Source organism: Helicobacter cetorum MIT 00-7128 (assembly GCF_000259255.1).
GTDB classification, from domain to species: Bacteria; Campylobacterota; Campylobacteria; order Campylobacterales; family Helicobacteraceae; genus Helicobacter; species Helicobacter cetorum_B.
In genome coordinates, this window is sequence record NC_017737.1 from 805761 (window position 1) to 863431 (window position 57671).

General features: G+C 35.0%; 38 protein-coding genes, 1 tRNA gene and 3 pseudogenes (2 of these 42 cut by a window edge). 24 read left to right on the plus strand and 18 right to left on the minus strand.

Features of this window, described 5'->3' with window-relative positions:
• From HCW_RS03850 to HCW_RS03875, 5 genes are all read left to right on the plus strand, one after another.
• A protein-coding gene (locus HCW_RS03850; protein ID WP_014660912.1) for an outer membrane protein crosses the window boundary here: on the plus strand, positions 1-272 show its 3' end. It extends 1585 nt beyond the left edge of the window; the window shows 272 of its 1857 coding nt (coding positions 1586-1857); its start codon lies off the left edge, out of view; it ends in the stop codon at positions 270-272.
• A 32-nt stretch (positions 273-304) separates the two neighbouring features.
• Positions 305-4540: an outer membrane protein gene (locus HCW_RS03855; RefSeq protein ID WP_014660913.1), complete on the plus strand. Its 4236-nt coding sequence runs from the start codon at positions 305-307 to the stop codon at positions 4538-4540.
• Positions 4541-5853: 1313 nt separating this feature from the next.
• Positions 5854-7038: an Mrp/NBP35 family ATP-binding protein gene (locus tag HCW_RS03865; protein ID WP_081478656.1), complete on the plus strand. Its 1185-nt coding sequence runs from the start codon at positions 5854-5856 to the stop codon at positions 7036-7038.
• Positions 7039-7163: 125 nt separating this feature from the next.
• Entirely contained in the window at positions 7164-9359 is a 2196-nt protein-coding gene (locus HCW_RS03870; protein ID WP_014660915.1) for a TonB-dependent receptor family protein, read from the plus strand.
• 222 nt (positions 9360-9581) lie between these two features.
• On the plus strand, positions 9582-10559 hold the full coding sequence (locus HCW_RS03875) for a tetratricopeptide repeat protein (RefSeq protein WP_014660916.1): 978 nt from the start codon (positions 9582-9584) through the stop codon (positions 10557-10559).
• A gap of 502 nt (positions 10560-11061) precedes the next feature.
• Here HCW_RS03875 and HCW_RS09720 read toward each other — a convergent pair.
• From HCW_RS09720 to HCW_RS03910, 7 genes and pseudogenes are all read right to left on the minus strand, one after another.
• Positions 11062-11789, minus strand: a pseudogene (locus tag HCW_RS09720) (R.Pab1 family restriction endonuclease).
• A pseudogene (locus HCW_RS03885) lies at positions 11776-12693 on the minus strand (adenine methyltransferase). Before HCW_RS03885 ends, HCW_RS09720 begins: the two co-directional pseudogenes overlap by 14 nt.
• 78 nt (positions 12694-12771) lie before the next feature.
• Complete coding sequence (gene gyrB / locus HCW_RS03890) at positions 12772-15093, minus strand: DNA topoisomerase (ATP-hydrolyzing) subunit B (RefSeq protein ID WP_014660917.1); 2322 nt, start codon at positions 15091-15093, stop codon at positions 12772-12774.
• 10 nt (positions 15094-15103) lie between these two features.
• The gene (dnaN, locus tag HCW_RS03895; RefSeq protein ID WP_014660918.1) at positions 15104-16228 is read right to left on the minus strand and encodes a DNA polymerase III subunit beta; all 1125 of its coding nucleotides are present in this window, start codon (positions 16226-16228) and stop codon (positions 15104-15106) included.
• 54 nt (positions 16229-16282) lie between these two features.
• Positions 16283-17332 carry a phospholipase A gene (locus tag HCW_RS03900; protein WP_014660919.1) on the minus strand — a complete coding sequence of 350 codons (1050 nt, stop codon included), beginning with the start codon at positions 17330-17332 and terminating at the stop codon, positions 16283-16285.
• 9 nt (positions 17333-17341) lie between these two features.
• Entirely contained in the window at positions 17342-18670 is a 1329-nt protein-coding gene (locus tag HCW_RS03905) for a sodium-dependent transporter (RefSeq protein WP_014660920.1), read from the minus strand.
• Between the two features lie 17 nt (positions 18671-18687).
• Positions 18688-20016, minus strand: coding sequence for a sodium-dependent transporter (locus tag HCW_RS03910; RefSeq protein ID WP_014660921.1), 1329 nt, complete (start codon positions 20014-20016; stop codon positions 18688-18690).
• 247 nt (positions 20017-20263) lie between these two features.
• Here HCW_RS03910 and HCW_RS03915 point away from each other — a divergent pair, with 247 nt between their 5' ends.
• The gene (locus tag HCW_RS03915) at positions 20264-20668 is read left to right on the plus strand and encodes a YbgC/FadM family acyl-CoA thioesterase (RefSeq protein ID WP_014660922.1); all 405 of its coding nucleotides are present in this window, start codon (positions 20264-20266) and stop codon (positions 20666-20668) included.
• Positions 20655-20924, plus strand: coding sequence for a DUF493 domain-containing protein (locus tag HCW_RS03920; RefSeq protein WP_014660923.1), 270 nt, complete (start codon positions 20655-20657; stop codon positions 20922-20924). The genes HCW_RS03915 and HCW_RS03920 overlap by 14 nt, the downstream gene beginning before the upstream one ends.
• Here HCW_RS03920 and murD read toward each other — a convergent pair.
• Entirely contained in the window at positions 20921-22189 is a 1269-nt protein-coding gene (gene murD / locus HCW_RS03925; RefSeq protein ID WP_014660924.1) for a UDP-N-acetylmuramoyl-L-alanine--D-glutamate ligase, read from the minus strand. The two genes, HCW_RS03920 and murD, sit on opposite strands and share 4 nt — an antisense overlap.
• Before the next feature lie 3 nt (positions 22190-22192).
• Complete coding sequence (gene mraY / locus HCW_RS03930; protein WP_014660925.1) at positions 22193-23251, minus strand: phospho-N-acetylmuramoyl-pentapeptide-transferase; 1059 nt, start codon at positions 23249-23251, stop codon at positions 22193-22195.
• Between the two features lie 185 nt (positions 23252-23436).
• On the opposite strand from mraY, the gene HCW_RS03935 reads away from it, so the two are divergent.
• The 3 genes from HCW_RS03935 (at position 23437) to HCW_RS03945 (ending at position 25987) form a co-directional block, all read left to right on the plus strand.
• Complete coding sequence (locus tag HCW_RS03935; protein WP_043902617.1) at positions 23437-24279, plus strand: HpaA family protein; 843 nt, start codon at positions 23437-23439, stop codon at positions 24277-24279.
• Positions 24280-24430: 151 nt separating this feature from the next.
• Positions 24431-24619 carry a 50S ribosomal protein L28 gene (rpmB, locus tag HCW_RS03940; RefSeq protein ID WP_014660927.1) on the plus strand — a complete coding sequence of 63 codons (189 nt, stop codon included), beginning with the start codon at positions 24431-24433 and terminating at the stop codon, positions 24617-24619.
• 231 nt (positions 24620-24850) lie between these two features.
• Positions 24851-25987, plus strand: a complete 1137-nt coding sequence (locus HCW_RS03945; protein WP_014660928.1) for a potassium channel family protein — start codon at positions 24851-24853, stop codon at positions 25985-25987.
• Between the two features lie 2 nt (positions 25988-25989).
• On the opposite strand, the gene HCW_RS03950 is transcribed toward HCW_RS03945, so the two are convergent.
• On the minus strand, positions 25990-26730 hold the full coding sequence (locus tag HCW_RS03950) for an outer membrane protein (protein WP_014660929.1): 741 nt from the start codon (positions 26728-26730) through the stop codon (positions 25990-25992).
• Positions 26731-27317: 587 nt separating this feature from the next.
• Between HCW_RS03950 and HCW_RS03955 the strand changes: the two genes are divergently transcribed.
• From HCW_RS03955 to acpS, 4 genes are read left to right on the plus strand one after another with little or no spacing between them, the layout of a single operon-like run.
• Positions 27318-27668: a hypothetical protein gene (locus HCW_RS03955; protein WP_043902781.1), complete on the plus strand. Its 351-nt coding sequence runs from the start codon at positions 27318-27320 to the stop codon at positions 27666-27668.
• Entirely contained in the window at positions 27641-28249 is a 609-nt protein-coding gene (gene rsmD, locus HCW_RS03960) for a 16S rRNA (guanine(966)-N(2))-methyltransferase RsmD (RefSeq protein WP_014660931.1), read from the plus strand. Before HCW_RS03955 ends, rsmD begins: the two co-directional genes overlap by 28 nt.
• Before the next feature lie 18 nt (positions 28250-28267).
• Positions 28268-28828, plus strand: coding sequence for a flagellar basal body-associated protein FliL (gene fliL, locus HCW_RS03965; RefSeq protein ID WP_014660932.1), 561 nt, complete (start codon positions 28268-28270; stop codon positions 28826-28828).
• 4 nt (positions 28829-28832) lie between these two features.
• On the plus strand, positions 28833-29189 hold the full coding sequence (gene acpS, locus HCW_RS03970; RefSeq protein WP_014660933.1) for a holo-ACP synthase: 357 nt from the start codon (positions 28833-28835) through the stop codon (positions 29187-29189).
• A 1229-nt stretch (positions 29190-30418) separates the two neighbouring features.
• Here acpS and HCW_RS09870 read toward each other — a convergent pair.
• Positions 30419-30604, minus strand: a complete 186-nt coding sequence (locus HCW_RS09870) for an outer membrane beta-barrel protein (RefSeq protein WP_269208210.1) — start codon at positions 30602-30604, stop codon at positions 30419-30421.
• A complete protein-coding gene (locus HCW_RS09875; protein ID WP_014660935.1) occupies positions 30586-32295 on the minus strand; it encodes an outer membrane protein in 1710 nt (569 codons plus the stop codon). The genes HCW_RS09870 and HCW_RS09875 overlap by 19 nt, the downstream gene beginning before the upstream one ends.
• A 395-nt stretch (positions 32296-32690) precedes the next feature.
• On the opposite strand from HCW_RS09875, the gene HCW_RS03980 reads away from it, so the two are divergent.
• Together HCW_RS03980 and HCW_RS03985 are read left to right on the plus strand one after the other, a co-directional pair.
• Entirely contained in the window at positions 32691-35012 is a 2322-nt protein-coding gene (locus HCW_RS03980) for a TonB-dependent receptor family protein (protein ID WP_231283053.1), read from the plus strand.
• A gap of 217 nt (positions 35013-35229) precedes the next feature.
• A complete protein-coding gene (locus HCW_RS03985; protein WP_014660937.1) occupies positions 35230-35958 on the plus strand; it encodes an HNH endonuclease in 729 nt (242 codons plus the stop codon).
• A gap of 155 nt (positions 35959-36113) precedes the next feature.
• On the opposite strand, the gene HCW_RS03990 is transcribed toward HCW_RS03985, so the two are convergent.
• Complete coding sequence (locus HCW_RS03990) at positions 36114-36875, minus strand: tRNA 2-thiocytidine biosynthesis TtcA family protein (protein ID WP_014660938.1); 762 nt, start codon at positions 36873-36875, stop codon at positions 36114-36116.
• A 15-nt stretch (positions 36876-36890) separates the two neighbouring features.
• Positions 36891-38186, minus strand: coding sequence for an MFS transporter (locus HCW_RS03995; RefSeq protein ID WP_331270852.1), 1296 nt, complete (start codon positions 38184-38186; stop codon positions 36891-36893).
• 300 nt (positions 38187-38486) lie between these two features.
• Here HCW_RS03995 and HCW_RS04000 point away from each other — a divergent pair.
• From HCW_RS04000 to HCW_RS04020, 5 genes are all read left to right on the plus strand, one after another.
• Positions 38487-38564, plus strand: a tRNA-Met gene (locus tag HCW_RS04000).
• A 159-nt stretch (positions 38565-38723) separates the two neighbouring features.
• On the plus strand, positions 38724-39980 hold the full coding sequence (locus tag HCW_RS04005) for a NupC/NupG family nucleoside CNT transporter (protein ID WP_014660940.1): 1257 nt from the start codon (positions 38724-38726) through the stop codon (positions 39978-39980).
• Positions 39981-40012: 32 nt separating this feature from the next.
• Positions 40013-41242, plus strand: coding sequence for a phosphopentomutase (locus tag HCW_RS04010; RefSeq protein ID WP_014660941.1), 1230 nt, complete (start codon positions 40013-40015; stop codon positions 41240-41242).
• 10 nt (positions 41243-41252) lie between these two features.
• Positions 41253-41963, plus strand: a complete 711-nt coding sequence (deoD, locus tag HCW_RS04015) for a purine-nucleoside phosphorylase (protein ID WP_014660942.1) — start codon at positions 41253-41255, stop codon at positions 41961-41963.
• On the plus strand, positions 41953-45663 hold the full coding sequence (locus HCW_RS04020; RefSeq protein ID WP_014660943.1) for a restriction endonuclease subunit S: 3711 nt from the start codon (positions 41953-41955) through the stop codon (positions 45661-45663). Before deoD ends, HCW_RS04020 begins: the two co-directional genes overlap by 11 nt.
• A 1858-nt stretch (positions 45664-47521) precedes the next feature.
• Here HCW_RS04020 and HCW_RS04025 read toward each other — a convergent pair.
• A pseudogene (locus HCW_RS04025) lies at positions 47522-48043 on the minus strand (acyl-CoA thioesterase); the annotation flags it as partial.
• A gap of 142 nt (positions 48044-48185) precedes the next feature.
• Here HCW_RS04025 and HCW_RS04030 point away from each other — a divergent pair.
• The 3 genes from HCW_RS04030 to HCW_RS04040 are packed head-to-tail and all read left to right on the plus strand — an operon-like array spanning position 48186 to position 50787.
• Entirely contained in the window at positions 48186-49034 is an 849-nt protein-coding gene (locus HCW_RS04030) for an SDR family oxidoreductase (protein ID WP_014660947.1), read from the plus strand.
• Entirely contained in the window at positions 49031-50020 is a 990-nt protein-coding gene (locus HCW_RS04035; protein ID WP_014660948.1) for a FecCD family ABC transporter permease, read from the plus strand. Before HCW_RS04030 ends, HCW_RS04035 begins: the two co-directional genes overlap by 4 nt.
• Positions 50020-50787, plus strand: a complete 768-nt coding sequence (locus tag HCW_RS04040; protein WP_014660949.1) for an ABC transporter ATP-binding protein — start codon at positions 50020-50022, stop codon at positions 50785-50787. Before HCW_RS04035 ends, HCW_RS04040 begins: the two co-directional genes overlap by 1 nt.
• 46 nt (positions 50788-50833) lie before the next feature.
• On the opposite strand, the gene HCW_RS04045 is transcribed toward HCW_RS04040, so the two are convergent.
• From HCW_RS04045 to murJ, 3 genes are all read right to left on the minus strand, one after another.
• Positions 50834-54784: a vacuolating cyotoxin family protein gene (locus HCW_RS04045; protein ID WP_014660950.1), complete on the minus strand. Its 3951-nt coding sequence runs from the start codon at positions 54782-54784 to the stop codon at positions 50834-50836.
• Positions 54785-54972: 188 nt separating this feature from the next.
• Positions 54973-56370, minus strand: coding sequence for a cysteine--tRNA ligase (gene cysS / locus HCW_RS04050; protein WP_014660951.1), 1398 nt, complete (start codon positions 56368-56370; stop codon positions 54973-54975).
• Positions 56371-57671: the 3' portion of a murein biosynthesis integral membrane protein MurJ gene (gene murJ, locus HCW_RS04055; RefSeq protein WP_014660952.1), read on the minus strand. The gene runs 160 nt beyond the window's last position; the window shows 1301 of its 1461 coding nt (coding positions 161-1461); its start codon lies off the right edge, out of view; it ends in the stop codon at positions 56371-56373. It lies immediately after the preceding gene.

The window sequence follows — 57671 nt, forward strand, 5'->3', positions numbered from 1 at the left end:
TAGCGGGGCAGACTTGGAGCACTAATTTCTTAAAGCAAGTTGATGGGGATAAGAATAAAGCCAATACGACCTCCTTTCAGTTGCTTTTTGATTTAGGGATTAGAACTAATTTTGCCAAAATTTATAGAACTCATAAATCACGCTTTTCTCAAGGGCTAGAATTTGGGGTTAAAATCCCCGTGTTTTACCATGAGTATTACAAGTCTCAAGGTGTTAGTGCGAAGTATCTAAGGGCGTTTAGTTTCTATGTGGGTTATAACATAGGTTTTTAAAACAACAAAGCTATTTTTAAGAGGATAAAATAATGAAAAAATCTAAACTAGGGAATCTTATTTTTGCAGGCTCGTTGCTTGCACAACAAAGTATTTTGTTAGCCGAAGATAATGGGTGGTATATGAGTGTGGGCTATCAAATTGGGGGGACTCAGCAAAATGTAGACAATAAACAGCTCAAAGAAAATCAAAACACCCTAAATTACATCACACAAACTGCAAGCGCTATGGCAAATCCTAATGGGGGCTTGCTCTCTTTGACTTCATCAGCGGTTGCAAGCGCTCTAGGAGGTGGTCTTGCGACCACGGCTAGTTCGCAGCTGCAAGGCATAGCTCAAATTCTTGGCGATATTCAAGCCCACCGCCATGATTACAACACTAACAGAGAAATTCAAAGTATCCAACAGCAACTCATAGGTCAAAACGGCATTTCTAATCCTATTACCTCGCATTCTGCCAAGCTCTCTGCTAGACTCTTAGGCAATACGGCTAAAAACTTCCAAGAGAGTAGTGCTATCACCACTCAAGTGCTTGATACTATTAACTCTATCACACCCTCTCAAAATTCACAAGAGACTAGAAAGCAACTTCAAAATTCTATTGATGCGATGAACAAACTTTTACAACAAGTTCACACAAGCGTTATCAACGCTCAAGGCACTTCTTATGTGCAAACGCTTTTTAGCGAGCTAGTGAATAATGTCAATCAATTAAGTGGCGGTGCTAAAACATCTGCTATAACAAGCTTAGAAGGCGCTATCAATGCTTATGGAGTGGGATATACTACCAATAATGGTGTTCTTACGCTCAATCCTCTAAACCCTAATGCCACATATTCTAACACTTCTGTTTTAGGAACTACACAAGAAAATAGTAAGCCTAATCAGTCTAGCTCTACAGCTTATAATAACACTCTAGCAATGAATGAGCTTAGTTCTAGTCAATCTGAGTCTTTGCAACTTCTCATACAACGCTTAGAGCCTCTAGCTAATGATAAAGTTAATTCAAATATTGCCCAAGTCGCCCAACAAATCCAAAATGTCGCTTTGCAAACTTTAAGCAACAATGCCTTAAGTGGCACTACCACTGCCCTAAACAATCTCTATAACGCCTTGCAATACCAAGCAAGCGCTCAAACCGTGGATAGTTATCAAAATAGTTATCAATGGACTGATAAACTCTCTAATGGTGAAACCGGTTTTAAAGACCCCGGAAACATTTTGCAAAACACTTCCGGTAAAGGCAATATTGGCACTATCACTAATGCTCTAGGCGAAAATATCACTTCGTATGATTGCTCCACAACTACTTGTAAGCCAACTAAGTCTGCTGATAATAAGATGACCTACACGCCCAATGATTTAAAAACCTTGTCTCAACCTGAGGGTGGTAAAATAGGCATCAATTCATATAATCTTTCAGAGCTGATTTCTCAAGCGTATCAGTCATTACAAACTTCCCAAGCTAATTTAAAAAGCCTTGAAAGTCAATTAAACAAAGTGTTAAATATCACAACAGATAGTAGTGGCAATCCTACTAGCGACAATCTATTAGGAAAAGAGCTTATCCAATTACAAAACCTTGTATCTAGCAAGCAAGATGAGACTAAAAGCATAGAGCAAGCCTTACAAAACTCTATGAAAGAAGTGAGCAACTACCAACAGCAACTTCAAAGTTATATTGCTAGCCAACAAAGTAATATTGAAAATTGGCGCAAACAAATCTATGGGATTAGTGGGAGTGCGTTTGTGGGTAATGGCACAGAATTAAGTGGGGGTAAAAAGGTAGAGGGGTTTGTTGCACCTGTGAGTGGGCAAGATATTTTAGGGTATGGTTGCTTTAAAACTTCTCAAACCCAAAGCGCATGCGCTCTAGGCTTAGGGCAGTTTAACAAGCTCATTAATACCATTGCTCAAACACCCCCAACAAGCTTAGACAGTTCTAGTGCGCAACCTATTTATGATAGTGCGTATTATCAAAAACTCTATAGTGAATTAGGGCTTTCTCAAACTGAAAACGGCAATATGTCTGTAAGTGGAGGAGTCTTAGGGAGTATCATTCAAAATTTAAATAATCAAATTAATAGTGTTTACAATAGTGCTTCTGGCTTTGATGGTAATAGTAGCTTAAATAATCTTTGGAATATAACCTATTATAATACCTTGAAAGATTATAAGGGTGGCACTAATTTTGCAGGTAATTTTACATGCTCTTACCAAGCTAATGGTAATGGCACTTGCACTATTTCTGGAGGGACAACTGCAGATGCGGCATTACCTATGAATCAAGGCGGACCCTCTAAGGAATTAGAGCAAATGAAAAATTCTTCTATAAAAGCCTCACAATACCAAGAAATGCTAAGCATTTTAAAAGATGCGAGTTTAGGGAAATTAGGGACATTGAATAATGGAGTTTATACGCCTACACCTGCAAATAATCTTACAAATGGAGAGGATAAAACAACCCCTCAAGCTCAAAGCGGTGGGTCTCTCACACCTTTGCAAAATATCTATAATGAGGCGATTAAACTACAAGAGTTAGCCAAAGGCAATAAGGGGGTGCAACAAGGTTTAGAGCAATTCTTTAATAACATTAACATGGGCTATAACCCAAGTGGCAGTTATGATACTACGCCAGCTGATTCTGTGCTTTGGGGGAATGGGCAAACTTATGACACCATTAAAGTAACAGCAACAGATTGGAAAGCTAGTGATAGTGTAACACAAGTAAGCGCAAACACTAGTCAGCCTTTTAGAACCATAAGTTCTCAGTGCCATTCATCTAGTGGTTGCACCATACTCATTCCCGGCTATGACAAACCCATTGACTACACCGGAACCATTACAATAGACTATAATCTTAAGAGTGGGGATATGACTTCTCAAAAATATTCTGGCACTCAAAGCGTGCATGTAGGGCCATTGGTATATAGTGGACAAGTGGGGCAAGATGTCTATACCCTAAAAGGGAGCGCACAAGTAGAGATTAAGATTAGTGATAACAATAAAAGTGGTATTCCCACAGAACCTATAACGGTTTCTAAGGGGGAGTTAGTCTTTGGGTGCGCTAATGTGGATTGTAGCACCACAACTTCTAGTGGCACTGCTGATATTACCTATGAAGAACAAAAATCTTATAGTAACACTAATAATCCTCCTGTAAAAAATATTGCAAATGCTTGGAATAATGGCAATGATATGAGTGTTGCCAACATTGCTTATATCCTTAAAAATGGCTTGTGCTTGAATGGCGATAAAGACAATACTTGCACCGGAGGCTTAATCAATGTTTTAAACTCTATTCCTAGTAATGGCGTGAGCGATACCAATGCGATAGTAGATTTATTGATTACTTATATTGAACAAAATGGTGCGTTCCAACAAAATGGTATTAATGGTGTTGATAGTGCTTTGCATTGGGGAGGCAGTCTCTTTAATGGTCTTGTTAGTGCCTTAAAAGATAACTTGCAAACTTTGCAAAATGGACTCAAGCCAGAAACCTTGCTAGAGACTTTACAAGAATTAGCTAAAAATACTAGCACCATTCAAGCGTTCAATCAAAATCTTGATGAGCTTTTGGGTAAGCAAAAATCAACGCAAATTACAAGCACTCTATTACAAGCCTTAGAAAAAGATGCTCAAAAGATTGCTCAAGCTGAGCAAATGGCTACTAGCTATGCCTCACAACCTGTTTTGGGGCAGTATGTCTCTGGCAAAAGCACTCAGCATGGCGTGAGCAATGGCTTTGGCGTGTCATTAGGATACAAGCATTTCTTTGGGAATGCTAGAAAGCTTGGCTTACGCTATTATGGTTTCTTTGATTATGGCTATAGCAAAATGGGTATTGGCAATCAAGAATCTAGTGCGAATGTCCTCGTCTATGGAGCTGGAATGGACTTCTTATGGAATGTGTTTGGAAGAACTTATAATACTAAGGCAGTGAATTTTGGATTCTTTGGAGGAATTCAGCTTGCGGGGACTTCATGGCTTAGCTCGTTGCACAATCAAATTGTTGAAGAATGGGGTAATGCTAAGGATATTAATGGGGCTAACTTCCAATTCTTGTTTAATCTAGGGATTAGAACTAACTTCGCAGAGTTTAAGCGCTATGGTGGAAAACATCGTAATAAAGGAGTGTTATCTCAACAAGGCGTTGAATTTGGCATTAAGATTCCTACCATTAATCAAGTGTATCTAAAAAGTGCGGGCGCAGATGTGAGTTATAGAAGACTTTATGTGTTCTATCTCAACTATGTTAAGGGCTTTTGATTTTATAGCTTTTTTATAGCTTTTTTATAGTCTTGCCTTTAAGGTAAGGCTACTTTTTTATACTTTTTCTTTTATCTTTTTATTAGATTAGTTTTAGCGTTGTTTTTAACTTGAATGCTTAAAGAGCTTTTAAAAATTAAAAAAATGAAGTTTTTAAGAAAATGAAAACATTGCATTAAAGGGGAGTTTAAAAGCTCCCCACAATTTTAATAACAAGGTGTTACTAAAATTGCACACAATAGTGCTATAATAACAATGTATTTCATTGTTAGCTCCTTAAATTGGATTTAGAGAGCCAACGCCTAGAGAAGCTGTTACCTTCTTTAGGCATTAACTTCCCTAGACTCAAATTATAACTAAAAATTTTTTAAAAAATTAATCTTGTCAACCAACTAAATAAATCAAAGATAAAAGAGCTTTTAAAAATTTAAAAATGAAGTTTTTAAGAAAATGAAAACATCGTTATTAACAATAATTAAGAGGGAGTTTTAGCTCCCCCAACAATTTTAATAACAAGGTGTTACTAAAATTGCGCAAATTATTGCTATAATAACAATGTATTTCATGTCTTCTCCTTTCAAAAAGTAAGATTTTTAGGGAGAAAACGCCTAGAGAAGTTGCTACCTTCTTTAGGCATTTAACTTCCCTAGACTCAAATTATAACTAAAAATTTTTTAAAAAATTAATCTTGTTTGTCAACCAACTAAATAAATCAAAGATAAAAGAGCTTTTAAAAATTTAAAAATGAAGTTCTTAAGAAAATGAAAACATCGTAATGTAGGGGGGTTTAACACCCCCCATGAAAATTAATAACAAAAAGTTACTAAAATCATGCATAATAATGCTACAATTACAGCAGTTCTCATACTTACTCCTTTCCAAATTTGGATTAGAGAGTAAATGCCTAGAGAAGTTGCGACCTTCTTTAGGCATTAGCTTCCCTAGACTCAAATTATAACTAAAAAACTTTTTAAAAACTAATCTTGTCAACCAACTAAACAATCAAAAGCAATTTTTAGAGATTTAAAAAATGGAGTTTCTAAGAAAATGAAAACATCGTTATTAACAATAATTAAGAGGGAGTTTTAGCTCCCCCAACAATTTTAATAACAAGGTGTTACTAAAATTGCGCAAATTATTGTTATAATAACAATGTAGTTCATTTTTTCTCCTTTAAAAAATAAATTTTTTAGGGAGAAAATGCCTAGAGAAGTCCTACCTTCTTTAGGCATTTAACTTCCCTAGACTCAAATTATAACTAAAAATTTTTTAAAAAATTAATCTTGTTAAACCAAAAACACAGCCAAAAAGAAATGAAAGCAAAATTAAAAAGCGTTTTGTTAAACAAATTATGCTATAAGAAGTCTTTATTTATCATTTTAAGGAGTAAAATGCTTACGCAAGAAGACATTTTAAACGCATTAAAAAAGATTATCTATCCTAATTTTGAAAAGGATATTGTCAGCTTTGGATTTGTTAAAAACATCACTTTGCATGAAAATAAATTAGGGCTTTTGGTAGAAATTCCTTCAAGTTCTGAAGAAACAAGCGAGATTTTAAGAGAACATATCTCAAAAGCTGTGCAAGAAATCGGTGTTAAGGAAGTGAATTTAGATATTAAAACCCCACCTAAACCACAAGCCCCAAAGCCCACTACCAAAAATCTAGCTAAAAATATTAAGCATGTAGTTATGGTAAGCTCTGGTAAGGGCGGTGTGGGTAAAAGCACAACGAGCGTGAATTTAAGCATTGCTTTAGCGAATTTGGGTAAAAAAGTGGGGTTATTAGACGCTGATGTTTATGGGCCTAATATTCCTAGAATGATGGGCTTACAAAACGCTGATGTTATTACTGACCCAAGCGGTAAAAAACTCATTCCTTTAAAAGCTTTTGGGGTTTCTGTGATGAGTATGGGGCTTTTGTATGATGAAGGGCAGAGTCTCATTTGGCGAGGACCTATGCTTATGCGAGCGATTGAGCAAATGCTAAGCGATATTATTTGGGGGGATTTAGATGTGTTAGTAGTGGATATGCCCCCAGGCACAGGCGATGCACAGCTTACTTTAGCTCAAGCAGTGCCACTAAGTGCAGGAATAACTGTTACTACACCCCAAATTGTGAGTTTAGATGACGCTAAAAGAAGTTTAGATATGTTTAAGAAATTACACATTCCTATTGCCGGTATTGTAGAAAATATGGGAACATTTGTGTGTGAGCATTGTGACAAAGAGAGCGAGATTTTTGGCTCAAATTCTATGAATGAATTACTAGAAACTTATAACACACAAATCTTAGCTGAGCTCCCCCTAGAACCTAAAGTGCGTATTGGTGGGGATAAGGGCGAACCGATTATTATCTCTCATCCTAATAGCGTGAGTGCTAAAATCTTTGAAAAAATGGCACAAAATTTAAACGCCTTTTTAGACAAAGTAGAGCATGAAAAATTAGCTGATAATAAGGATATTCAGCCTACACAAACTCAAGGTTGCTCGCATTAATCTTTTAAGCTAGTATGGGGGGGTGCTAGTGGATTAAAAAATTAATTTAACTCTTTTTAATATTTTTTATTTTATAATATCGCTATCTGTATTGTAGTTTTTAATCTCTCTTATTAGGGCTTTGAATGTATAAGTATTTGGCTGTATTTTTTTGTATTTGTGTGCCATTAATATTAAATGCTATGGATACCAAAACGCTCTCTAAAGTGCAAACCACTAAAAATCGTTTGAAAGCGTTTCCTAATAGCTATGAAGATGAGAGGGTGAAAAATTTCACAGGCAGTCGCACTATTATTTCTAACAAGCAACTTAAAAAAACAGCCAATCAAAGCATTGAAGAGGCTTTGCAAAATGTGCCGGGCGTGCAGATTAGAAATAATACAGGCACTGGGGTTATGCCTAGTATTTCATTGCGTGGGTTTGGGGGCGGAGGTGCTGGGCATTCTAATGCGGGCTTATTTTTAGAAAATGGCGTGCCTATCACCCCAGCTCCGTATTCTAAAATCCAGCTTTCAGTCTTTCCTATTACTTTTCAAATGATTGATAGAATTGATGTGATTAAGGGTGGGGCGAGTGTGCAATATGGGCCTAACACTTTTGGTGGGGTGTTTAATTTCATCACTAAGGCCATACCGACTAAATGGGAAAATCAAGTGAGTGAGCGCATTACCTTTTGGGGTAAGTCTAAAAATGGCGGATTTTATGACCCTAAATCTAAAAACCCCTTGGCTAACAACATGCTTTATAACACTTTTTTAAGAACAGGGGGCATGATAAACAAGCATTTTGGTATCCAAGCGAGTGCGAATTGGATTAAGGGGCAAGGCTTTAGAGACAATTCGCCCACCAATTTGCAAAACTACATGCTAGAAGGCTTGTATCAAATCAATAGTAATAATGTTTTAAAAATGTATTATCAGTATTATAATTCTTTTGCTAAGAACCCCGGCTCTTTAGCCATTAGAGACTATAAAGAAAATCGTTTCCAAAATTTACGCCCTAATAACGCTCTATCAGGTAATTCCAAACGCTATGGCTTAGAGTATAAAAACACTTTTGGAGATAGCGATAAGGTCTATGGGGAGTTTAGTTTCAGCTATTTTACGCATGATATGAGTAGGGATTATGCTTTAGAAAGTAGCTTTATGAGTGTGAATCTAAACCCAAATATCGCCCCCATTTATTCTAAAGACACTAACACGATACTTAATAACGCACGCCGTTATGTAGTGAATGCCTTTGAGCCTAAGCTCAAACTCTCTATCAATAACACACGCTATATCAAGCAAGATTTAGTGATGGGCTTAAGGTTTATGACAGAAGATACTTATGATACGCATGGGTTTAAAACCTCTAAGGGTGTTACTAAAGAAATGGGTTTGCCTACCAAATTATTGAATAATTACACCGCATTTTATCTTTCTGATGAGATGAAATTTTTTAATGATAAGCTGGTTGTTGCCCCCGGATTTCGCTACACCTTTTTAAACTATCATTTTGTAGAAAATAAGGGAAGTAAAAAAACGCATTTTAATCAAATCAATCCTGCTGTCAATATCGCTTACAGACCTCTTAAAGGGCTTAATATCTATGCTAATTATATGCGCTCTTACATTCCCCCACAATATAATCTCAATGGTTGGAACACGCATTATTTTCAAGTCTTTGATGAATTTGAGGCTGGGGCAAGATATGCTTTAAATGACTTGTTAAGTTTTAATGCGAATTATTTTGCTATTTATGCCAATAACTATTATACGGGGCGTTATGCAAGCAGACCTGTAAATGCCCTCTCTCAAGGCGTGGAATTAGAATTGTATCTCAAGCCTATTAGAGGGCTTAATATCCATGCGTCTTACACTTATATAGATGCTAGAATCACGAATAATCGCTACCATGATGGGCAAGATATTAAGAATAAAAGACTTCCTTTCACTAGCCCTAATCAATTCGTATTAGATGCCAGCTATACTTACAAAGGCACGACTTTTGGCTTGAGCAGTTATTTTTATTCTCGTAGTTATAGCGATATTTTAAACCATGTTCAAGAAAAAACAATTATTTTGCACGAGCATAAAAAGGGCGAGTATGCCGGACTTTTTGAAAACCAAACTTATGGGATTTTGCCATGGTATTGGGTATGGAATATTCAAGTCTCTCAAGTCTTATGGGAGAGTGGCAGACAGCAAATCACAGCAAGTTTGCAAGTGAATAATCTCTTTAATATGAAATATTATTTTAGAGGTATTGGCACTTCATGGGGGGGCAGAGAGCCAGCTCCCGGAAGAAGTGTAACCGCATTAGTGAGTTATAATTTTTAAGAGTGATTTATTTTATTTTGTTTTTGAGTAGGTGTTTTTAAGCAATCTATTGCCTAGTTATTGGGGGATTTATACAAGTTCTTTGATAAAATGGTATTATTAGTTTATTGTATCAAGTTTTTAGTTTTTAATGCCATTGTAAGTGATATTGTATTATAATAGGCAATTCAAATTGAAGTTTCAATCTATTTTGAAACTAAAGTTAGGATATTGAGGAACGCAATGATAAGCAATTTAACGAGAAAATTAAGTTTGATGTTGTTAATGGCAGTGGGTGGAGCTAGTGTTTTGGGAGCTATAACCCCTGCAGACTTGCTAAAAAAGGGCGATGAGAGCTTAAAGAATGGGCATTATAAGCAAGCTGTGTCTTTCTATGCTAAGGGTTGTGAGCTAAGAAATGGTGTTAGCTGTGCGAGCTTAGCCTCTATGTATGAAGATGGCGAGGGCGTAGAAAAGAGCTACCCTAAAGCGATTTCTTACTATAAAAAGGGTTGTGAGCTAAGAAATGGTGTTAGCTGTGCGAGCTTAGCCTCTATGTATGAAGATGGCGAGGGCGTAGAAAAGAGCTACCCTCAAGCGATTTCTTACTATAAAAAGGGTTGTGAGCTAAGAAATGGTGTTAGCTGTGCGAGCTTAGCCTCTATGTATGAAGATGGCGAGGGCGTAGAAAAGAGCTACCCTAAAGCGATTTCTTACTATAAAAAGGGTTGTGAGCTAAAGGGTGCTGTAAGTTGTTCTAGCTTAGGGTATATGTATTTTAAGGGTATGGGTGTTGAAAAAGATTACAAACAAGCTTTTGAATTTAGTAAGCAAGCATGCACACTCAAATATGGGTTTGGCTGTCATTTAGTAGGATATATGTATCGTGATGGTAAGGGTATTTCAAAAGACCTTAATCAAGCATTTGTATTCTTTAAAAAAGGTTGTCATTTGAAAAATGCCTCAAGCTGTGCGAGCTTAGGATATATGTATGAGAATGGTGAAGGTGTGGAAAAGAACCATAGACTCGCATTGCCATTTTATGCTAAGGGTTGCCATTTAAAAGATGAGAGCAGTTGCCATAATCTAGGAACGATGTATTATAATGGTAGGGGCGTAGAAAAAGATATTGCTAAGGCAGTTACTTTCTATGAACAAGGGTGCAATCTGGGCTTTAAGGATAGCTGTAAGGCACTACAAGAAATTAAGGCTAAAAAATAACTTTTAATAGAGGAGGGGGAACTTTTTAATAAGAGGGCTTGGGGTTTTAGCAAAAAAACTTTTTTTGGCTCTTATTCTTTTTGAACTTCTTTTCATCGCTTTGTTTTTAATTGGTAATTTAAGTTTTTTAGAGATAGTTTTTTATGCGTGAAATATTTTATTAAAGCTTATCTTAAAATATAGTCTTATTAAAATGGTTTGGGTAATTCTATTTGGTGGTATAGTTATGGCAACAGATAAGCATCTGTATGGGAATTTTTGACAAAAATATGATAAATTGATATTTTTAGGTGCATGAAGATGTTTTGATAATTGATATTTGGCTAAAGTGGTCTTGAAATATTTTATTGCAATAAATATAAGAGCTTTTTAAAAGATATTCTTTGTGTCGTTTGAATTTTTTCTTATTATAAAGTCTTTCCAATCAATACTGATTAGGTTAAGTCGGTATTATTTTGGCATAACCTTGACACTTAAGGATTAATGATAATTTTTAAGATATTTAACAATCTTTATGATGAGCTTGGCTTAATAGTCCAAAAATTTTAAGCATTTCTAGGAATATAAAAGCGTTGGTTTGATTAATGGTTAAAATAGCATGTTCTTTAAGTGTAGCCGTTCTATCTAGTAGTTGTGTGGAAGTTTTTAGTTCTAAAATAGAAAAGCAATAATAGAGCATCGCTTGAGTTTTAGAGCCATATTGTTGCTCTCTTATAACAATTTCGCTTAGTTGATTATCGCTAAAAGAGCAAATAAGCAAAGGATAAGAAATATGCGAGAGTTCAAAATCTAAACCATTAAATTTATGCACTCTCAAACCTTTCTCTTGTGATAATAAAGCAATCTTCTATAAATTGTTCTTGTTTTTCTAAATATGTTAGAGTATTTTCTAAACTTTCTAGGCTAATCAAATTTAATTGTTTGGCATAATAAATAATTTCACTCAATTCATAAAGCGTTTTTCTTTGCCATTAGCTCCTAAAAAATGAAATTTTTCGTCTTTTAAAGTAGTGAGTTCAAATTTCTCTTTATCCTTAATAGGAACATCATAACCGATTTACGCCACTCTATATAGTGCTTTAAGCTAAAAGGGATTTTTCTAGTCGCTGTAGAAATACCATAATCACTAAAAGCATGCCTAATTTTCACACGCACTTTGCCTGAAATGGAAGTTAAAGGAATGGGTATTTCAATCACTTTTTTAGTAGTATCAACTTTAATCAAACTCACAATTATGTCCTTGAAACAATGTTTTAAAATATTCTAAACGCACTCTTTTATCTTTCAAGAAAGTGTCTTTAATCTTTAAAAAAGCAAAATTATCAATTACAATATCTAAATTGCCAAAATAATAAGGGATTTTAGGGGCGATTTCTTTAAAATGATGGATATACTGATAATAAATCAATTTATCTTAACTGTCATACCGCATTTTACTTGGTGCTTTTAAAAAAGTTTTGTTGTGCTTTAAGGCGTTAATCTTGCTATAGGGAAAAAATAGCCTACACACTCACTAACCTTTTTAGCGTTAGGGTAAATATCGTTTGCTATATAATCAAAATCGTTTAAATATAGCGTGGTATTATGGTCGGTTTTAAACATATTGCCCTTGTTGATACAAGGCTATCACAATAGGAAACTCGTTGCTAAAGTGCTTAGAAGAAATAATAAGGGCATCTAAAAGTGTGTAATTATCCTTAAATTGCTTTAATGCCTTAAAATTAGTCTCTTTAATGAGATAAGATAAAGGGTGTAACACGCAAATAAAAGCCGGTTTTAAAACCACAAAAGATTTTAAAAAACTTACCCCTAAATCTCGGGCTTTTAAATCGTTGTCTATTTCAAAATTAAAATTCTTACTTTTAATATCTTGTTTGTTGAAAGAAGTTTTATCATTATAGGGGGGATTACCCACAATAATTAAAGGCTCGTTTTCACTAATGCCATAATTCTCTCTCTTAGGATTAACTAATGCATTACATACTAAGGCATTGCAATTAGGGTCAATATCCGCCCCTATTTTTTTAGAATGATTAAGGCTTAAAAACTCCATACCGCCACAAGCGGTATCTAAAAGAGTGTAATTTTTAATATTTACATGCTTTTTTAAAAGCTTATAAGCACAATCTACCAGATAAGGGGGCGTTTGAAAGCCTTAAAAATTCACGCTCTCTTGTTTGGTTAAATGTTTAGGGGTTGTGATAAATTTTCCTTAAACATCTAGTTGTTTCACATCTTTAGCATGAGCTTGGATAAAGGCTCTTCTAGGCTCTACTTCATCGCCCATACACAGCGAGAACATCGCATCAGTTTTTTCTAAGTCTTGTATTTTTAGTTTTACCAAACTACGATTTTCTTTATGCATAGTTGTTTCCCATAAATCATTAGGATTCATCTCACCTAGTCCCTTATAGCGTTGGATACTTGCTCCCTTTTTAGCGTGATTTTCCACTTCTTCTAAAAACGCCAAAATATCCTTATCTTCTAAGAAATCCAAATTATATGCCATAAGTTTTTGATAAGTATAACTTGCTTCTTCAAACAACACTTCTTTAAAGAGATTGTCGTCCATGTTAAATTCCACTAAGCCCTTAGGGGTTTGCACATGCAAATGCAAACTCTCTTCTGTGGCAAAAGAGCGTAAAACTTGGTAGTTCAAACTCTCTAATTTTTCTAAAATGCTTTTTTCTAAAATTTTAGTATCAAGGGCTAGAGCGTCCTTAGTTTCAATCAAAAAGCGTAAAACTTCTAGCAAATTGTAGCGTTTTTCTAACTCCAAAAGCACATAGCGATAATGACGCACAACCTTTAACAAGCTCATCAAATCATTCTTGCCAATCCCTTCAACACTCACAGAATTAATGCCATGCTCAATTAAAAAATAATCTAAAGCTACGCTATCTTTAAGATAAATTTCTGTCTTGCCTTTCTTGTATTTATAAAGGGGAGCTTGAGCGATATAAACATGCCCATTTTCAATCAGTGGGCGTAAATAACGATAGAAAAAGGTCATCAGCAAAGTTTGGATATGGCTTCCATCTACATCAGCATCAGTCATAATAATGATTTTATGATAACGCAATTTTTCTAAATCAAAACTCTCTTGAATGCCACACCCAAAAGCCGTAATCATGTTTTTGATTTCTTCGGATTTTAGGATTTTTGACAAATGGCTTTTTTCTACATTTAAAATCTTACCTTTTAAGGGTAAAATCGCTTGAAAAACCCTATCTCGCCCTTGTTTCGCACTTCCGCCCGCACTATCACCCTCTACCAAAAAGATTTCACTCTCCATGGGGTCTTTGCTTTGACAATCGGCTAATTTTCCGGGCAAGGTGCCCACACTTAGATTATCTTTTTTCCTTGTAAGCTCTCTTGCTTTCTTGCTCGCTTCTCTAGCTTTAGCGGCTAACAAGGCTTTATTAGCGATGATTTTAGCCTCGTTAGGATTTTCTTCTAAAAATTGATGGATTTTATCATAGACTAGCTTTGAGACTAACGGACGCACATACGAGCTACCAAGCTTTGACTTAGTCTGTCCCTCAAATAAAGGCTCACTCATTTTTAAGCTCACAATAGCCACTAAACCCTCTTTAATATCTTCAGAAACAGGGCGAGATTCCTTAGTTTTAATGTTGTTGTCAATATATTGCAAAATCGCCTTAGACAAGCCCATTTTAAAGCCCGCCTCATGCGTTCCACCTTCAGAAGTTTTAATATTATTCACAAAGCTCAAGGTGTTTTCATTATAGTCATCAGCATACGCTAGAGCGACTTCTATAGAAGTGTGTGTTTCTTCGTCCATGCTTTTAAATGAAATAATAGGGGTAAGCAACTCTTTTTTAGCGCTATCTTTGACAAATTGTTTCAAGCCATCTTCATAGAAATAAGTCTCTTGAAGTTGCGTTTTTTCTTCTTTAAAAGAAATTTTTAGACCATCATTAAGATACGCCATTTCTTTAAAGCGTTTTTGCAAAATGCTCGCTTGAAACTCAATCACTTCCATGACACTTTCATCGGGGAAGAACTCAATGGTAGTGCCACTTTCTTTAGCACTTCTCGTCTTGCCGATGATTTCAAGCTCACTAATAGGAATTCCCTTTTCAAACTCTTGGCGATAGATTTGACCCTCTTTTTTAATGGTCATTACCAAGCGTTTGCTTAGAGCATTCACGACAGAAACGCCCACGCCATGCAAACCGCCTGAAACTTTATAGGTATCATTATCAAATTTACCACCAGCATGCAGAACTGTTAAAACCACGGTGCAAGCAGGGATTTTTTCAGTAGGGTGAATATCAACAGGGATTCCTCGCCCATTATCCTCTACAATACATGAACCTTCATCGGTTAAAGTAATATTGATAGTGTTACAAAAGCCCGCCATGCTTTCATCTACGGCGTTATCCACGACTTCATACACCATGTGGTGTAATCCGCCTACATTGGTATCGCCAATATACATTCCGGGGCGCTTTCTAACCCCCTCTAAGCCTTTTAAAACCTTAATACTATGGCTTTGATATTCTTGCATTAAAAAACCTTTATAGGGTGATTGGCATCATTAAAGTGGAAATTTTAGCACTCAAATGACTTTGTTTTTCATCAAGGGGTTCTTGGAGTAAGAAAGGTGCGCTAGATTCGTTGCAATGCAAAGTAAAATGCGCTGTTCCTAGTGCGTTTAAAGCCTCAAGGAAGAATTTCGCATTCACGCCAAGACTGAAAGTGTTTTCTAAATCTAGGGCATTTTCAAGCTCAATAGAAGTGCTGGCGGTCTCACTATGCTCGGAGTCTAAGGATTCAAACAACACACTATTTGATTCTAAAGTAAGCTTAATGTTAGCGCTTAAAGAACTTGATAGTTTAATGCTTTCTTTAAATTCTTCTTTATCCAAAGTAAAGCTAGAAGTATATTCTTTAGGTAAAATCTTTTGATAGTCTGGGTAATTGCCATCAATAAGTTTAGTAAAAAAGGTGTGTGTGCTATTTTCAATAATGGCTACTATACCATCGCTTTTAAAAGAAAAATCTTCATAAAAAAGTTTTAAGCTTTCTAAAAGGGCACGCTTAGGTAAGATGCAAGAAAAAGTTTGCTCTTGGGATTCTATAGCGTTTTGCTCTAGCTGAGTATAGGATAAGCGCCTTGTATCAGTGCCAACTAAAGCAAGAGTTTGATTAGCTTTGTCAAATTGCATTAAAGCACCGGCTAATTCTTTTTTGTGGCTGTTTTGCTCAATAACAGGCGCAATTTTTTTAAATGCATCAACTAAAAGTGGTGTGCTAATATTCATGCTTACTTTTGGCTCTATGCTAGGAAATTCAGGAAACTCACTCGCATCAAACATAGGGAGCTTAAAAGAGCTCTTATTTTGTTTGATAATTAAAACATCTTCTTTAGTCTCTAAAATAAGGCTGGCGTCTTTTAGGCGTGAAATAATGTCTAAGAATTTCTTCCCATTGATTGTCCCCATACCCTCATCTTCTACAGATTGCACTAAGATATGGCTTTTTAGTCCCATATCCGAATCGCTTGCTTTTAAAAAGAGTTGGTCATTGATAGCTTCTAAATGAATATGAGAAGTGATAGAAGAGGCATCTTTTTTATCCAAAAAGGCTTGCAATGAGCGTAATGCAATTTCTAAATCGTTTTTATTGGCACTGATTTTCATAATAAGTGTCTTCCTTGAAAATTTTATCTTATATTATAGCATAAAAGGGCTTTGTTAGGGGTTTAGGCGTATTCCTATGCCTAGGCGATTAGAATAGACATCATATTCATAGAGTCCATCACCATAACCATTAAACCACTGCGCATAAATCCCCACATAAGGATTAATGCGATAGGTATAGCCCAAGCGAAACGCTCCATGCCAACGCTTATAGCGCCAATATTGTGTAAAAATATCATAAAGTTGCAATTCAAAATGATGGCGTCCACGCCGATAATCAATTTTAGCGTTGCCATAACCCATATAATCAATTAAATTAGGATTAGATTGATTATATGGGATATAAGGCCAATAGGCAACCATAATTTTTAGCCCTCCCTTTTTCCATACTAAGCGAAATACCGGGCGCTGACCTGCACTCACAGAACGGCATCCCCCCCAACGCACATTTTTTTGTCCGTTATAATCTTTGACTTCAACAGGCTGTCCGGGAAATTGGTTTTCTGGCTTTCCTTGGCTAAAGGGTTGATAGCATGCAGCCCCGCCTACGCCATTAGAGATATGTTGCCAACCTATCCATAGCTCAGCAAAATTCCCAATTTTACCTCCAAAAGGTTCAAAGTTGATAGGATAGACATAGATGAGCTCTGGCATATAATTAACCATACGCATAGGAGCAGATTGTGGGTCATTATAGATTTGAAACCAATTGGTTTGGGTGTAGGCTAAAAACAATGTGCCTTTAGTCCAAAGAAGATGTTTGAAAACGGGCATTTTAAAACTAATTTGGAATTTAAAATCGTTCCTTTGATAGGGGTTGATATTGGGGTGATACCATTCATAAATGGGGGTAAAGCTATGATAAATGGGTAAAAAATAAGTGCCTTGATAATCAATAAGTTCTAAATACCTTTTAGCAAATCTTGCCCAAGATTTTTCTTTAGGAGTTTCTTTTGGGGCAAGATACCAAGCGTTGTCTAAATTATTTTTAGTTCTAATAAGATGTAAATCTTGTTTGCGTAAATAATAATCATAGTCTAAATCAGATTTTTTGCCTTGTAATTGGCAAGCTATGAGAAAAAAACATAAAAATTTTATGCGCATTACAAGTCCTTATTTAAATTGCAATAAAAAAATTGCCAAAATTACAATAGGTGCGATAAAGCGCACGCTAAAATGCCATATTTCAAACAAAGTTTTATTAAGAAAGTGCTTGGTTGCTTGCAAGGACTTACTTTTATTTAAAAGCCAACCAACAAACAAGACAGAAAATAATCCTCCTAATGGCATTAAAAAAGAAGAGGTTAAAAAATCTATCCAAGCAAAGACATTTTTATTAGCAAAACTCAAAGATTTAGCATAGCGCTCATCTATAGAGAAAATGACTAAGACGCCTAAAAGATATACTACCATGCCTAATACTAATGAGGCTTTGGTGCGTGAAAAATTAAAGCGATTGATGAGATAAAGCACTAAAGGTTCTAAAAGCGATACGGTGGAAGTAATCCCAGCAAAAGCAAGAGCTAGAAAGAAAAAAAGCGAAATAATCTGTCCGCTCATTCCCATTTCAGAAAAAATCAAAGGTAAAGATACAAAAACTAGACCCGGCCCTTGAGCTACATCTACATGATGTTCAAATACAAAAGTAAAAATCATTACTCCAGCAATTAAAGAGATTAAAATACCGGGCAAGATAATATAAAGCGAGCTTTTAAGTAAATTTTCTTTTTCAGGTGTGAAAGCGGAATAGGTAATAATAGTGCCTACCCCTAAACTCAAAGAAAAGAACATTTGTCCTAAAGCGTCCATAAACACCTTAAAATCAATTTTTTGAAAATCAAAACTAAATAAATAATGAATAGCTTTGGGTAAGCTTTCTAAAGTTATCGCATAGATTAAAAGCCCTATAAAAATAATAAACAATAAAGGCATAAGCACCATGCTTAATTTTTCAATCCCTTCTTTTATGCCTTTAGAAACAAACCATATTGTAGGGAATAAGCACGCACTAAAGCCAATAATTTGCCAAGTTAAATTATTGTTTTGGAGCAGATTAAATTGTGCTTTGGCTTGTTCTAAATCTTTGGGTAAGTCAAAAGTAACCACAAAGAGATAATAAAGTACCCAACCTAACACCACCGCATAAAAGGATAAGATGAGCGGGCCACCTAAGAGAAAAATAGAAGTGAATTTATAGTATTTTTTGTGCTTTAAATCTAAAGTTTCATAATTAGAAACCACATCTTTTTTACCTAAACTTCCAATAACCATATCCACTAAAAGCATAGCAATGCCTAGACTTAGAGTTAGCACTAAGTATAAAAGCACAAACGCACTCCCTCCATTAGTGCCAACCATATAGGGAAAGCGCCAAATATGCCCTAGTCCTATAGAGCTACCTAAAGTAGCCAAAATAAAGCCTAGTTTAGAGAATTTTCCCATAGCGATTTATAATAGTCTTAAGATAATTTGCTTGCCCAAATAGAAAGCACGATTAGGGGCGTAACATATTTGAGTAGAAAATACCAAGCCTCAAAGAGTTTAGGGCTTAAAAAATGCGCACTAAAAGAGCGCACTTTTTCTTTGCTTAAAACCCAGCCTATAAAAATAAATGACGCAACCCCGCCTAATGGCATAATGATAGTGCTTGAGATGAAATCTAGCCAATCAAAGAGATTTTTTCCAAAAAAACTCAAGGACTCTTTGTAGTCATTATGTAGTGAGAAAATCAAAACTACACCCACAATAAAAATCAGAGCGATTACACCCCAAGTAGCCAAAGAGCGTTTGCACTGATATTTATCAGTAAAATACATAACACTTGGTTCTAATAACGCCACCGTAGAAGTTATTCCAGCAAAGGCAAGAGCTAGTAAAAAAAGCACAGAAACCACAATGCCAATAGTTCCCATTTTGCCAAAAACTACCGGTAAAGAAGTGAATATTAGCCCTGTGCCTTGAGAAATATTAGCCCCATGTTCAAAAACGAAAGTAAAAATCATAAGCCCTGCAACAAGCGAAATAACAATTCCAGAAATAACGACCCAAAGCGTGCTTTTAAGCAAGTCTTGAGTTTTTTCAGTTGAGGCAGCATAAGCAATATTAATCCCTAGCCCAATACTTAATGAAAAGAAAACTTGTCCCAAAGAAGAAGTAAAGACTTGAGGGGTCAAATCGTGTGGCTTGAAATCAAACATAAAATGAAAGGCTTTAGAAAAAGAATCTAAAGTCATCGCATAAAAGAGTAAGCCAAAAAAGGTTGCAAAAAGTAGGGGCATTAAAACTAAATTAAGCTTTTCAATACCCTCTTTAATCCCCCTAGATACAATCAAACCGGTTAAGCCTAATACGCTAAATAGCCCTATGATTTGCAAATTTAGAGATTGCAAAGTGTTGTTGAAAATCTGCTCAGATTCTTGAATGTTTGTAGGTAGATTAAAGCTAATATCCACCAAATAATAGAAAACCCAACCCAAAATAGTGCCATAAAAAGTTAGCACCAATGGGCCAGAGATAAGTAATAAGCCCGCATACTTCCAACGCTTTTTAGGACTTGGGTCTAGCTCTTTAAAAGCTTCTGTGGGGTTTTTTTGCGTGCTTTGACCTAGGAGCATTTCTGCAATAAACATGACCGCACCAATGCTTAAAGATAAGAATAAGAACAAAAGCACAAAAGCGCCTCCGCCACTCACTCCTGCCACATAGGGAAAGCGCCAAATATGTCCCAAACCTATCGCACTCCCTAAAGCTGCCAAAACAAATCCTATTTTTGAAAAATGACCACCCATTTTATATCTTGCTAACTCCCTAGATTTCTAACATTATGTTAAATGTGTTGTTGTTTTTGTTGTTAGTTTTTAAAAAATCCTAAGCGAATGGCAAGTAAATCTACTTAAAAAATCTACTTAAATTAAAGGGATAAATCTAACAAAAATGCCCTAATTATACTACATTTAACTGAGTATTGTATAATTTGGCGCACTCTTTTTTGAGTAAATTTAGGTTGGTTAGGTCATATAGAATAGAAAGGGATTAATGCGTTGTAGGGTATATTATGAAGACACTGATGCTCAAGGCGTAGTTTATCATGCGAATTACTTGAAGTATTGCGAACGAGCAAGGAGTGAAGAATTTTTTAAAAGAGCGTTAGCGCCAGAAAATAGCGAGGGGTTTTTTGTGATTCGCTCTTTAAAAGCGGATTTTTTTACCCCAGCAAGTTTGGGGCAAGTTTTAGAAATAAAAACTCAAGTTAAAGAGCTTAAAAAGGTCTCTGTGGTGCTTTTTCAAGAGATTTATTGCGTGTGTAGTAGTGATTTGAAAGAATTAGAGCCTTTTAAAATTTTTGCTTTAGAGATTAAATTGGGATTTGTGCATCGCATTAAACATAACCCCATACCTATACCTATAACATTTAAGGAATTTTTAGATGAGCTTAGATAATACAGAAAACAATAAGCCAAAGATTGATTATCCATGCCTTTGGGATTATAGAGTCATTATGAACACTAATGATGAGAGTTGGTTACAAAAACTCATAGAAACTTATCAACGCCCTTTCAAATTAGAGCTAAAAAACACTTCTAAGACAGGTAAATTCTATAGCTTTAATGTATCCATTGAAGTTTCAAGCGAACTAGAGCGAGATGAAATTTTTCAAAAAATTTCTAATGAAAAGTATGTTATTCAAGTGCTTTAGTCTTCTAAGACATACTTTTTAAATTTTTCGCCCCTTTCTTTATAGGAAGAAAATTGGTCTAAACTCGCACTACTAGGCGAGAGTAAGCCAACTTCATTCATTTTTAAAACGCTTTTAATTTCTTGCACCGCTTTTTCTAGCTCAAAACAAGCTTTACAAGCGATATTAAATTTTAGTGCTAAGGATTGAATAATCTCTGTGCTTGAGCCTATGGCATAAAGACTCACTTCATAATGTTGAAGTTTTTCAAAAAGGGGGGTTAAATCAACGCCCTTAGTATCACCCCCTACAATCAAATGAATTTTTTGGTTTTTAAAGGTTTGCAGAGCTTGTAAAGTCGCATCAATATTGGTAGCCTTGCTATCATCTACCCACAAACGCTCCTTTTTGTCTCTAAATTCTTCCATTTTATGCAGTCCGATTTTAAAAGTGCTTAATCTTTTAAGGGCGTTTTCTTTATAGTCTTGCCATTTGAAGTTGTTTATTTTTAAAAATTGTTGATAGGCTAGAAGAGCTAAAGAAGCGTCTAATAAAAATGCCCCTTTAAAAGGCAAGGCATTAAAAGGAATTTCTAAATTTTCTAAAATATCTTTGCTCTTATCAAAAAAGATTTTTTGAGCTTGTGATTTTTGGACGATTGTTTGTTCTTTAAATTTTGAAGGAAGTATAGCGAGTGAAGTTTTAGGCATAAGGGTTAAAGGCTTGAGTTTAGCATTCAAGTAATTTTCAAAATTTTGATGCCAAGTTAAATGGTCTGACTCTACATTGATAAGCAAATAAATTAAAGGGTAAGCCTTGTTAGTGTAATGCAGAGAAAAAGAGCTTGTTTCTAAAACCCATAAAGGCGCTTGTTGTTTAAAAAGCTCCATTAAAGGCACTCCGATATTTCCCCCGCTCATTGCTCTAAAATCTTCTAAAAGCATGGTGAGCATTTCAGTAGTTGTGGTCTTACCATTCGTGCCGCTAATACTTATGGTTGTTGGGGTAAAATGATGATTAAACAAGCTATAGATATAATCATATTCGCTCACTAAATGCTTAGCTTTTTTAACTAAAGCATGCGTAAAGCTAATTCCCGGACTCACTATCTCTAGTTCTGAATGATTAGGATTAAATTCACTACTAGGATAGCAAAGAAAATTTTCATTATCTATGCAAGATGAAGTGAATTTGTCATCAAAGAATTGCACTTTGTGATGTTGCTCTTTAAAAAATCTTGCTAGGGCTAGAGTGGTTTTTGCATGCCCAAAAAGTGAAATTTTCATTTTTTAGCGCACCTTCAAGCTTAAAAGAGCGATTAAATTACTTAACATAGAAATTATCCAAAAACGCACAATCACTTTATTTTCTGCCCAACCTTTTTGCTCAAAATGATGATGAATGGGTGCCATTAAAAAAAGGCGTTTTTTACGAGTTTTATAACTTCCTACTTGTAAAATTACGGACAAGGTTTCTACAACAAAAATAGACCCCATTAAAACAAGCAAAATTTCATTGTGCGAAACAATAGCACTATAAGCAATAAACCCTCCTAAGGCTAAGCTTCCGCTATCGCCCATAAACACGCTTGCAGGGTTGCAGTTATACCATAAAAAGCCAAAAAGTGAGCCTATGAGAGCTAAAGAGACTACAAACAATTCTCCCGCATCTACAACTTTTGGATAGAGCAAGTATTTAGAAAATTCAGCATTCCCAGCTACATACACAAAGACTGAAAGACTAAGTAGAGTAAAAATGCTAGGCACAGTGGCTAGACCATCTAGTCCGTCGGTTAAATTCACGGCATTACTTGTAGATAAAAAAACTAACACCCAAAAACTAATGGCTAAGATTATAGGCATTTCAAACAAAGGGTTTTTCAAAAAAGGCAAATACAAAGAAGTATCTAGCCCTTTGAAACTCAAAAGAACAGATACAAAAACTGAAATGATAAAAAGCATACTAAATTTTGTTTTCGCACTCATTCCGGCATTACTTTTTTGACTAATTTTGGTGTAATCATCTCTAAAACCTACAAAGCTAAAGCCCACTAGCACAACTATCCCTAATAAAACATAAAGATTATCCAAAGACGCACACAATAAGCTTGCAATTATCGTGGCAAAGATAAAAACAATGCCCCCCATCGTAGGAGTGTCTCTTTTGTTTTTGTGGCTTGGAACATAGCTAGAAATCGGTTGATTAGCTTTTTTGGCTTTCGCCCATAAAATAAATTTAGGCATTAAAAAAAGCGTTAGAAAAAAGCTAATAAAAAACCCTAGCCCAGCTCTAAAGGTTAGGTATTGAAAAAGATTGATATTAAAATAGCTATACAAGTAGTAGAGCATGAAATTCCTTAATATTATCATCAATAACAAATATTGTTGAATACTGCAGTATGATTGCTTGAAACAAACGAGCATATTTGTTGCAATTCGTTGTTATTTTAACACAAAATGGTTTACTTAAGTTTGCAGTTTTAATAGTATAATGAGATTTATATATCGTTATTTTAGTCTTGGAGTATTATAAAATGGGAAGTTCATTTATGTCTAAGAATCTTAAAAGTATTCTAAGGATATTGATAGCTGTAGGGCTTTCAAGTGTGTTGGTTAGTTGTGCGCTTGATGAGAGCAATAGCACTAAAAAAGCAGAGTCAAAAGAGGCAAAAAAGGCTACTATTGAGCATCATAAGCATGAACAAATGCAAACAAGTGCGGAGCATATCACGCCTTTAAACTTTAATTATCCGGTGCATATTCTTCAAGCCCAAGCAAAGAATCGCTCTGTAGCCATTTTAGCACCCCATATTCAAGTGAGTGATAACTTGAAATCCTATATTGATAAATTTCAAGATGCTTTAGCTAATCAAATTCAAAGCATTTTTGAGAAACGAGGTTACAAGGTTTTACGCTTTAAAGGTAAAAATGCCTTGAACGCACAAGAGAGAAAAGAAGTTTTTTCAGTGTTGGATTTAAAAGGTTGGGTAGGAATTTTAGAAGATTTAAAAATGAATCTTAATGACCCTACAAAACCCAATTTAGATACTCTAGTAGACCAAAGCTCAGGCTCTGTATGGTTTAATTTCTATGAGCCAGAAAGCGGAAGAGTTATCCATGATTTTGGGGTAGAGGTAGGAACTTTTAGGGCTATTACGCATACTTTTTCCTATCAATATACTGATTATGGCGCTACCAATAGGATTGAGCATAATGGTTTAGATAAGAATAAAGAAGATGCAATTCATAAAATTCTTAATAGAATTTATGCAGAAGTGATGAAAAAAGTCGTTGTAGAGCTTACAGAAGAAAATATTTCTAAATATAGGGATGCGATTGATAAGGTTAAGAAATCTTTTGAAGCCTCTCAAAAATAAATAATCCATATTAGATTAAGTAAAACTTTGTTGAGTGCCTCCTATTAAAAGGGGTATCTCTCAAAGAGTGCAAAATTTTGAATATTAGCGATTTTTAAAGTTAAATGAAGTATAATGTTAAATTCATTTTTCTAAAGATAAGGATAAGATTATGGCAAGAAGATGTGCATTAAGTGCTAAAGGTCCTATGGTAGGCAATCATGTAAGTCATGCAAACAACAAAAATAAGCGTCGCTTACTCCCTAACTTACGCTCTATTAGAGTTCAGCTAGATGATGGCACAACAAGACGCATTAGAGTGGCTGCTTCTACGCTAAGAACTATGCGTAAGGGGGCTTAAGCTCTCTTTCTAGCCCCTAATTTTAACTTAAGAATGAGGCTAGAATTTGACACTTCCAACATGACATTGATTTTTAAGTGGGTTTTCTTGAATTTTGGTGTGCATGTTTATTTTGAGACACTTGGGTATGACCTTAAGCACTACAGCTTAGAGATTAAAGAGAAAATTTTTAACCAACAAGCTTTTTTGTTAGGTCTAGTATCCAAGCTTGGTTTGACTTAGGAGTTTGTTTTGTTTAAAAAAATAAGGTCTCTAAGGGCTAAAAAGCGCAAACAAAACAAGCCTGAGATTAATCTCAATTCAGAAATCTATGAACAATTTAAGGTTTTTAGACTCCCATTAGTAATAATCCAAATATTCGTGCTTTTAGGGACTTTGGGTTATTATGCCCTAGAAGACTACACGCTTATGCAAGCATTTTTTCAAACCACTTATACTATGACTGCAACAGGCTTTGGCGCATTAAACGAAAATAAGTTTGGTCCTGTAAGTATTTTCTTAACTTCTATTTTAATGTTTTGTGGGGCAGGAATTATTGCTTTTAGTGTAGCGATTTTAATTAGCGTGGTGAATAAAGGCACATTGACAAGATTAATTAAGGAGAAAGGCATGGTTTATAAAATCGCACGACTTAAAGACCATTATGTCATTTGTTATCATAATGAATACACCATTGAATTAAGCAAGCAATTTCGCTCCGCTCAAATTCCTTTTGTAGTGGTAGATAATGACCCTAATTTTGAAGAAGAGGCGATTAAGCATAAATACCCTTATTATATTGTAGGCGACCCACATACCAATTTAGCAATGTTAAAAACCCACTTAAGTAGCGCTAAGGGGGTGGTAGCATTTTCTAAAATTTTGCCCGTAAATGTTGCCTTAATGGTGAGTGTGCGTTTGTTTGAAAAGGAGTTAAACCGCAAGCCTTATTATATTATTGCAAGCGCTCATAGCGATGAGGGTTTAGAAAAGTTAAAAAAGCTAGGCGCTAATATGGTAGTCTCACCTACAAAGCTTATGGCTCAAAGAGTGAGTGCAATGGCGGTGCGCCCAGATATGGAAAATATTTTGGAGCGTTTTATTTATAAAAAAGACACGCTTTTAGACTTAGAAGAAATTATTGTGCCAAAGTATAGTTGGCTTGTGTTAAGAAAGCTAAGAGAGGCGCATTTTAGAGATGTTACTAAGGCGTTTGTCATTGGAATTATTCAAAAAGATGGCAAGTATATTCCCATGCCAGATGGAGATACGATTATTGCAAGTGAGGCTAAGCTTTTGATGATTGGCACTTCTGAGGGGGTTAAAGCTTGCAAACAACTTATCGCTTGCAAGCAAAAGCCTAAAGAAGTGGATTATGTTTCTTTATAATCCTAAAAGATAATATAGTAAGAAACATTGAATGAATACATGCGTTTAAAAGTCTCTTTGTAGCTATCGTCCCCACTTGTCATATTCAAGTAGGGGGTTGTAGCCATAGGGATTTTAAAGCCTAATTCCAAGCCTGTATAGCGAGAAATTACAGAGCGCACGCCAAAGTGAAACAGCCATTGAAAGACCGTGTTTTTAAGTGCCACGCTATCTTCATAATCCCCTTTCATAAGCTCTTTAGCTTGTTGCTCATTAAGGGCGCTATTCCATACAATATCCCTATTTTTAGCTTTTGGGCTCCAAGTAGTGCCTCCTACAGCCATTCCTGCAAATAATCCCATACTGAATTTATCCAAATTGACAAAATTCAACAATAAATCAATTCCAGCGCCATAAGTATTAATATTCATATTGGAGTTAAGACCATTTTTGCTTAGAAGTCCTTCGGGAAAATGCTGTGTGCCAAAATTGACCTCCGCCCAATCATAAAATCCATAATAGCGTAAGCCTGCCCAGCCACTTTGTCCAAAGAGTTGGTTATATCCCACACCCACGCCAAAGCCTTGAGTGGTTTGCTTTTGGTGGCGATTAAAATCAGTTTGTCCATTGATAATGAGCTTATTGTTGTAATAAGCTTGTCCAACCTCATAAGAGCCTTGCAAGAAAAATCCGCTTTTTTCCGCACTTAGAGCGCTAAAAAGAAAGGCTAGTGAAGATGAAATTTTAATTAAAGTTTTATTCATAAGATATTCCTTATATTTGTAATTGTTGGTCATATTCATTATAGCCAAAAATGATAGGTTTAGATTTGTTAGTTTGCTAAAGCGGGTAGTGTAGTGTAATTTTGATACATATTTTAAAGCTTATTACAAAATCTTAATAATTAACATTAAACTAATTTACTTTGTGTTTAAGGAGTGGTTTTTTTTTTTTTGTATAATAAAAAAAGTTGTTCGTTGAGGATATTTTAATCTTTTTGACATCAACTTGAAGAAATAAGAAAGGCTGAAAAGGGAGAACATTTTAATGAAAAAGTTTTTTATTAAAATGCCAAGATAGTAAAGAAGGAAGGAATATTATTGTCTCCCTTTCCAACCTTTTGAGAGTATAGCATAAAAGATTGTTATTGTTTGTTAAATTTGACACATTTCATTAGTTTGCAAAAAATGCTTTAATCCCTTAGTATTTTAAATGCTGTAAAACAATCCCTAATATTGAAAATCTATGATTTAAAAAATAGATAAATTTTGGTAGAGTTAGGTAGGTTTTAAGCTTAAGGCGCTACAATTTCTTTTTTTAAAAAATTAATATAATTATGAGAGGCTTACAAGTGAAAATTTTTATCTCTTGCCAGTCGTTATTGCGCCAAAAGGCGTTAGAGACTTATTTGAATGATTATCTATCAAGCTTAAAAGATTGTGATTTTATTTTGACAGATAAGTTTATAGACACCAATAAGCCTCTTTGTGTTATAGAAAAATATCTAAGAATGCCTTTTAGTCAAAAAAGTGTTGAAGAAGATGTTAAAAGATTTTATAGATACTTATTGCAAAAAAATATCCTAAGGGCTCATCAAGTCGCAATGCTTGCCATAAGAGAGAATGAAAAAGAGTGCCAAATCCGTGAATTACTAGAGGAGTATACTAAAAAGCTATGTCAAATCATCAAAACCCCCTTGTAAAGAAATTCAAAATTATTGGAGGGGCTTGCAAAGGGTTGTCTTTAAATTTGCCTACAACCTCTAGCACTCGCCCCACTAAAGCAATTGTGCGAGAATCCTTTTTTAACACCTTGCAGACAGAAATTTATGGAGCGCATTTTATAGAAGTGTTTGGAGGCAGTGCCTCTATGGGGTTAGAGGCTCTAAGTAGGGGGGCAGAAAGTGCGTTATTTTTTGAACAAAACAAGAGCGCTTATAAGACTATTTTAGAAAATATCGCCTTAGTAGAAAAGCGTTTGCAATGCTCTAATAGAGCGCATGCAATCTATGATGACACCTTCAAACATTTGCCTAATTTATCCTTAAAAGATAATGGATTGAATATTATTTATTTAGACCCTCCTTTTGAAACAAGTGGTTTTAAGGGGATTTATGAGCAATGTTTTTGTGCGCTTGAAACCTTGCTTAATCGTTCTAATAGAACCAATCTTTTAGTGGTGTTTGAGCATGAGAGTGTGTATAAAATACCTAAAAATCTAGTAACTTTAGCTATAATCAAGCAAAAAAAGTTTGGAAAAACCACTTTGAGTTATTTCCAATAATTAAAACAAAGGATAGGCATGGCAGAGGAAGCTCAAGAGAATACAGAGCAAGCCCCAAAAAAAAGTAAGGCGCTTTTATTTGTGGTAATTGGAAGTGTGGTGGTCATGCTTTTATTGGTGGGCGTGATTGTAATGCTCCTTATGGGGAATAAAGAAGAGGCAAAAGATAAGGACAATAACGCTCCTAGCACCACTAAAGAGGCTAGTGCTAATCCTAAGGCTAATAAAACTCAAGATGCCAAAGAGGGTTCTAATATTCAGCAATATCTAGTGCTTGGCCCTTTGTATGCAATTGATGCGCCCTTTGTGGTGAATCTAGTTTCACAAAATGGCAGGCGCTATCTTAAAACTTCTATTTCATTAGAGCTTAATAATGAGAAATTGCTTAATGAAATTAAGATTAAAGATACAGCCATTAAGGATACGATTATAGAAATCCTATCTTCTAAGAGTGTGGAAGAGGTAGTTACAAATAAAGGAAAAAACAAGCTTAAAGATGAGATTAAAAGCCATTTAAATTCGTTTTTAATTGATGGCTTTATTAAGAATGTGTTTTTTACGGATTTTGTTATTCAGTAATTAAGTGGTAGGTGTGGATATTGTCTCTATCGCAAGGATAGAGAAGAGTTTAAAACGCTTTGAAAGGAAGTTTTTAGAGCGTTTTTTAAACCCAGAAGAAATTGTGCTTTGCAATAATAAACTGCCTACAATTGCAGGCTTTTGGGCATTAAAAGAAGCTTGTTCTAAGGCATTAGGTGTAGGAATCTCTAAGGAATTAGGCTTTTTAGATATTCATATTTCTAAAAGCCCTAGAAATGCCCCCTTAATCACACTTTCTAAAGAAAAAATGAATTATTTTAAAATCCAAAATTTAAGCGCAAGCATTAGCCATGATAATGGGTTTGCCATAGCAGTGGTAGTTGCTACTTATATATCTTAAAAAAGTATTTTTATATTCTCTTGGTTCAAAGAGATTTTAATACTAGCTTTAAGGCTAATGAGTGTGCGTATTTTTAAGGCGATACAATTTCTATGTGTTCTTTCTTTTGACATTTTATAATATATAAAAGATGATAAATTGAACATAATAAATAACAACAAATAAATGATATGCAATAAAAATACACACCCATATAAATTAAAAAATATTATTTAATATAAATACATAACAAATACAGCCAACCATTTTAACACGACAAGCAGAGTTAATGAGAGTTAGTGGGCGTGATTTTATTGGTGTTTTCGGTTTATCCTAATAAATGTAGAGAGCAAGCTAAGAAATAAGTTATAACTAAAATACAACAAAAATGCAAAATAATCCATAAATATATACAACAAATATTATAAAATAATAAAATATGTAATAAATCATTATAAAATAAACCAAGCCATAAATAGAGAGCAAGCGATACGCAATAAAATCATAATAACATACATAGAACAATATACATAATAATACATACAACAAAACTAATCTTAAAAAGGCATGCATAGAAATAAAGGTTTTTAAAAAGATTGTTAGGAATCTAAGGGGGTGGATTATAGTTTAAAAATCATTTAAAGCAAAAGACACCTAGCCAACAAGCTATAACATTAGAAATCATTCTATTAAGTCAACGCATATGAGAGACACTAGCAAGCTTGAGTAAGCCAAGCTTAAGCGCTCTAGGCAATTTAAACGAGTGTTTTTAAAGGCGAAAATTGACGCTAAAAGATTTCATCTTTCTAGTGTAACTGCTTGTGATTAAACGCATTTTTAAAAAATCAAAGCAAGAGCTTTAAAACTAAAAACAAGTCAAACAGCCTTTGAAAAAACACTTGCTTAAAAACTTATATTTGAAAACACTTTTAAAAAAATTTGTTTAAAAATCTTATGTTTAAACACCCTTAAAAATTAAGGCAAGAGCTGTTAAAAACCCAAAGCGAGTTAGCGATAAAAGATTTCATCTTTCTAATATCATTGCTTGTAATTAAACACACTTTTAAAAGCCAAGATAAGAACTTTTAAAAAAACTAAAGTAAGATTTTAAAAACCAAAGCAAATCAAACAGCCTTTGAAAAAAATCTTGCTTAAAATCTTATGATTGAACACACTTAAGAACCAAAGCAAGAGCTTTTAAAAACCAAATTAAGAGAGCTTTTAAAAAACTCTCTTAAAGAACGCTTACTTTAATAAGCAAACACATAATTAGCAAACACGCTATAGAGTCTTCTGTATTCTAGTTTAGCCCCCATAAAATTATAGTAGTTGGTGTTAATAGTAGGGATTTTAACCCCTAGCTCAAAGCCATGTTGATACACATGCGCAATCTTTGCATTCTCTGCTAGATTGAGCCTTAGCCCAAGGTTGAACAAGAATTGGAAATTGGAGGGATTGACATGTGTTTTATAAGGGGTGGTTGGCCATTAAAGACAGGATGATTCTCTAGTATTGCATAATTATTATTAAGCCAAGAAGTTCCGGCTAGTTGAATGCCCGTAAAGACACCAAAAGAAAGCTTGCTTTTAGCTCTATTGACTTTTTTATCGTTAATGAAGTTAAAGAGCAAGTCTGTGCCAAACCCATAGGTCAGCACATTTGAGGCAGAATTAAAAAATCCGCTCTTAATATACGCATAGTTATAGTCAAAGAACCCATAGTATCTCGCACCAAACCATTTTTTCTTCCCAAAAAATTGCTTATAGCCTAGCATGACTCCAAAGCCATTCATCGCCCCATTGTTGATACGAGATTTAATCAAGCCAAGATGTCTAAAGGGGTTCGCACTCATCGCATTGATAGCGTTAGTGAGTGCCATTTGCTTGTTAGCATTGATAGCGTAGGTGTATCCGGGAGAATCGTAGTTGGGTGTTTTGGTGGCGATATCATTGAGGTTGAGCTTGTTATGAGATAGGGCTAAGCCTTGAGAGTTAGCGAGATTCAAAAAATGGTTTAATGCGTTTTTATTGTTGTCTAAGTTTAATATATCTACAGCAACTTGTGCATCATGGGCATTTTGAGCCACATAGTAGTTGATGATGTTTTTTGTAGCGGTTTCATAATTGCTGTAATCATCATTCCATTCAGAGTTTTGGAATGGTATAAATTTTGCAAGCATAAGAAGTTGGTGTTCTTTCTTGATGGCTTGCGCAAACTCTGCTATGTTTGCTTGCGAAAGGTGGGCTCGGTCTTTTTGTAATGTGTCTGCAAGGGTGTTGAGCTCTTGACTTATCTCTAAGTATTGCTTAGTATTATCAATCATTGTTTTAAAAGTTTGAAAATCAGAAGTAGTATCTATTAAAACTCTCTCTTGTTTGGGAACATCATGCCCCCAAGCACTATTGCATGTAGGCCCTTCCCAGACATCATAAGTTATGCAAGCGCTCTGCGAATCGTTATTTGCATCCATTGTCCAAGCTCCATTGCTAACAATAAGATGCTCTAATGCTTGAACTTGGTCTAACCAAGATGATAGAGATGATAGATATGTAGGAGTAGGAGTAGGAGGGCGATGGATGGTAAGATAGGCATGGGCAACTTCATTAGCCATTTTTTGAGATGGAATTTCAGTATTGTCATGGAGATAATATATTTGTTCGTTGAAAGGTGATAGTGGCTGATTAGATTCAATCTTGGCTATAGAGACTGAACAATTTCCATTAGTGTTTTTATTGCCAACAATTCCATCCATACAATAAGCATAGCTACCTATAATATTGAGAAGGGAGTTAAATCGAGCGTTTTCTACCAAATTCCATATAGAAGATTTGCTTTTGTAATCGCTGTTACTCTCGTTAAAAGATAGAAGGCTGTCAATAGCCTTTTGAATCACTTCATTGCTAGAGCCATTGGCAACTTGAGTGTTTAAGGCGTTAAAGCGCACTAAAGTGTTTTGTAAATCTAAAAATCTGTTATTAAGCTTTTGTATCGCACCACTATTTTGAGTGTTTTGCTCCGCCTCGCCAATTTGATACCCCACATTGATAAAAAAGCCATCATCTTCAGCACAGAGATGTTGCGTAAGGGTTAAAAATAAGCATAAGATTAACACAGAGATATTTTTCATCATCACTTCCTTTTGCATTTCTTGAAATTTTTCCAAAGTTAAATGGGGTTAGAAATGGCTTTTTAAAATTTTAAAGATTTATCTATTTAAGTATTAAATAAAAATTTAAATATAAATTAAACAATAAAGTATGTAATAAGATGTAATAAAGTTTTTTTATATATCAATTGTGATTATACCATGAATATGCTTTATATTATGATAAATTTTTTAACAACACTTCAAAATCGTTTCAAAAATCAATCTGAGTTTGTTGGCATCTGTTAGAGCTAATAGTATTAAGCTAATTATAATAATTATTTTTATAATATGGTTATCTAACAATTTGTTAATGAAAGGTTATTATAATGTATTTATCTATGAGAAAAAAAGCTCCTTTTTTGATACCTTTAGGAATGGTTTCTATCATTACTCCTGCAATTCAAGCAAAAGTCAAACACCATGTTTTACAAAAAGTTACAGCAACTGAGCAAAAATATAGTAGCGTAGCGCCTAATTCATGGCAAAGCGAGGAGGTGCGTAATTCCACAAGCTCTCGCACCGTAATTTCTAATAAGCAACTTAAAAAAACCGGTAATTTAAATATTGAGAGTGCTTTGCAAAATGTGCCGGGACTTCAAATTAGAGATGCTACAGGAACAGGAGTGTTACCTAAAATCTCAGTAAGAGGTTTTGGTGGGGGAGGTAACGGGCATAGCAATACGGGCATGATTTTAGTTAATGGAATCCCTATTTATGGTGCGCCGTATTCTAATATTGAACTAGCTATCTTTCCTGTAACCTTTCAATCAGTGGATAGAATTGATGTGATTAAAGGCGGCACAAGCGTTCAATATGGGCCTAACACTTTTGGGGGTGTGATAAATATCATTACTAAAGAAATTCCAAAAGAGTGGGAAAATCAAGCAGCTGAGCGCATTACTTTTTGGGGGCGCTCTTCTAATGGAGGTTTTGTTGATCCTAGTGAAAAGGGTAAGCCCTTAGCCCAAACTTTAGGCAATCAAATGCTTTATAACACTTATGTAAGAACTGCAGGAATGCTAGGCAAGCATGTAGGAATTAGCGCACAAGCTAATTGGATTAATGGGCAAGGCTTTAGGCAAAATAGCCCTACAGGGGTGCAAAACTACATGCTTGATGCGATTTATAAAATCAATCATAGCAATTCTATAAAAGCCTATTACCAATATTATAAATACAACTCTTATCATCCGGGAACTTTGAGCGCACAAGATTATGAGGAAAATCGTTTTACAAATAATAGGCCTGATAATCAAGATGGAGGGCGAGCTAAACGATTTGGGGTTGTGTATCAAAATTATTTTGGCGACTTAGATAAGATAGGGGGAGATTTTAACTTTACTTATTATACGCATGATATGTCAAGAGATTTTGGCTTTTCTAACCAATATAAAAGCGTGTATATGAAAAGTCAAAATCAAGTTTTACCTTTTAAGGGTATAGGCACTACACCAAATAACACAAATAATCCAAATTGTGGTGCATATTCTTATAGCGATACCAATAGTCCTTGTTGGGAATATTATGACAATATACGGCGCTTTGTAGTGAATGCGTTTGAGCCAAAACTTAATCTAGTGGTCAATACCAACAAGGTTAAGCAAACTTTTAAAGTGGGCATGCGCTTTATGACGGAGGATTTATATCGCCGTTCCACTACAAGAAAAAACCCTAGCGAGCCTAGTGGAGGCTTTGATAAGGGAAATTCAGTTAATAACTTCAATAATTATACTTCGGTGTATCTTAGCGATGAAATCAATATCAATAACGGCATGCTTACGATTACTCCCGGAATAAGATATACCTTTTTAAACTATAAGAAAAAAGATGTTGCCCCTTTTAAAACCAATCAAGTGCCTAAAACGATTAAAGAGCATTATAACCAATGGAATCCTGCTGTTAATGTTGGATACAGACCCCTTAAAGAACTTTTATTTTATTTCAATTATCAAAGAAGTTATATTCCACCACAATATAGCAATGTAGGAGGATTTGTAGGCACAAGCACGGATTATTTTCAAATCTTTAATGTTATGGAGGGGGGTGCTCGCTACTATCTTAATGACAAAGCGAGTTTTAATGCCAATTATTTTGTGATTTTTGCGAACCATTATTTTACGGGGCGCTATGGGGATAATAAAGAACCGGTTAATGCAAGAAGTCAAGGTGTGGAACTAGAGCTATATTATAATCCTATTAGGGGGTTAAGTTTCCATGCGGCTTATACTTATATTGACGCTAATATCACAAGCCACACTATGGTAACCAATCCTGCTGACCCTAAGGGAGCTAAAAAGGATATTTTTGGTAAAAAACTGCCTTTTGTAAGCCCTCATCAATTCGTTTTAGACGCAAGCTATACTTATGGCAAGACAACTATTGGTTTAAGTAGCTTTTTTTATAGCCGAGCTTATACTGATGTGTTAAATACAAGAGATTATATTCAATACGCACCTACCATTAAAAACGGGGCTATTACCACTAGAACTGCTGGTATGATGCCATGGTATTGGGTATGGAACTTACAAATTTCTAGCACTTTATGGGAATATAAGCGCCAAAGCATTCAAGCAAGCTTGCAAATCAATAATATTTTTAACATGAAGTATTGGTTTGGAGGGGTTGGAACTAGCCCTAATGGTAAAGAGGCGGCACCCCCTAGAAGTATCACAGCGTATTTAAGCTATAACTTTTAAAATTATTAATTTGATACGCATTTTTTTAAAAAAGCCATGATAAGTTTGACTAGAAAGTTTCAAATCTCTTTCTAGTTATAGGCGCTTATCATAAAGAAATTAAGCAAAAATAAGCCATAATAAACTACCAATTTGATAAAAAATTTTTTAAAATAGATTTTCTGCAAAAGGATATAAGATACAGCGAAGAAAGTGGACACAAGAAGAATTTTTGGTCGTGTTTAATTTGTATTTAAAGCTACCTTTTGGAAAAATGGATGCTAGAAACTCTCAAGTAATAGAAATCGCTAAGCTTATCAATCGCACCCCATCTGCTGTTGCTATGAGGTTATGCAATTTTGCTTCTGTTGACCCTTATCATCAGCAAAGGGGCATACAAGGCTTAGAGGGTGGTAAAAAACAATGTGAGCCTATTTTTGAAAGATTTATCAATGACAGAGAAAATCTTATGTATGAGAGCGAGAAGATTTTAGCAAATCTTAAGAACGAAAGCTTACTTGATAATAATGAGTTAGAAACCAAAGAGAGCGATTTTTCATCTACTATGAGAGAAAGTCTTATTAAAACACGAGTTAATCAAAATTTATTTAGAAAAATCGTTTTAGCTAATTATGGGGGAAAATGTGCTATCTCAAACATAACTATCCCCAATTTGCTTGTTGCTAGTCATATAGTTCCATGGGCAACAGATGAAAAGAATAGGCTAAATCCAGCAAATGGGATTTGCTTAAACGCTCTTTATGATAGGGCTTATGATAATGGGTTGCTTAGTATTGATTTGAATTATAAGGTTATCTTATCTTCACAGCTAAAAGGCGAATGCCAACAAGAGTATTTTAAAATCTACTTTGCCAATATTGAAAATAAGAAAATCAATTTGCCTGAAAAATTTTTACCCAATAAGACATTTTTAGATTATCATCTAAATCATTGTTTTAAACATTAAGCATAAATTTTATAGAAAATAAATCTTAAAATATTAAGTTATAAAAATCAAAAACCCCTAACCCTTAAAATAAGAATAAGCTAAAAGGGGCCGTATTTTAAAAATAAGTCCACAAACCAACAACCCCCACAAAAGAAAAATAGGGGGTAGGGAAGTTAAGCGTCTAAATACTTAGAATCACTAAAGCTACTTGCTTGAACATTATTAAACGCATTTTCTAGGCTATCAAAGAAATGGGGGTGCAAATTTTGCATGTCTTTTAAGAAATTTTTGGTGGCTAATCGTGCGATGGGGGGCTTATCTGAAGTGGGTTGTTTAGCTGGGCAATTACAATCAGGGGCTACAGGAATATTTTGAGAAGTAACAAAATGAATGCTTGCAGCCTCTCTAACCTTAATTAAAGGGCGAATCACTAATAAGCCATTTTCAGCCCTATAAATAGGGGGCATACTTCTTAAAGTGCCATTATAAGTAAAATTCATAAAAAAGCTCTCCACAGCATCATCTAAATGATGAGCGATAGCGACTTTATTGTAGCCCTCCTCTAAAGCCTTAGAATACAAAGCCCCCCTTCTTAAGCGAGAGCAAAACGAGCAAAACGAGCTTTTTTCACGGCGTTTTTCATTGATAGTAGAGGCAATTTGAGTGTAAATAATCTCATGGGGAATGCCTTGTTCTTCGCATAATTTGCTCAACCATTTTAAATCTTCGCCCAAACCATAATGAATAGTAACGGCTTTAAAATCAAATTTAAAAGGGGCGTGGCGTTGCATTCTAGCTAAAATGCAAGCAAGCATGATAGAATCCTTGCCCCCACTTAATCCTAACAAGACCTTATCGCCCTCTTCTATAAGCTTGTAAGTGGCGTTAGTCTTACCTACGATATGCAAGACTTTTTTAGAAATTTCATAGCGCATGATTTTCCTTAAACATCATTTTCTAAAATCTTGAGCGAGATGAATGATTTCTTCTTCGCTAATTTGATTAGAATTATATTTTACAATGATGATTTCTTCAGCCACATTTACATACCATTCAATGATTTTATCTTCTATTGTTTCAAACTTATCCTCATTATAAGCATCTAAAGGGAAATAAACATTCTTTTGCATAGCTGGATTATGCAATGATAAAAAAAGCAATAATAGCCACATAATACCTAAGGCTACAACAATTAAACTCGTATTAGCAATGCCTAAATGATGATAACTTAGGCCACCCATAATCCCTCCAACAAAGCTCCCCAAATATCCATAAGTTGTGAATTGCCCCAATACTTTGCCCTTTTCATTTGCTCTAGCAAATTTAGAGGCTAGAGATTGCATGATAGGCTCTAAGGTAGCAAAGCCGGTAAAAAAGAGCATAACCCCTATAATAAAAAGCCATAAATGCTTGCCTAAAAAACTAGAATCTGCCAAGAATAGACATAAATAACTTAATATAAAAAATAGCACTCCAGAGAGCATGACACCTTTGGGTCTGTTGTATTTTTCAGCAATAATGCTTGCTGGCCCCATGCTTAAGATTCCAAATAAGGCTCCTGGCACATACACCCAAATTAAAAAACTCTCATGTTTATTAAACTCATTCACTAAGGCTAAGGGAATTAGCACAAAAATAAGCGTCATAAACATTTTTTCAAAAAAGGAGCTTAAGTGTAAGAGGTATAAGGCTTTAGAATTAGGGGTTTGATTTTTTTGAGTCTTAATTTTGTAAGTAATTTTAGGGGTTTCTTTAACCCTTAAGAGAGTTAAAAGGCTCAAAAGAGCTAAAATCGCTGTGAGTAAAAAGAGCCATTTAGCATCGCCAAAGAACGCTACCACGCCCGGTCCTATAGCCATGCTAATTGTAAAGCTCATAAAGATAAACGCCCCCATAAATGCCATAGCTTTGGTGCGCTCTTCTTCTCTAACTAAATCCGCAACCATTGCACTCACCACGCCTCCTAAAGCCCCCATGCCTTGGATTAAGCGTCCAATAACAAGTGTGGTAATATCACTTGCTTGAAAGCATATTAATGAGCCAGCCAAAAACACTAGCAAACAGATAATAACAACAACTTTACGCCCTATTTTATCGCTCAATATACCTATAGGGGTTTGGAATAGAATTTGTGTGAGATACGCCCCACCTACAGCTAAACCTATTAATAAGGGATTGCTTGCATGGAAACTATCCGCATACAAGCTAATCACAGGTAAAACAATAAAAAGCCCTAAAAACCGCAATGATGACACTAACGCCAATGGAAAAATATTCTTAAACATTAGCGTATTCTACAAAAAAAACTTGAATTTTTATCATTAATTTAAAAAAATAGGATTGGCAATTTTAAAAACTTAGGCTTGTTTTATTTTTTAATGAACTATATCAATATTGATTCATTAAAACTTTATATCCATAACTATTTAATGTATAGAGCTTAATTAAGATTGAAAGAAAACAACTGAGATGATAAAAAGACAGAAAAATAAATTTAATAAAATCTTAAGAAACATTTTTGTATAATCAAACTCTTTATTATTGTTGTCAAGGTAGCTCAGCTGGTTTAGAGCGCTGGTCTCATAAGCCGGAGGTCGGGGGTTCAAGTCCCCCTCTTGACACCATTTCCCTTTGTAACTCTTTTTCAAATTTTTTTATTTTTTATCCTAATGAATAGTGTTTTATGAATAAAAATTTTTATTTTAAGTTACAATAACAGAAATCTCTTTTTTCATTTTTAGGGTAATATATGCATCTTTTATGGCATTTTTTAAGCGCTAATGATGTTTATTAGTGCATTAATGAGCGTTGTGGGCATGGCGGTGCTTTTAGGTATCGCTTGGGTTTTTTCTAATAATAAAAAAGCAATTAATTATCGCACGATTATCAGCGCATTTGTTTTGCAAGTAAGTTTGGGGGCGTTGATTTTATATGTGCCAATAGGTAGGGAAATACTTCAAAGTTTAGCCAATGGCATACAGCATGTGATAAATTATGGCTATGAAGGGGTGCGCTTTTTATTTGGTAATTTAGCGCCAAATTCTCAAGGTGAGCAAGGGATAGGGGGCTTTGTCTTTGCGATTAATGTTTTAGCGGTGGTTATCTTTTTTTCTAGCTTGATTTCATTATTGTATTATCTAAAAATCATGCCCTTATTTATCAATCTCATTGGTGGGGCATTACAAAAATGCTTAGGCACTTCTAAAGCAGAAAGCATGAGTGCAGCAGCAAATATCTTTGTAGGACACACTGAGGCTCCTTTGGTAGTTAAACCCTATCTAAACAGCATGAGCAATTCAGAGATTTTTGCGATTATGAGTGCTGGAATGGCAAGTATTGCTGGGCCTGTGTTAGCTGGGTATGCGAGCATGGGCGTTCCTTTGACTTATCTATTAGCCGCCTCATTTATGTCAGCGCCTAGTGGGTTATTGTTTGCCAAAATGATTTATCCCCAAGATGAAAAAACCTCTAATGCGACAGATATTTCTATAGAAAAGCCCGTGAATGTTTTAGAGGCTATTTCTGATGGCGCTACTACAGGATTGAATTTAGCCTTACATATTGGGGCTATGCTTTTAGCCTTTGTAGCCATGTTGGCTCTAATTAATGGGATTTTAGGGGTTTTAGGGGGATTTTTAGGCATAGAGCATTTGTCTTTAGGATTGATTTTAGGCACACTTTTAAAACCCTTAGCCTTTGTTTTAGGGATTCCTTGGAAAGAAGCTGGGGTTGCTGGAGAGATTATAGGGATTAAAATCGCTTTGAATGAATTTATGGGCTATATGCAATTAGTGCCATATTTAAGCGATAACGCTCCCTTAGTGTTGAGTGAAAAAACCAAAGCGATTATTACTTTTGCGTTGTGCGGATTTGCTAATCTAAGCTCAGTTGCTATGCTCATTGGTGGGATTGGGAGCTTAGTGCCTAGTAAAAAAGAAATGATTGCCAAACTGGCTTTAAAAGCGGTGTTTGTAGGCACGCTTTCAAATTTTATGAGCGCAACAATCGCTGGATTATTCATAGGACTAAATGCGAATTAAGCTAAAAGGCAAGTAGGTTAAAAGGAATAGAGATGCAAAAAAGAGTGATTATTTTATTACTAGATTCTTTTGGTATAGGAGCGAGCAAAGACGCTAAAGATTTTGGCGATTATGGGGCGAATACTTTAGGCAATATCGCTAAGGCTTGTTTTAATAACTTGGCTAATTCAAATGAGCGTAATGGGGCTTTGAAATTACCTAATTTAGAGAGTTTGGGTTTAGGATTAAGCGCTTTAAAAGCTACGAATGAATTACCCCTAGGCTTTAATCCTAGCCCTAATTTAAAAGGGGCTTATGCTTATGCACAAGAATTATCTAGTGCAAAAGATACGATTTCTGGGCATTGGGAGATGATGGGCGTGCCGGTTTTGTTTGAATGGGGGTATTTTGAAAACCAAACCAACTCATTCCCTAAAGAACTCTTAGATGAAATCAAAGAAAAAACTAAGATTAAAGGCTATTTAGGGAATTGCCACGCATCAGGAACTGAAATCATTAAGAATTTAGGCGAAAAACATTTAGAAACTCTATACCCTATTTTTTATACTTCAGCGGATTCGGTGTTTCAAATCGCTGTGCATGAAGAAAAATTTGGGCTTGATAATTTATACGCCCTTTGTGAAGAAGTCTTTAAAATCTTAGAGCCTTTAAAAATCGCCAGAGTGATTGCACGACCCTTTTTAGGCAATCATAAGGACAACTTCAAACGTACCCCTAATCGTAAAGACTATGCTATAAAGCCCCATGCACCATTACTTTTTGAAAAATTTATTGAAGAAAAAAATGGCGAAGTCATTAGCATTGGAAAAATCGCTGATATTTATGCCCATGTAGGCATTACTCAAAAATTTAAAGCTAGTAGTTTAATGGAATTGTTTGATGTAACTTTAGAGCAGGTTAAAAACGCTCAAAATAACAGCTTGATTTTTACGAATTTTGTGCATTTTGATAGCGATTATGGGCATAGGCGTGATGTTAGTGGGTATGCAAACGCCCTAGAATGTTTTGATAAACGCTTAAATGAGATTTTAGAAAATCTAAGAGATGATGATTTATTGATTCTTTGTGCTGACCATGGGTGCGACCCCACTTTCAAAGGCACAGACCACACACGAGAGTTCATTCCTATTTTAATGTATCACAAAGATTTAAAACCAGCCTTTTTGGGTAAGAGTGAGACTTTTGCAGATATTGGGCAAAGTATCGCCCACTTTTTAGGATTAAGCCCCTTAGATTATGGCAAAAACTTATTAAATTTTTAAAGGAAACTAAATGACCCCCCATATCAATGCAAAAATTGGCGATTTTCATTCTAAATGTATTTTATGTGGCGACCCCTTAAGAGTGAAATACATTGCAAAAAACTTTTTAGAAGATGCTAAAGAAATAACTAATGTGCGTAACATGCTAGGATTTAGTGGAAAGTATAAGGGTAAGGAAATTTCTTTAATGGGGCATGGCATGGGAATTGCATCATGCACGATTTATGCTACAGAACTTATTCAAACCTATCAAGTTAAAGAGCTTTTAAGGATTGGCACTTGTGGGGCTATCAGTCAAAAAGTAGCCCTAAAAGATATTATTCTAGCAACTGGTGCTTCAACAGATTCTAAAACAAATCGGGTGCGTTTCTTAAACCACGATTTGAGCGCTACACCTAGTTTTGAACTAAGTTTAAAAGCGTATCAAATGGCTCAACAATTAAATATTGATTTAAAAGTGGGTAATGTCTTTACGAGCGATTTTTTCTATTCTTTTGAAACGCATGCCTTTGACTTACTAGCAAAGTATAATCACTTGGGTATTGAAATGGAGGCTGCAGGTTTATATGCTACGGCTATGGAGTTAAACGCTAAGGCTTTATGTTTATGCTCTGTGTCAGACCATTTAATCACACACGAAAAATTAAGCCCTGAAGAAAGAGTGGAGAGCTTTGATAACATGGTAACTCTAGCTTTAGAGATGATGACACATGATAACTAAAGAAAATTTTAAAGAAGCCCTAAAAACCTTAGGCTTTGAAGAAAATAACGAAATTTTGACTAAAACCCTAAATAACGCTACGCTAAAAGTGGATTTTAAAGCCCAAAAACTCATTTATCCTAGCGATTTGATTATCAACGATAAAACCACATGCAATTTTGAAAAGCCTGAAAATTTTGTCGTGTTTGAATGCGTGCATAGGCTCTTAAATCAAGGCTATTTTTCAAAACACTTAGAATTAGAGAGAAAGTGGCAATTAGGGCGTGAGTTAAAAAGCGGTAAAGCAGATATTTGTATCAAAAATAATGAAAATAAAATTATTTGTATCATTGAATGTAAAACCCCAGATAATAAAGAGAGCAAAGAATATTCTAAGGCTAAAAATCTTTTAGAAACTAGCCCACATAATCAATTATTTTCATATTATCAACAAGAAAAATCTAATGAGTTCGAGCAATTTTTAGCCCTTTATACAAGCGAGTTTAAAGAGCATAAAGTCAAAGAGACTTATATTTTAATAGGCGTGAGTAAAAAAGGCTATGAAAAAGCAAGCAGTGCCATTGATGCTTGGAATGTATGGCAAAAGGACTATCATGGCGAACATGCCCCTTTTGGTTTATTTGAAGATAACGCCCCTTATGAAATAGGCAAAAAGAAAGTAACTCTAGATAGTCTAAAACCCATAAACGAAAGCGATTTGAAGTCTAAATACCATGAATTTGCCACCATTTTACGCCAACACAATGTTTCAGGGCGAGAAAACGCTTTTGATAAACTCATCAATTTATTGCTTTGTAAAGTGAGCGATGAGAAAAACAACTCCATAAAGGATAAAGAAAATCAAGAATTGCAATTTTTTTGGAAAGGCTTTACTTTTGATGAACCCTTAAAATTTTGCGATAGATTGCAACAACTTTACCAACAGGGCATGAAAGAATTTCTAAACGAAGACATCACCTACATTAGCGAAGAGCAAATTGAAGAGGCTTTTAAATTATTCAAAAACAAGAAAAACGAGACCAAAGACACCATAAAAGAATATTTCACGCAATTAAAATATTATTCTAGCAACGATTTTGCCTTTATTGATGTGCATAATGAAGAGCTTTTTAAAAAGAATTTTGAAGTGCTTTTAAAAATGGTCAAGCTTTTTCAAAACAATAAACTCCTAGAAAGCCACGAAAACCAGTTTTTAAGCGATTTGTTTGAAGGCTTTTTAGATAATGGCATCAAGCAAAGCGAGGGGCAGTTTTTCACGCCCTTAGTTATTGTCAAATTCATTATCAACTCACTCCCTTATTTAGATAAGCCTAAAGTTTTAGATTACGCATGCGGAGCAGGGCATTTTTTGAACGAATATTATAAAATCAATCCAAAAGCCAGTATTGTAGGCATTGAAAAAGAATACCGCCTAAGTAAAGTCGCCAAAGTCAGTTCCTTTATGTATGGGGCTAATAGTAAGATTATTTATAATGACGCATTGAAAGTTCATAAGGGTTTAAAAGACTTTAATGTTTTAATCGCTAACCCCCCTTATAGTGTCAAAGGGTTTTTAAGCACCTTAAATGAGAGTGAGAGACAAAATTTCAGCCTTTATGCAAATTGTGATGAAAAAAGCCTAGAGAGTATCAACGCTATAGAATGCTTTTTCATAGAAAGAGCTACGCAACTTTTAGAGCATAATGCTTTAGCAGGGATTATCCTACCAAGCTCCATTTTAAGCAAAGACACGCCAATTCTTTATACTAAAACTAGAGAACTCCTTTTAAAGCATTTTAAAATCATCGCCATTACTGAATTAAGCTCAGGCACTTTTGGAAAAACCGGCACCAACACCATAACCCTATTTTTAAAGAAAAAGAGCAACACCCCAAAAGAACACAAGCATTTTGAAAATCTAGTTAATGCATGGCTTGAAGGCGATTTTAAAACTAACGGCGACTTAATAGGGCAAGATTACCTAAACGCCTATTGTGAATACAGAAATTTTAATAAACAAGATTACAAAGCGTTTTTACAAAATGATTTATTAGAGAGCCTAAAAGAAAATGAAAATTTTAAGGACTATACAAAAGCCTTTAATGCCCTTTATAAAGAGCCTAAAACTAAGGAATTTAAAGAATTAAACAAAGAGCAACAACTCGCCCTTAAAGAAAAAGAGCTAATAAAATTCATCAAACTTAAAGAGCAAGACAAAATGCTTTATTTTTGTATGACTTACCACCAACAAGAAAGGGTGCTTATTGTCAAATCCCCTAATAAAAGTGAAGAAGCTAAGAAATTTTTGGGTTATGAATGGAGTAGTAGAAAAGGAAGTGAGGGCATAAAATATTTAAATAGTAATAACACTAATAACGATAATGAAATTTTAGAAAACCAAGAAGAGCTTAAATATGAGGGGCTTAAAAATATCAACACCCCTTTATACAACCCAAACGACCTAGATGACAAAACCAAAATTAACACACTCATAAAAAGCAATTTCAATAATGAAATTTTACAAATCCCAAGCGAGTTAAAAGAATTTGTGCGTTATGCTAACTTAGTGGATTTGCTAGATTTTGAACGCCTAGAGTTTAACAAGGCGTTGAATTTGACCTCTAAAAACAAAGTGGAAATTAAGAGTAAGTATGAATTAGTAAGGTTAGGGGAAGTTGCTAGTATTGACTGGGGAAATACAAAATTAACAAAAGAGATTTACAAAGAAAATGCTAGATATAAAGTTTATAGTGCGAGCGGACAAGACGGAACGATAGATTTTTACGAACACGAGGGGGAGGCGGTTATTTTATCAGCGATAGGGGCAAGGTGTGGTAAATGCTTTTTTGCGACAGATAAATGGACGGCAATTAAAAACACGATTATAATTAAAGCAAAAAAAGATATTTTGATAAGATATTTATTTGAGTATATCAATAATGAAACATTTTGGAATAAATCAGGGTCAGCCCAACCATTTATAAAATTAGGGTCAGCATCGGCACAGAAAATCCCCTTACCACCTTTAGAAATCCAAGAGCAAATCCTTTCGCACTTACAAGAATTAGATATTAAAAGAGAAGTTAGCCAAACAAAAATCAACGCTCTACAACAAGAAATAACCAACATTATCAATAATATCAACGCTCCCTTAAGAAAACTTAGCGAGTTAATTAAAATCAACACTACAAGTATTAACCCCCTTGAAACGCCTAATAAAAAATTTATTTATATAGATATTGACAGTGTAAATAAAGGCACAGGAATAATTGATTATTCAAATATTTTACAAGGCTCAAACGCTCCATCAAGGGCTAGAAGAATAGCCCCTAGCCATAGCGTAATCATTTCTACGGTGAGACCTTACTTAAAAGGTTTTGCTTATATTGAGAAAGAGCAACAAGATTGTATCTTTTCAACAGGTTTTGCTATCCTTGAAAGTAGTGAGTTAATTTTGCCTAAATATTTGTATTTTATGTTTATGTGTCTTAAAGATTTAATGCGTCAAATGGAAAATGCCATGCCAAAATCAAGTTATCCTAGTATCAATAAAAAAGACATTGAAAACTTTACAATCCCTTTACCACCCAAAGAATTGCAACAAGAAATCATCGCTCAAATTGAAATCTTAGAAAAAGAAATTAAGACCTTACAAAATGAACTTAATACCATAGCCCCACAAAAAGAACGCTACCTAAAAGAACAATTAGGATTAGAATAAATCATTCCTAAAAAATTTTATTTTAAGAGATTTTTAAAAAACTAAAAGCGTTTTTAACGCCTTTTATTTCTTAAGGGGGACAGGGTGGTATTTTGCGATAATACCCCCCTTATCCCCCTTAAAATCCCCCAAACCCCCTAATAACGCTTTAAGAAATTATCGCTTGACTTATGTCAAGCTCTTTACTATTTTTTATAAAAAGCTATCGCTTTTTTAGTGAAATTTTTTAAATCTATACTTAAGACAAGGAACACTATTAAAGAACCATTAGGATTAGAATAAAGAAGTTTGAAAGTGGGTTTATGGCATAAGAAGCACCCCCTAAAAATAGGGGGCTAAACTCTATCGCTTGATTTTTAATTAATGTATAATAAGCGATAAGAGCTTTTTCCATGATTTTTATTCATGGTCAGCTCCTTTATGCCATTTAAAATTTACCCCCTAATCCTTTCTTAAAAACTAGGGGGTAAGCCATTTTATCTTAACTTCCTTTTAAAAAAGAAAGCATTTTTAAAAAACTACACTTAAAACTATCAAAAACAAAGAACGCTATTCATAAAATAACCATTAAGATTAGATTAAAAAGCTTTTAAAAATTTTGTTTTAGCCCCCATAAGTTAAGGATAAATCTTTTAAGGAAAACCCCCTAAAGCCTAAAAGGCTTTAAAGGAAACTTTTGAAAAACTTTAAAAGTCATCTTTCTAAAGAAACAACAACTTTAAACCCCAAAAAACAAATTTCAAGGTATAATGTCTTCCAAGAGTTTTTGCCATTTCTTGCTTTCATGGCATACTCCTTAATGGAAATTTATCCCCATAATTGCAACTTATGGGGGCGTTTATTTTACAATAATTTATCTTAAAACTATTCAAAGAATAAACGGCTAAATAATGAGATTTTAAAAACCCTACACCCTACAAAACCAAAAATAGCACCTTGCCAAAAGAGAAAGAACATTATTCATAAAAGAACCATTAGAATTAGATTAAAAGATTTTTTATAGAATTTTTTTAAAAAATCGTGTAGCTAGAAAGGATAAAACCCTTTCTAGCTTTAAACCTTTTAATATAAAGGTTTAAGCAAAATAACACAGATTAGTGCTATAATAAACACGATTTTTAGCATGTTTATCTCCTTAAGTTTATCTTAGGGGGCTAACACGCCTAGAGAAGTTGCGACCTTCTTTAGGCTTTTAACTTCCCTAGAACAAAATTATAACTTAATTTTTATTTTTTAAAAATCCACACTTAAAACTACCAAAAACAAAGAACGCTATTCACAAAAGAATCATTAAGATTAGATTAAAAAGATTTTAAAAAGTTTTGTTTTAACCCCCATAAGTTAAGGATAAATCTTTTTAAGGAAAACCCCTAAGCCCTTAAAAGCTTAGAGGAAACTCTGTGAAAAACTTAAAAAAAGTTATCTTTCTAAAGAAACAATAACTTTAAACCCCAAAAAAGAAATTTCAAGGTATAATGCTTTCCAAGAGTTTTTGCCATGTTTTGTCGCCATGACAAACTCCTTTTGAAAAATTTATCCCCATAATTACGACTTATGGGGGTCTTATTTTACAACAATCTTGCTTAAAACACTCCAAAGAGTAAATGATTAGATAATAAATATAAATTTTTTAATGAGAAAAAGGGCTTTTGATTAGTTAGGCTATTTAAGAAAGCGATAAAAGAAAGAAAAACACGCCTTTAAAAGGCATGCTTTTCTAGGATTAGTTGGTTTCAATTTGGATTTTGCCGTCTTTTAAAAATCCTACTTCCCCTTTAGTGTTCTTTTCTATTTCAATTTCTTTGTGGGAGTTTTTTGTAGAGGTTTCCATTTTATGGTCTTTTTTAATAGGGTGTATTTTCCCACTTGTTAGATAGCCCTCCATGCGCATTTCCTTGCGCTTTAAAGCACCCTCATAACGGCGCTTTTCTCTATCAGTTTTTGGCTCATATTTTGGCATTGCAGAGGGCTTGCCATTTTCTACAGCCACCATAGTGAAATAGCATGAATTAGTGTGCGTTACAACATGGGTTTTAAAATCTTCGCTTAACACTTTAATCCCCACTTCACAAGAAGTATTACCCACATAATTAATACTAGCAAGGAAAGTCAATAAATTGCCCACAGGAATAGGGTGCTTAAAGGTTACACCATCAACACTCAAAGTTACCGTGCCTTTGCCACAATAGCGAGTAGAGCACACATAAGCAACCTTATCTAATAAATTAAGCAATTCCCCCCCATGCATAACATTGCTAAAGTTTGCCATAGTAGGCACTACAAGATAGCTCATCATAAGCTTTGTAGGGTCAGCAGTATCAATTAAACATTGGAAGTGATTATCTTGCGTAGCTTGATTAGTTTCTAAAGAATGAGGCATAAAAGCTCCTTAAATAGTTTTAAAATTTTAAGAATGCTCTTTAAGTTAGGCATTCTAAAAACTATATATTAGTAAAAGTTTAGTAACATTTAGGTGAATTAACTGAGTAATTAAAAAATATTTAAATTTTGGATAGAACAATATGAATCAAGAAAATAGCAACATTGAAAAAAAGGTTGCAGTTATTACAGGGGCTAGTTCTGGGATTGGACTAGAATGCGCCATTTTATTATTAGAAAAGGGGTATAAGGTTTATGCTCTAGCTAGGCATGCGAGTCTTTGCCCTTCTTTAAAGCATGCAATGTGTGAGGCAATAGATATAGATGTGAGCGATTCTAGCGCCTTACAAGAAGTGCTTTCTAAAATCAAATCTCAAGAAATTCATTGCGATGTTTTAATCAATTCTGCGGGCTATGGACTATTTGGGAGCTTAGAGGATACTCCCATGAATGAGATTAAGCGACAATTTGATGTAAACTTTTTTGCTCTTTGTGAGGTAACACACACGCTTTTACCCTTATTAAAAAACAAGCCTTATTCTAAGATTATCAATCTATCTTCTGTAGCAGGGCGCACGCACATGCTCTTTTTGGGTTATTATAATGCAAGCAAGCATGCTTTAGAGGCTTATAGCGATGTGTTACGCAAAGAGCTTATGCCTTTTAAGGTTCAAGTATGTTTGATTGAGCCATGGGCTGTGAGAAGTAATTGGGATTATGTTGCTTTTGATGACAAGAAATTTGAAGAAACAAGCAGTGTTTATGCTAAAGAATTAAATATGGCTAGAGAATTTTATTCTAGCCTATATAAACATGCGCTCTCTACTCAAAAAGTCGCTCAAAAAATCATGTCTTTAATTGCCCAAAAAGAACCTAAACCTCGCTCTTTGCTTGGAATTAGGGCAAAATTCTTGCTGATATTAGAGCAGTTCTTACCTAGCAAATGGCATGATTATTTGTTTAGAAAAGTGGTGCTAAAGGAGGGGGCATGACCAGCACGCTTAGTGCCTTTCAAGTAGGGATAGCGTGCGTGGTTTTAAGTATTTTGGTATTGTTTTTTGGAGGCGAACAACTAAGTTTTAATGAATGGTTGGAAGTTTTTCAAAATATCAAAAACCACTTTTTGCACAATGAAGAACTAAGCTCTTTGAGTATTATTATTTTAGAAATTCGCTTACCACGAGTGCTTTTAGCGCTTTTAGTAGGGGCTAGTTTATCTGGGAGTGGGGTTGTTATGCAAACCATTTTTAGAAACCCATTAGTTGACCCTTTTTTACTAGGTATTTCTAGTGGGGCAATGCTAGGGGTGGCATTAGCGATTGCTATTTTTGAATCTAACATCGCTATTTTGGCGTTTTTAGGAGCAATTCTAGCAAGTTTAGCGGTTTTAGCTCTTAATAGAATTTTAGGTAATTCAGCGCTTTCTTTGGTGCTATCTGGAGTGGTATTAAGCGCTTTTTTAAGCGCCTTAGCAGGGGCGGTGAAATTCTTTGTAATCCCTCAAAAAGCCCAAGCGATTGTAGTATGGCTTTTAGGGAGCTTGTCTTTAAGCAGTTATAAGGATTGCTTGATTGCCTTTATAGGATTAGCATTAGGCTTTATTCCCCTTTTTCTATTAAGATGGCGCATTAATTTATTGAGTTTGAGCGATACGCAAAGTTTAAGCCTAGGGATAAATCCTATAGCCTTACGCACTTTATGTTTAGTGTGTGTGAGCGTGGCAAGTGCGCTTGCAGTAAGTGTCTCTGGCACGATTGGCTGGATTGGCTTAGTAGTCCCGCATGTTGCACGGCTATTTTTTGGAGCGAATTTACAAAAATTGCTTTTAGGCTCTTTATTTATGGGGGCATTTTTCTTGCTTTTAGCTGATGTGGTGGCTAAGATGATTACGCCCTATGATTTGCCCGTAGGTATTGCTACAAGTGTTTTAGGCGCACCCTTTTTCTTATGGCTTTTGTTTAAAACAAGAGGTCTTTAATGGTCTTAGAAGTTAAAAACCTTTCATTTAGATATTCTAAAAAGTTAGTGTTAGATGAGGTTAGTTTCAATGTGCCAAAAAACAGCATTACAAGCATACTAGCCCCTAATGGCTCGGGTAAAACCACGCTTTTAAAATGTCTTTTAGGGCTTTTAAAACCATTAGAAAAAACCGAAATTAAAGCTTGTAATAAAGATATTTTGCCCCTAAAGCCCTATGAAAAGGCAAAACTCATTGCTTATATCCCTCAAGAGGAGCATTATGCTTTTAACTTTAGCGTGCTAGATTTTGTCTTAATGGGAAAGGCAACGCATTTAAGCTTGTTTGCCACACCAAAAGCTAAACATATTAAAGAGGCAACACAAATTTTAGAGCGCTTGAATTTAGCGCACCTAAAAACACAAGGCATTAATGATTTATCCGGTGGTCAAAGGCAAATGGTGCTTTTAGCAAGAAGTTTATTGCAAAGAACGCCATTATTGTTATTAGATGAGCCAACAAGCGCATTAGATTTAAAAAATCAAGCCCTTTTTTTTAATGCGATTAAAGATGAGATGAAAAAGCGAGAATTAAGCGTATTAGTCAATATCCATGACCCTAATTTAGTGGCTAGATATTCCACCCATGTAGTTATGATAAAAAATCAAAAGCTTTTTTTACAAAATAAGACTAAAGAGGCGATGACTTCAAGTAATTTAAGCACGCTTTATGACACCCCCTTAGAGGCGATTTGGCATAATGATAAGCTTGTGGTGTGTGCGTTGTAATTTTAAATTATGCTAATTAAATCCCATGCAAAAAGCATGGGTGTTTTTAGAAACTATAGCGCATACCTAGATTAGAGGCGATACTTCCTCTATCTAAAGTAAAGTTATGCGCATAGATAAGCCCTAAGTTTAAATACACTCCTTTATTTAATTGCAATTCTCCACCTATCATAACTCTTGCGTTAGTATTTAGCGCACTATGACTAGCATTGATAGCAAAATTACTCAAGGATACAGCATTATTAGTGCCAAAGTTTGCAAACCCTTGTAAGATTCCAGCATTAACATACATATAAGAAGTGTTGCCATAGTAGTAGCGTGCCTCTAAATTAGCATTGATGTTAAAGAGATTGCGATTGTTTGCGCCATTACTTAAGGCTAATTGTGTGCTATGGCTTTGAATATTGGTTGTGCCTAAGTTTTGATAACTCACGCCTACGCTTGGTTTTAAGACTAATGCGCTATTAAGAAAAGTAAAATCATAGCCATAACTAGCTTGAGCTATGGTGCTATAAGCCATATAATTATAGCCTTGATTTAAGCCTTGCAATAATGAGTTTTTAAACATCAAACTTTCATTATTATTGCCAATAGCGCCTTGAATATTAAAATCAAATTCGTGTTTATTGGAAAACACACGAGAATATAATCCAAAATTGGTGTTGTTAGTCCAAGAATTAAGAGTGCTTGAGCCACTTTGTGAGCCATAGCCATAACTTCCAAAGCCTCCTACAATCGCTTGCAAGTTTTCGCCCTCAATATAAGTGTCTGCTCCTGCACTTGTGCCATATAAGGAAGTATTGCCTCCATTACTCAAGCTTGCTCCTCCAATAGCATTAGCCCAAATGTTAGCATGGCTTTCATTCTTGGGAGCGAATTTATATAGCACTTCTGCCATAGTTTCTACAGAGCTAAAACGCTTATTTTTGAGCTCTTGTAAGCGTTGTTCAAAAGCGCTTAAATATTTTGTATGACGCCTAGAGAGATTGACTAAGCGAGCGTTTTGTGTCATCGCATTACTTAATTCTAAGGTTTGCAATGCGCTTGTTTTATTTTCTAAATTAGCTACTTGATGATTTAATACAGAAGTAGCCATGCTAAGGTCTTTAATGATAGTATTAGTGCTTGTTTTATCAATCATTTGTCGTGCATAACCGGCGTTGTGAGCGTCAATTAACATCGTTTGCAAGAGATTTCTACCTTGTGCTCCAAAATCTTTCTTGATGGTTTTTATCGCATTAAAACGATTGGCTAATTCAAACACGCTTTCAATTGTGCCAAAAACATTTTGATTAATGGCAACAAGATGTGGGGTAGCATTAGAATTAAGAGTGGCAAAATTAGTGTAGTGAGCGAATTTTTCATTCTCATTATGATGGGGCAAGTTGATAAAATCTTTGCTATCTTTTGCATTAGGTGCGATATGGCTATCTTGCACACTTACAGCAATTTCTTTATGGGTAACCACTTTATCAATAGCAGTATTTCTCCATGCTCTACCCTCAAGATATTTATAAGCGCTTGGGTCGCTAACCATGCGCTTGTTGCCAATAGCCATTCCACAATCTCTAATATCATTTAAATTTTGCACCACACAAATATCCATGCGCTCATGGTTGCTGTTATAAAGAGCTATGCGCTCTTTAAAAGCGCTTTCTTGATTGATGTCGGTATTGACATTGCTAGAAGTATTATCATAATCAATATCTTGTGCTGAAACTAATACATGCTCTACATTTTTAGTGAGCGTGTTGGCATAATTGATTTTAATAAGAGGGTTATAAAAGCCGGTTTGACTATTGATATTGTCATTAAAGTTAAAAGTCGCTCTATTACCCACATTTAAGGTTGCTACACGCCCATCTTGGGTGTTGAGATTCATAATAGCTTGATTATTGGTGAAATTGCCTTGAATATATAAATCCAAATCTTTGCCATAATCCATGTTAGCACCTTTAGCTAGGGTTAGGTTATTAAACATAAGCCCTGTCATGCCCTCAATACTTCCTGGAGCTCCAAAGGTTAGAAGTTTAGTAATGACTACTTCTTTGATTTTCCTAGCATCAAAATAATTCCAACCAGCATGGTAGAATGAACCAATGGTTAGCTTTTCGCCTTTTTTAAACTTGACACCCCCAGAATAAAGTGGGTTGTAGCCTCTTTGTAAGCGCACCACATCAATTACAGATTTTGAGCCTATATCATCGCCAAAGTAAGTGTATTGCCCCTCACTCAAACCATGGCTTGTGGTAACATACAACTCTTTAATATGAAAGTTTTTAACCGCAACATTAGTAGAGGCTGTAGTAAGCTTATCAATATTAACCATACCCACATTGCTAAAATTTAAACTATTAGCACTTGCGCCATTATGAGCATTACTTGCATTAATATCTTTAAAATTTGCAACTTTGGCATCAACTTCTAAATTAACTGAGCTTCCTAAATCAATATTGCTATTAAAAGTAACTATGCCATGATTTGAGTATGTGCCAGCCTTAAAAATAAAGTTTGCGCTTGAACCTACAAAGCCAAAACCATATTTGCCGACTTGATTATTGACCATTAAAGGTCCATTCACGGTGATGTTTCCGGTTTCATTTTCTACTAAAAGGGTGCGTCCGCTTGCTCGGTTATAAATATTTACATCTCCAATATTTAAATTAGCCGCATTAGTGGTAAGAACCGCCTTAAATCCCCCAGCTCTAATAGTGCCATCAGAATCCACATTCAAGCGATTGATATTGACCACCGTATTTTTTGCGCCCGGAAAAGGACCATTGATAACTTGCACGGGTTCAACTTCTACTTTTTGCGAGTTGCTTGAGCTATTAGGGGCATTAATGACTTGAACGCCATTGTTGTTATCATTGTTACTCTTGTCTTTTTTGGCAGTTTTTTCTTGGTTATTTGGGGTGCTTTGAGGAAATTCTTTTTTATAACCTCCTTTTGGAGGGGCTATGACATAAAGTCCTGCGCTTTGCCATAAATCTAGCGTGCCAATATTAGTATCATTATTGGCAACAATACCCGCTTGGGCATTGTTATGATCGCCTATGATAAGATGATTAAAATTCACTTTTCCATTAACTTCTGCAGTATTTATCATGCTCCATGAGGGTGATAAATAGGCTAATGGATATTGCATGCGACCCATCCATACAGCACCCTTAAAATCAACGCTTTTTGAAACTAAGTTAAGCGTTGCTCCATTATAAAGATAGAGTTCAGCCTTGTTGTTGCTCGTAATGCCCTCTTGGCTTTGCAGGGTTAAAACCGTTGCATTTGGTTTTCTTCCAAGCCCATCGCCCACACGATTATTAATCTCTAAAAAATTATCAATTAAGATATTTTTAGCGTTAAAATCCACCCTAGTGGTGCGATTATTAAAGCTTGTAAAAGAATTACCATTAAATTGCCCTAAACGCAGAGTAGCTTTTTGCATATCTACATCTAAATCCCCACCGGTGTAATTGATGAGACCTGAGAGGTTATAGGTGCCTACAGCACTTTTCATATCCACTTCAAGCTTATTCCACTGACCGCCTCTTACCCAATAATGCCAAGCGGCATCCCCAAATGCCCAACCTGATTGGATATCAGCTGATAGAAGAGATTGATATAAATCATATTGCTTGTTAGGATATAGATTAAAGCCTAGACCCGCCTTAATACGCCAAATTTTTTCGGGGACATTGGGGGCTTCACCAGCGTTTTCAGCTTGTTTAATTATCCAGCCAATCAATCCTCCAGCCGATCCTGCTCCAATCCCTGATGCAATCCCTCCAATAATACCCTTTAAAATATCTCCCCAAACGCCATAATTATTATTGATGAGAGGGGCTTGTTGCAAATGCTCTTTGGCATAAGGAGTTATCTCTAAATTCGTTGTGTCATTAGCACTTAATGAAGTGCTTGTTAGTATGCCTGCTAGAGCAAGCGAGACAACAGGGCGACTCATCTTAATAGGGCATTTTAGTATCTGGTTTTTTAACATTATTCTTCCTTCTTATTGTATTTTGTCTATATAAAATAGTGCGACTTAAACTTGAAAATGATGTTTTAATGGCATTTTTTAATATAGTGTTGTAAGCATAATAATTCATCTTAATCAATAAATAAGAAATTAAAAATAAAAAATGTAATTAAAGTTAGAAGTTTATGTAAGAATGCTTAGAAAAAAGCCTAAAAAAGCTTTTCCCAAGTGGTGCCTTGTGGGGTATCTAACAAAGCGATTTTTTGCTTCATTAGCTCTTCTCTTATGCTATCAGCCTTACTAAAATCCTTTTGTTGTTTAGCAAGCTTTCTTTTTTCTATCTTTTTTTCAATTTCTCTTTTTTCATTCTCACTTACGCCTAGTTGAAAATAATCTAGTGGGTTTTTAAGACCAATGCCAAGTAATTCTTCTACAAAATTTAAATTCGCTAAAATTTCGCCCTTTTTGGCTTTGTCTTTGGGGCGATTATTAAGCTCTTCATTAGCAACAGAGAGCATGTTTTCTAAAACGCTTAAAGCTTTAGAGATGTTTAAATCATCTTGCATGCATTCTAAAATTTCTTTTTTAAAGTTTAAGTTAATAGTGCCTTCAAAGCCAAGAGCTCGCTGTTTTAAGCGATAGATTTTATCCAAGCGTTTTTTACTCATCAATAAATCTTCTTCATTAAAATTTAGAGTAGAGCGATAATGCACCCCTAATAGGTAGTTACGCAAAATCTCGCCATCATAGGTTTTTAAAGCGTCTTTGACAAAAAAGCTATTTCCCAAGCTTTTAGACATTTTTTCATTATTGATATTCACAAAGCCATTATGCATCCAGTATTTAGAAAGCTCTATTTCAAACGCACAACGGGTTTGGCTCGCTTCATTTTCATGGTGGGGGAATAACAAATCCGCACCCCCTGCATGAATATCAATTTGATAAGGGGTGTTAGCTTGAGCAAGAGTTTTAAAAATCATGCTAGAGCATTCTATATGCCAACCGGGTCGTCCCTTGCCTAAAGGGCTATCAAAGCCCACATCATTAGCTCCCTTGTAGCTTTTCCATAAAACAAAATCTTGCTCAGAGCGTTTTTCTTCTCTTAAACCTATGCGGCTAAACTCTATGCTACTATTATGCGAACTCAAAGAGCCATAATGCTTGTCCTTGCTGGTATCCAAATAAATATCGCCATTAGCGGCTTTGTAAGCGATATTTTTTTCTAAAAGCGTTTCAATCATTTCAACCATAGCGTCTAAATATTCACTCGCCTTTGGTTCTAAGCTTGGTTTTTTGACATTCAAAGCGTTTAAATCATTCGTATAAGAGTCAATATAAATCGCACTCAATTCTTTAATGCTCTTATTTTCTTTCAAGGCTTTATTGATTATCTTATCATCAATATCTGTGAAGTTTCTAACTAGTGTAACTTCATAATCGCTTAACTCAAGCGTGCGCCTTAGTAAATCAAAAGCAATCGCGCTTCTAGCATGTCCTAAATGAGCGTCATCATACACCGTAGGCCCGCACACATAGATGCTAGCCTTGTTTTTTACTAAAGGCTCAAAAGGGACTTTTTGCTTTAATTTGGTATCATAAATAAACATTTAAAAACCTTGAAAATAATAAATTAAATATAAATGCGTAACTAACGATTTGAATGCTAAGAGCAACAATATTTCTGCACAAGCGAGAAAAATAATCACAAGCCATAATTTCAAACGCTTGATTATACCCAAGAACATTTTAAGACCAAACGCTTTTATGGTTAAAACAAACAAAATAAGTCCGCTCAAACTATTAGAAAGAGCTAGTCCTAAAACCCCTAAAAAGGGCATTAAGCTTAAAGAGCAAACTAAGCCTAAAAGAAGTGTGGTTAAAGAGATTTTAGCCGCTTTTGTTTGCTCTAATTTAGCATAGAGCCATAAAGAAAAGAGCTTAGATAGCCCAAAGGGGAGTAAGCCCAAAAGATAGAGCGAAAAGACTTGTGAAGTAATTAGTGTGTCCTTAGGGCTAAAATGCCCCCTTTCAAATAAAGCTTGCGTGATTTCCTTGCTTAGCATAATGCCCCCAATACTACAAAAAAGTAAGACACTCACTAAGAAAAACCACGCATTTTGTAAGCGTTGCAAGATTAAATGTTGCTCGTTGTTTTTAATCGCAATCGCAATGCTAGGAAAAAGGGCTGTGGATATCGCAATCGCAAATAGGGCTAAGGGTAGTTGGAACACTCTATTTGCATAATACAAATAAGACACACTTCCGCTTGCTAGAAATGAGGCTATCGTAGTGTCTAAAAAGGAGGCGATTTGTGCGGTGGAGTTGCCTAATACGCTAGGAAAAAATTGTTTGAAAAAACTTTTTAAATCCTTTTTAGCTTGATTTAAACGATGTTCTTTTTTGGTTACATTTTTAGTTTTAAAGCTCAAGAACCCTTTAAATAATAAAGTGCATAAGCCTAATTTAACTAGGGGGTAAAAGTGTAAGAGAATTTGAGCCACGCCCCCTAAAAGCACGCCATAGCTCAGATAATATAAGGCTTCTAAATGCGATTTGTCTTTAGAGATAACAAGGGCTAAAATCATGCATAAATTCAATAAGCTTGTGCTATATGCACTTGCAAAAAAGCTGTGCTTGTATTGTAAAAGCGTGCCTAAAAAGGTTGTGATAAACACTAATAAAAGATACCAAAAATTAATCGCTACAATAGGGGTGCATAATTTTAGAGTTTCTTCATCAAAACCATAGGCGAGCAATTTAGTCAGCCACAAGGGGTTTAAGGCTACAAATAAGCACCATAAAAATAAGATGCCACCAAAAAGTAGCCCCACTAGGCTAGCAAAACTTCCTTTAATAGAACTTCGTATAAAGCTTGGTAAAAAACTTTGTGAAAATGAACCTTCAGCAA

Coding starts and splice junctions, on each gene's coding strand:
- rsmD (WP_014660931.1), top strand. CDS start 27,641: ATGTCAAATCATCAAAACCCCCTTGTAAAGAAATTCAAAATTATTGGA.
- HCW_RS03910 (WP_014660921.1), bottom strand. CDS start 20,016: ATGGGTGGTCATTTTTCAAAAATAGGATTTGTTTTGGCAGCTTTAGGG.
- cysS (WP_014660951.1), bottom strand. CDS start 56,370: ATGTTTATTTATGATACCAAATTAAAGCAAAAAGTCCCTTTTGAGCCT.
- HCW_RS03875 (WP_014660916.1), top strand. CDS start 9,582: ATGATAAGCAATTTAACGAGAAAATTAAGTTTGATGTTGTTAATGGCA.
- murD (WP_014660924.1), bottom strand. CDS start 22,189: ATGAAAATTTCACTTTTTGGGCATGCAAAAACCACTCTAGCCCTAGCA.
- gyrB (WP_014660917.1), bottom strand. CDS start 15,093: ATGCAAGAATATCAAAGCCATAGTATTAAGGTTTTAAAAGGCTTAGAG.
- dnaN (WP_014660918.1), bottom strand. CDS start 16,228: ATGAAAATCAGTGCCAATAAAAACGATTTAGAAATTGCATTACGCTCA.
- deoD (WP_014660942.1), top strand. CDS start 41,253: ATGACCCCCCATATCAATGCAAAAATTGGCGATTTTCATTCTAAATGT.
- HCW_RS04030 (WP_014660947.1), top strand. CDS start 48,186: ATGAATCAAGAAAATAGCAACATTGAAAAAAAGGTTGCAGTTATTACA.
- HCW_RS04035 (WP_014660948.1), top strand. CDS start 49,031: ATGACCAGCACGCTTAGTGCCTTTCAAGTAGGGATAGCGTGCGTGGTT.
- HCW_RS03990 (WP_014660938.1), bottom strand. CDS start 36,875: ATGCGCTATGAAATTTCTAAAAAAGTCTTGCATATCGTAGGTAAGACT.
- HCW_RS04010 (WP_014660941.1), top strand. CDS start 40,013: ATGCAAAAAAGAGTGATTATTTTATTACTAGATTCTTTTGGTATAGGA.
- HCW_RS03855 (WP_014660913.1), top strand. CDS start 305: ATGAAAAAATCTAAACTAGGGAATCTTATTTTTGCAGGCTCGTTGCTT.
- HCW_RS03950 (WP_014660929.1), bottom strand. CDS start 26,730: ATGAATAAAACTTTAATTAAAATTTCATCTTCACTAGCCTTTCTTTTT.
- HCW_RS03870 (WP_014660915.1), top strand. CDS start 7,164: ATGTATAAGTATTTGGCTGTATTTTTTTGTATTTGTGTGCCATTAATA.
- HCW_RS03865 (WP_081478656.1), top strand. CDS start 5,854: ATGAAAGCAAAATTAAAAAGCGTTTTGTTAAACAAATTATGCTATAAG.
- HCW_RS04040 (WP_014660949.1), top strand. CDS start 50,020: ATGGTCTTAGAAGTTAAAAACCTTTCATTTAGATATTCTAAAAAGTTA.
- mraY (WP_014660925.1), bottom strand. CDS start 23,251: ATGCTCTACTACTTGTATAGCTATTTTAATATCAATCTTTTTCAATAC.
- fliL (WP_014660932.1), top strand. CDS start 28,268: ATGGCAGAGGAAGCTCAAGAGAATACAGAGCAAGCCCCAAAAAAAAGT.
- rpmB (WP_014660927.1), top strand. CDS start 24,431: ATGGCAAGAAGATGTGCATTAAGTGCTAAAGGTCCTATGGTAGGCAAT.
- HCW_RS09875 (WP_014660935.1), bottom strand. CDS start 32,295: ATGAAAAATATCTCTGTGTTAATCTTATGCTTATTTTTAACCCTTACG.
- HCW_RS03900 (WP_014660919.1), bottom strand. CDS start 17,332: ATGCGCATAAAATTTTTATGTTTTTTTCTCATAGCTTGCCAATTACAA.
- HCW_RS03920 (WP_014660923.1), top strand. CDS start 20,655: ATGAGCTTAGATAATACAGAAAACAATAAGCCAAAGATTGATTATCCA.
- HCW_RS04020 (WP_014660943.1), top strand. CDS start 41,953: ATGATAACTAAAGAAAATTTTAAAGAAGCCCTAAAAACCTTAGGCTTT.
- HCW_RS03935 (WP_043902617.1), top strand. CDS start 23,437: ATGGGAAGTTCATTTATGTCTAAGAATCTTAAAAGTATTCTAAGGATA.
- HCW_RS04005 (WP_014660940.1), top strand. CDS start 38,724: ATGTTTATTAGTGCATTAATGAGCGTTGTGGGCATGGCGGTGCTTTTA.
- HCW_RS04045 (WP_014660950.1), bottom strand. CDS start 54,784: ATGTTAAAAAACCAGATACTAAAATGCCCTATTAAGATGAGTCGCCCT.
- HCW_RS03905 (WP_014660920.1), bottom strand. CDS start 18,670: ATGGGAAAATTCTCTAAACTAGGCTTTATTTTGGCTACTTTAGGTAGC.
- HCW_RS03980 (WP_231283053.1), top strand. CDS start 32,691: ATGGTTTCTATCATTACTCCTGCAATTCAAGCAAAAGTCAAACACCAT.
- HCW_RS03915 (WP_014660922.1), top strand. CDS start 20,264: ATGCGTTGTAGGGTATATTATGAAGACACTGATGCTCAAGGCGTAGTT.